Source organism: Paenibacillus sp. UNC217MF (genome assembly GCF_000686865.1).
Lineage (GTDB): Bacteria > Bacillota > Bacilli > Paenibacillales > Paenibacillaceae > Paenibacillus_B > Paenibacillus_B suaedae.
Window position 1 is genome coordinate 1 of record NZ_JMLT01000027.1, and the last position, 57,671, is coordinate 57,671.

Genomic DNA, 57,671 nt, shown 5'->3' on the forward strand with positions numbered 1-57,671 from the left:
CATCTCAAACCCCTCAAGATGATTGCCAAACTCTAGCGGTGTACCTAATGCAATTCCACGAAAGCTGACTGCGCGGGCCACATGGAATTCTTGGGCGATATCTACGCCGATGACTAGGTGATGAACGGTAATGTTTTCAATGAGTTGATTTTGCTTGTCCTGTGCCTTAAACTTCATAGTAGAGCGACCTCCTGGATGGGATTATTGAGGCAATGACCTCGTGCACAACCCCATCGTACCGAGGCGCTCGTTTTTGTTCAACCACCCAATTATTCGTATTACAGGAATTCTAACGGAGAACGATAGTTGAATACAGACACGAAGGCAGCCGGTCATAATGATCGGATGCCTTTGTTTCACTAACGGGCAGTTTACTTCGAAAAGGTATGAAGAAAGGACTATTCTAACATGGAACACGTATCAAATGTAGACAAGCAGGAATCAATAAAATCTTTGCAATCGACAATCAGTAAACTAGAGAATGCCTTGTCCCAGATGACTCAAAATGGTGCAAGTACTACTCTAGTGAAGAAACGACTCAGAGCTATTTACATCGGCTTAGCTTTGCTAGAAAACGTTTGGAATCAAAGCCCCCATCATTATACCCAGGGAGATTTAGCAGAAGCTCGCAATGTTATTACTGGTTTATTTCCATCAATTGAAAACAGTTATGCTAAGTCAAAGACTGGTAGTCCCCAAAGAACACTCCTGGAAAGAAGAATTAAAGCGTTAGAACTAGCTGTTCAAGCGATTGACGAACTTTCTCACTAATAACTCGTAATATAAACGAAGCACCTCTAAGTTAACGGGACACGATAGCTTAATAAATAACTAAAACGTGGCTGCCGTGATGGATCGGCAGCCACGTTGCGCTAACCAGCAGGATAATGGTAATGGAATAATGAGGAATTACCTCGAATTTCAAATAGGTGAGAAAAACAGAACATAATACTCGTCTATATAGATGTACCAACTTTATGAGGAAGGAGAAAGATATGAGCTGTAATCAGACAGATGATGATATCATCACCCTTATTCTTCATGGTAAGCCCGAACGGTTCGCTGATTTGGTCAACAAATATAAACAGAAAGTGTATGGGATCTTAGTCGGGATGGGCGCGACCCACGAGGATGCACAAGATACCGCCCAAGAGGCCTTCATGAAAGCATACCGTAATCTGGGATCACATGAATCAGGCAAGAGCTTTGCCGCATGGCTATATACCATTGTTGTTCGCACATTCCAGGATAAATTTAAGCGTAAAGCATTGACCCTGATTGAACTGGATACAGATAATTTCATCGAAGTGGATACGCCTGAACATATCTACTTGAAAGCTGAGTCCAAAGCAGACATTCATCGCTTGATGTTGCAATTACCCGATATACAACGGTTGGTCTTATTATTGCGCTATACCGAAGAGCTTACTTATGAAGAAATGTGTGCAGTAACAGGATTGAACATGCATCAAGTCAAAAATGCATTGTACCGTGGCAAACAATCACTGAAACGCCGCATCGAGCAGAAAGGAGCGTATATATATGGGACAGAATTGCATCAATCAAGAACGTATTGAGGAGTTAATGATCCAGAAACAACTGGGTACCGTGATGAAACATATCGAAGGATGTATAGCATGTCGCCTTCGGTTGGAGGCATGTATTGAGGAAGGCCAGATGTTGAAGGACGCACTATTTCATGCACAACCTGACGAGGATTTCACCGCGCAGGTCATGGCTGGTATTCTCTCTACTGACAGCGCTTCTATAGAGGAGCAACAAATTTCAGAAGATGGTGAGAATTACAGGGGGTGGTTCCGTCGGAAGCTGCGTATTCGTTGGCCACTGGTTACTGCCGCAGGATTACTGCTGGTTCTCCTCTCCATGAGTTTCGCGCAGCCGACCATTGCGAATTGGATTAAATCTTTATTCAGCACGACGGATACGATCGATGTAAGCCTGCTGCACTCGGAGCAGTTAGGCATTCATCATTTTGCAAATATCAAGGTGAGTGACAAAGGATATACGCTTGAGATCAAGGAAGTTGTCGTCGATACGGCCCGAGCACTCATTGCGTATCGTCTAACCGACCCAAGTGGAAAAGTGGTCAACGATATGTTTGATAGGGACTTGATTGCATTTACGGATGCGAATGGGAAATCTTTAGGTGCGCGTGTGACAGGAAATGATTTTTTACCTGAGTTGAAAGATACAGGATATGTTAACTCTGGGTATCGTATTGCAAAAATAAGTTTTGTTAATACGCCTGAAACGGATACCATTCACATGAATGGAAAAATTGACCATATTGGCCATGCTTCGGACAAACCTAGATTCAATGATTTGTTGCATGGAGATTGGAGCTTTTCCATGGAGATTGACATAACGTTGGCGAGAAAGAAGATGCAAGTGATCCCACTGCACGACGCTAAATATACATCGCCAGATGGAACGCAGATTGAAGCTACGAAATTGATTTATCATGCCAGCGCATATCAAATCGAATTTCAAACCAAGATTTCTCTAGCTGCGGTACGTCCATCAGATCCCATTCATCTGAATGACTATCACCAGCTAGGTTTTTATTTAGAGGATCAACATGGAAATATGATTGGTAGAGTGAATTATGCGGCCAACGATAAGGATGAGGATTATCGCAGCAGCTTAGACAACGTGTACTGTCGTAATGACAACAAGGATTCGTCTGATTTAATCACCTGTATATATACGATGTATAACATTAGGGACAACGTGCCTGATCCGGCTCGAATCGTTGTGAAGAATTACAACCTTCCCGTACATTCTTCGGAATCGGTTACGGTCAATATGAAGCAATTATCATCACATCCCGTTATATGGAAGGCACACGGCGATGAACTTACAGTGATGAAAGTAGATGGATTTGAAGATTCGCGGCCTTATGTAAAGCTGGGCAAAGGGACTTCGTTGAAACTAATCGTATCTGGCGTATTTCGTAATAACTTTGAAGATGATCAATGGGTAGCAACGGATGAAACAGGTCAAGTCTATTCACTGTACATTAGTCATAGTGGTTCTAGCAATTACAAGAACGTTGAAGACGACCGTATGACACACACATTAGATAATTACTCTTTTGCTCTCGTTGATGGCATGCAGCATATACCGAAGCAGCTCACACTTACACGAAAAGTTACTGATAAATTATTTACCGGCTTGGAGTGGAGTATTCTGTTGCCTGCTCGCACACAAGAGGACTAGCTCACTGCTGTTAAGCCTTGTATTGCACTATAAAAACAGTTTAACTTTTTTTATATGACCTTGCATGGTTACGCTAACGGGTACGATAGTTGAATAACACACTTTATTGAGCAGGCGACGATAGTCTGCTCTTTTTGTTAAGCTAATGGGTAGGTTTGTATGAAAAGCCCCTACTTGTATTTATCTATGCGTAATGTTAATCTGAACAATAGAGATGCAAACAAAGGAGCATTAAACCTTATCATGTTGATTACTCTGTAAAGATTAACAATTCGAAAAGATGCCTGTAATAGTGCTACACTATGTTATTTGGCATGCTTTTCTTTAATCTTACAGGGTATGCAGGGAAAGGTATATCATAAACCCATTCTGCGGATACCTGATGGTATCCGCTTTTATTTTCGCGGGAAACCGCATCTCTATTGATTCTTACCTGCTTATCCTCCTAATAACGAATGGAGGAACTATATGATGAGATCGAAGTTAGTCTTGATTGAGGGGTTGCCAGGATCCGGGAAAACAACAACTGCTGAACTAGTTCATGAAATTCTTACGGAGATGAACATTAAATCTCAGCTGTTTTTAGAAGGAGATCTAGATCATCCTGCTGATTATGACGGAGTCGCCTTTTTTAAGGAAAATGAATTCGATGAATTATTGAGTACCCATGAAAAGTTCAAAGATTTGTTGAGTAATCGTATGATTAAAGATGGTAACAATTACTTCCTAGAATATCGGAAAGTAAAAAACGAATACGATTCACGTTTTCCAGATGAATTGCTACATGCAGTTTTCAAAAATGATGTGTATGCATTGTCACTAGATATGAACAGGAAACTGATAACAGAGAAATGGAAGAAGTTTACGGAGAGTGTTTTGAATGGTACAGACACCTTTGTTTTTGATTGTTGTTTTATACAAAATCCTGTAACTATGGGGATGATTAAATATGCCGCAAAGAAGGAAGACGTTATAAGTTATGTCATAGAACTGGCAACAATTGTGGAGCAACTGAATCCATTGTTGATTTACGTAGAACAGAACGATCTTGAACTTTCTTTCAGAAAGGCTGTAAAAGAAAGACCTCAAGAATGGTCAGAGGGATTTATAGAATATTATACAAGCCAAGGGTATGGAAAAAAGCAGTGTTACAAAGGGTTAGAAGGAACTCTGCAGGTTCTTAAGGCAAGAAGGGAATTAGAAGAAGAAATATTTAATGGCTTACATATAGCTAAGAAAAAAGTAGACAACTCTTCATTTCATATTAACGATTATAAGCAAGTTTTAGTGGGGATTTTATCAGAATATTTTGACTCAACAAACTAACGAGAATCTATTACGCTAACGCAATGGAACAGCGACAGTCTAGGACTTTATTTATTTCGTCCGTAGCTGTCGCTGTTCCAATTTCTCAGGTCAGTCTAACAGCGTTCGTTTATTTATTGGCCGCCACTGCAACAGAGAGCAGATATTCTGCTACATTCGCAGGCACTTTAGAGTAGAACTTGCGGATGGTGGCAAGGGAAGGTAGAGGTTCCATTACCATATAGTATCCATCCTTATTCTTGTATAACGTGTTCCGGCTGGTTTCGTAAAGTTCCCCCGTATTTTTGCCAAACACGGTTTTCGTCTTTTCCGACCACGTTACATAGACAAGCAAGTCCTTCGCATCTTCCGGGATGGAACGAAGGTATTTCCAACGCTCAATATGGAGTTTTTTTGTAAATTCGAAGATTTTCTTATTGTCTGTGATCGTATGCAATAGGCTGCCATCGGTAATGGAGTGGACTTCTATTTTCTGTTTTTTTTGTGCCATACGATCCTTGACATCGTCCCATTCTATATTTTGCAGATCTTCATCTTCCTCAATTTCTGTAGCGACTTCGTCCCAGACAGCGTTTTGTACGGTCTCATTCACGAAATTGGCTGTATCTTCTAATTCCTCAAGACCTTGGACACTTTCTACAATCTGGTTTGTTATTATGCCTGATGAACAACCGCCCAGAAGCAATGCTGCCGCCAGTCCGCCAATCAGGAGTATATTTTTCTTGTTATTTTTGTTACGCATCGTTATCCCCCGTTCCTTTTTTGCCAAACTAATAATCAATAACCTACAAACAAAATCGTTCGCATTCAAAAGAGTGCTGCAACCATTCAGATTGTAGCACTCGATCCTGTTGAGATTATGCACTTGTAAAAAATCGACGGGGTTTTTGTCAAAATTGGGTTACCTGTCGTACAAAGCAATCCGAACTAGGAAAGAATGCTTTGAACTTTCTACATCCATGGTGCCAAGTTCATCCACGGCTTTTTTCACGTTCTTTAATCCTAATCCATGGAAAACCGGTTCGTTCTTCGTAGACACAGGCAATCCGTTGTCCCATTTCTGAATGGGGCTCGCTGAATTCTCAATGCGGATGAATAGCGTGTGGTTGATGTAGGACAGGTTGATACGAACCCAACGCTCCCTACTCTGTAATTCCCTGCACGCCTCTCTCGCATTATCCATCAGATTCCCAACGATAATGACGGCTTGTTCGAATGACAGCTTTAAGCCGGAAGGTACATGAATATCTGTCTCTACGGTGACTCCCTCGTGGAGCATTTCGGCGATTTTGATGTTCAATATGGAATCCAAGTATTGGTTCCCGGTTGAAATCACGGTTTCAATTTCTTTGAGCTGGCCGGATGCAGCGTTTAAAAAGCCAATGAGTTCGTTGTTGTTGTCCTGCTTTGCCGCCAGCTGCTCGGCAGATCTGATATAATTCCCCATATCATGATGCAGTGCCCGAACCTGCTGATGGGCGGCCTCTAGTTCCTTGTAATACCTATGCTGTAATTGCACCTGCTGTTCCAGCATGGTGTTCTCCCGTTCTGTATGCATTAGAGTAGAGAATTTATCAAAAACCACAAACAGCGAAAGGTTAATGAACAAAAATATGAGACTAATTGGAATTTCCACGGTCAGCGAGTAGGGATCCTCCCTCTTGGAAATATAATATTCCATAACGCCTAGTGCTGCCGTACTGGCTACGGTAATGGCCATAAGTAAAAGCCAAAGATGAAAAGGGATAGACCACTGTTTCCCTCTGTCCGTTTTTCGGATAAGTTCCAATAACAGATAAAAACCTACGTGACATAGAATAAGTGTTAGCCAAATGCTCTTATCTTCAATTGGTGTAACAATCAAATCGTATAATAGAATCCAGAAATAGGATACCGTTAAAAGTATCCCGATATATAACACCTTTTTTTGGCGATTCGGCGGATAGCATAGTAAAAAGAACATACTGCATAGTACGGTGATGGGTGGAAGCGCCGCAGGGCGGACGGGATTCAGAATCATTCGCAAACCGCATGTTATAGCCAGCATTGCAATAGCGGCTGCTGCATACAGCTTGATGTGATTGATCCGAGCCTCTCCAAACACTTTGTTAAAGAGACGCAGTATAAATAGAATCTCGATCATGCTAAGAACGACTTCAAGCCCAAAAATGATCGCATCGGTAGTTGTCTGAAAATAAGTCATGGATTGCCGCTTCTCCGTTCTATGAAGGACAGATGTGCTTGTTTCACCTCGTTCAGATAGCGCTTGCTGATCGGCAATTGCGCTTCGTTTTGCAAATGAATAGCCATTTTGTTAATGGAGCGGATGTACTCCATATTCACTAAGAATGAGGCGTGAATCCGGCAAAACAGATTCGTATCCAGCCCAGACAGGATGTCCGTGATTTTTCCGTAAAACTCATAGGTATCTCGATTGGTATGGATAATTACCCTTCTTCCTGCCCCTTCAAAATAAAGAATGTCACTGCAGCGAAGCTGGTATTTGTCATGCCCGATCTGAAAAAAGAATAGCTGCTTCGACACTTTGATGTGTTCCGCAGCGTCCAGCAAGATGGGGGACAACTTTTGAGCAGTTACAGGCTTTCTTAAAAAGCGAAACGGCAAAACTTCAAAAACTTCATATACATATTCTTTATGGTCTGTGATAAAGATAATGATCGCATTTCGATCCTGCTCCCGGATAACCGAAGCAATTTCAATTCCATTTTGGCCAGGCATTTCAATATCAAGCAGATAAATATGATAATGTGACCCAGCCTGCAAGCATCTTAGCAAGTCAGCGCCACTATAATACACATCGCTGGAGAATTCCATTCCGGACATGTTTGAAAGTAGTTCCTCAATATCATTTGCAACATTTATATCGTTATCACATATCGCTATATTCATTACAGCCACTCCATTAAAAACCAGATAGCTTGATTCTATATTATTTTTAGGAAGCCTACAATTTTGTTACATAAAGATATTTAATATTTTGTTTACAATCTCCTAGGGTTTTATTGCCTTCCGATAGGTTAAGCGCTATAATCGGTAGGGTTTGTAGATATACATATATGCTATAAAGGGGGAATCTTGGTGAAGACTAGCAAATGGGATAAGATCAAACGTAGTCTGGCCAGCGGTCTAGTTGCTTCAGTTGCAATGCTCGGATTTGTCATTCCGGCACAGGCGAATCAAGCGCCGGTCGAAGCTCCGCAAGTAAGTTCTTGGTCGATCAGCGTTCTGAATGAGGGAGAAAAGTACGGAATATTCCCACTGACGTGGTACACAGACGGTAGTTTCCAACAGCCGATCACAACAGACAAGTTCCAAGCACTCTTGAAGGCAACTTCTGCGAAGCTGGATGCACTGGAATTAAAGAAAAAGAATACGTTCACAGTACCGGCAACCGAGAAAGTCATTACGAGAGAATCGGTAATCAATGCAGTATACGGGGTATTGGATCAATACGAATTGCCTGAATCCATTCAAATTGGAACGGATGAGCCAATTGCTTTCTTCCAGAAGAAAGGGATTGTTAACGGAACGGGCAAAGGCCTTGACCTAGACAAGCCAAGTACGGTAGAGCAAGCGGTTGTGATGGCAAGCCGTCTTGTAGAGTACACGTATGATGCTGTTGACGGTGGAGCGAAGGGGCTTCTCTGGAAGGCAACGAAAGGTCAAAATACACTTTACTTGCTCGGATCGATTCATGTCGGCACTACTGAAATGTATCCGATGAAGAAGAGTGTGCGGGATGCTTTCAAGCAGGCAGATTCGTTGTGGGTTGAAGTTAATTTGCTAGGCAACAAAGATATGGACTACTTCACACAATCGATGGCGTATGCAGACGGTACAACATTGAAGGATCATGTCTCGAAGGAAACCTATGCGAAGCTGCAACAGGTATTGGAGCAAATGCAGCTGCCGAAGGATGTCTTTGACGGCTTCAAGCCATGGGCCGTATCGAATAGCCTTACGCTTGCTGGCATGACTGGGGCCGCAGAAGAGATGGCGCAAGCTGCTGCGCTTGGCATTGATTCCTACTTCACCAATTCGGCAGTGCTTACTGGCAAGCCAATTCATGAGCTGGAAGGCTTAAAGTTCCAAGCTGATGTCTTCAGTAAGGTTCCAGCTGCGACGCAAGAGAAGGAATTGAATGATGCAATGGATCAAATGTTGACACCAACAGGCAAGCCGGATAAGTCCATGGAGCTGTTACAATCTTGGCAGAAGCTGTGGGTGAAGGCGGACCTGGATCAGTTCACGAAATCCTTCATTAGCACGGAAGAGATGACACAAACGGATTCGGCAAAGCGCTTGTTTGGCGAACGCGACAAGAACATGGCGAAGAAGCTGATGGAGCTGTTGGATAAAGAAGGCTCCTCGACGCACTTTGTCGTTGTAGGTGCAGGCCATTACGTGATCCAAGATATGGTCGTTGATCAGTTGAAGGCGAACGGGTATCAAGTAGAATTCGTGAAATAGAATAGTGGAATAGAGAGGCTGATCCTCATGTCACTGACTGGTGGTGAGGATAGGCCTCTTTTTCTTAAGCTCTTTTCTGAAATATTGTTGCTATTAGAGAGCCTGCGAAATAATAGACCCAGAACATTCGTTTGTAGAGAGCTGACTCACAATGAATTGGCAATCTGTATACGGCGATTTTAGAGATTTAACAAAGTCTGAGCAACATTCATTATTTCAGGCTATTAGAGATACGTTATTTTCAGAGGCAAAAGCTGATATTGCTAATATGGTTGGAGCAATATACACTGCCTAAAATTGCAGAAGAAATAGAAATCCATACCTATCACTAGCGGTTAAAGAAATGGATGGAACGCTTTAATGGTGTGGTTACGAAGTATATAGACAACTAATGGTGTTGGGAGCTTGTAAGCAAGTGATTTTTATGACAACGGCAACATTACAGGCATAAAAAACCAGTTGATTGAGACAACTGGTTCAATAAAGGTTTTATATTGGATATTCATTCAACCAAATTAATGCTTGTTCATAATCATCAAAAAATTTTACGGATTCTTTTGTATTGGATTGTTGTAAATAATTCATTATCTCCCCTTCTTCAAGGAGAAACGCAATTGCCTTACTGTGATTCAAAATGGTTTCATTGAAGAACTTATCTTTCCATGCTTTTTGAACAGAAAAATGATCTGGCGTGTATCCTTTTCTATCCACCAACAATTTGTATTTCCGACCCTCGGAAATGAATTGCTGACAAACCTGCTCAAAACCATTAAACCATTCATAAACATCATCTGTTTTAATCTTGCCAATTAGATGGGTAACAATTAAATCCCCTGAAACTGTAGTGCTGATATTCTGTTTGCTCAACTTGGAATCCTCTCCCTTAGTTACAATTATGCGTAAAAATCTCACAAAATCAATAAGGATAAAATTCTTACGCAATAAAGCAACATTATTTACGAAAAGAGCCTTATCTTAAGAGATATCGTTCCCCTGATAGAATCATTATCGTGAATATTCAATTCGTATTCATCTCTAATTTAATTCGCTTGATTGATGCACAATGACTGAAGATGCTCATTCAGAATTCGCTCAACACGCTCGACTTGCAAGCGCTGCGGATGAAGGATGAGGTGAAGGGCGAGCCCATCAAGTAGCGCATATAATTTCTCAATTTCAATCTCATAGTCGAGATCTGGCTTGGCCAACTTCTTCTCCTGCAGTAGGTCTATCACGTATTTGGTAACATAATAAATCCCATCGTTCAACTCATTGCTTAAGTGCTGAAGCTCGGTATGCGTGAGCGTTTTGGAGGTGAAGGACAGCCATGCTTCCATTTCGGTTCTTCGGTCTTCGTCGATAGGCAGGAACTGCATCAGAAGCTGAAGCAGGCTGGGAAGTATTCGATCATCGAGCACAAGCGTGGATAACCGTTCCTCCACCTGCTCGCGAAAAATATTCATACAAAAGGCAAATAGCTCAACTTGTGAAGAAAAATAATGACGCAAGGAACCAACGGACAATCCTGCTTCTATCGCGACCGTTCGAACGGTTGCATGATCAAGCCCCTCGCGTTGAATGACGCGAATGGCCGCTTCGGCAACCAGTCTTTTTCGTTTTTCATGATCAACTATTTTTGGCATGCCCCTATTATACACACTTTACCGTTTTTATACAGCATGCTATACTCCTTTTTAATACAATGTACTAAATAAATAGAGAAGGAAGGGATACGGCATGCCGAGCGAGCTCATAAGCAACACGACCAAAGGGAAGGCACGTTGGAAAAAAGGGTTATTGTTTTCTTTTTTGTTCCTCATCATTCTGATTGGTTCAGGATTTGTGTATGAAATGATTGCTTCGAAGCTCGGAGAGCAAGCCTTCCCTATGCAGGGCAAGCTTATTCAGATTGACTCTGGCAATTACCAGCTTCATCTGCAGCGTACTGGCGAGAGCCGGAAAGGTGTTCCTATCATCATTATGGAAGCAGGAAGCGGGGAGACGAGTTTATCTTGGGGGGACATTCCCGCACAGCTTGCCCCATTTGCCACTGTTGTGACGTATGATCGTGCAGGTTATGCCTGGAGTACGAAGGCACGTACGGAACGAACAGGAGAACATATTGTGAAGGAACTGCATGAAGCACTCGACAAAGAGGGAATTAAGGGGCCTTACATCCTAGTTGGGCATTCCTTAGGCGGTATGTATGCGCGATTATTTGCTCAGACCTATCGGGAAGAAGTGACCGGGTTAGTGTTAATTGACGCTAGAACAGAGGATTACATGCGGGAAACAGCATCAATCTATGCGCAGGAAACCAATCAAGAAAGGCCATCCGCTTTCTTACTTGGACTTATGAAGAGCTCAGGCGTGCTGCGCCTGTTCCAAGATTCCTTGCTGGAAGGGCTGGTTGCAAAGGAAAAGCGTTCGCAGTTCATCAATGTGATTGCGAAGCCAAGCTATTTCGATGCTGTTGAGGAGGAAGTGAAGCTGCTTGGGAGCACGGAAGATGCGATTCGTGGACAGAAGCTGGGAGATATACCGGTAAGAGTGATTCCACGAGGGATTCCACACCCTTTCTCAAATGCAGGCATTTCAGAACAAGGCGCGAAGAAGCTTGAGGAAATCTGGCAGGCAGGCCAGCGGAGAATGCTGGACATTTCAACGAACAGCAAGCTGATTGTGGCTATGAAGAGCGGGCATATGGTCATCAATGATGAACCACAGCTGGTGGCGGACGTTACGAGGGAAGTTATGGCATTGACCACCGCCACAAAAAACTAAGGATCACATGCTACATGCAACGTCACCATACGCTACAAAAGATGGGGCAATTATGATTAATCGATCAATTGGTGTTGATATGTAGGGATATATTGCAGAGATATAAAAAGGTCAGGATACAGCGGATTGCTGCGTTCCTGACCTTGATTGGTATGCAGCCAAGCTGCTGGTATCAGATGCTGGGCCTGAGAATTACAGAGCTATCAGATCCCGGGATAATGTGTTCAGCCGCTCGATTCCGTTCTCTGTAATGAGCACCATATCCTCGATCATGATTGAGCCGATGCCATAGCCATAGTAAGGGGTCTCCAAGCAAATCACCATGCCTGGCTGGAATATCGTGTTCTCGGACGGGCTTAGAAATGGTGCTTCTTCAGCTGCCAAGCTAAGACCTGCACTGTGGCCTAAATGACCTCGATTGTAGGTAGGCAGACCAGATTGTCGGATAATAGACATGGCATCGTTGAATGCATGCTTCATCGGCATACCAGGTTCGATGATCTTCAATAGATGATCATGTCCAGTTCGCAGCGCGTTGTAGATTCGCTTTACTGTATCGGATGGTTCGCCGAGCACGAAGGTACGGGCGATGTCCGAACCGTAGCCGCCAACATCTACACCAACATCGAACTTTATAACGTCACCAGCTTGGCCGGGTCTTGTATCAAAAATATGTGCAGGTGCGAAATGGTCACCCACAGATATCATATGGAAGCGGGAAGGGGAGCCGTTCGCATGAGTCAGCAGCGCGAGCCGGAACGCATCCGCGATCTCAGCTGCTGAGCTGCCGATGTGAATGCCCTTGCTCGCTTCTGTGATGCCAATCTCGGCATATGCACAGCTCTGGCGGAGCTGTTCAACCTCCCATGGAGTCTTGAGCATACGCAGTTCAGTGAAGATCGCGCTGGCTTCCGTCAGTTCGACATTCGGCAGAGCTTCTTGCAGTGCTTGTGCAGCTGTGTATTTCATGGAGCCCAGTTCAACTGCAATCTTGCCTGTACTTATTCCGTAGTCAGCGAGCACGTGTTGGAGCAAGCCGAACATCTCCTGAACTTGATGATTGACGGGGCGTCTTCCTTCATACTTATCACCCCGCAAGCCAAGTGGATCATCGACATCGACCCAGGTCGGGTATGTTCGCTGCTCGCATTGTGGAAGGTCATTCGGAACGCCAGCCGCCTCGAACTCATTCATAATAATGACCGTCTGGCGCGATGGATCGCGGAACATAACGGCCAATGCGACTTCACTCATGCGCAGCGTATACATAAATGTGCTGGGGTGGCCCGACAAGTAATAGAAATTTTCGCAGCCGCTTGCCACAATCGCTTCTATTTTCTCTCTTTCCATAATGGAACGAGCCCGTTCCGCGACATTGGCCAGATGCGCTGCTTTGTCGAACTTCATGCTGTACACTCCCTTTGCAGAATTCGTATCTTATCGTAACGACCAGATCATTCCGAGCTTCTGTTCGTCTTATGAGATCGTGTCTGGTTCACTGGCGAGCTGACGCAAGAACTTGCGGGCACGCTCCGTCTTAGGCTGATCGAAAAATTGCTCAGGAGTTCCTTCCTCCTGAATAACACCGTCGCTCATGAAGATGACGCGATTCGCAACTTCTCTGGCGAATTTCATCTCATGTGTCACGATGATCATGGTCATGCCTTCTGCTGCCAGCTTCTTCATCACCGCCAGCACTTCACCTGTTAGTTCGGGATCAAGTGCAGAAGTCGGTTCATCGAAGAGCATAATTTGCGGCTGCATCGCGAGTGCGCGAGCAATGGCGACACGCTGCTGCTGACCCCCAGACAGGCGAGATGGATACTCTTCCTTTTTGTGGAGGAGGCCTACTTTTTCAAGAAGTGTCTCCCCAATATTTGCGGCGTCAGCCTTACTCATCTTCTTCACAATGGTTGGAGCCATCGTGACGTTTTCCAACACGGTCATATGAGGGAATAGGTTGAACGACTGAAATACCATTCCGGTTAATGTACGAATACGCTGTACGGCTTTCTTCTTGGAAGAGGCGTCCAGCGCAGCATTCCATACCGCATCACCGATCTGTATGGATCCGGAATCAGGAGTTTCTAAGCCATTCAAGCAGCGCAGCAGCGTGCTCTTGCCAGATCCGCTGGGCCCGACGAGTACGACGATTTCACCAGAACGGACTTGCAGATCAATATCTTGGAACACGACCAGTTCGCCGAAGCTTTTTCCTAGTTTTTTTACCTCAATCATGATGATCTCACGTCCTTAGTAGGCTTTCGACAAGCGAGCTTCGATTCGGTTCAGAATCGCGGAGAAGCTCAGGCTCATTACCCAATACATAATGGCAATCGCGATGAAAAATGGCATCGCCACGTAATACTGCGCAATCAACAATTGCGCGGTGCGCAGCAGCTCGGTTACCGTCACGATCGATACGAGCGAGGTCTCCTTCAGCATGCCGATGAACGTATTGCCCATTGGGGGAATCGCTACACGTGCAGCCTGCGGCAGCACAACCCGCCACATCGTCTGCCACGGCGTCAACCCAAGGGATTGGGCAGCCTCTGTCTGTCCGCTGGATACAGCAAGAATGGCACCGCGGAACGTCTCGGACAAGTAAGCACTGATGTTGATACTAAGTGAAATAAAGGCCGCGTTGAGCGGCCCGAGTGTGATCCCGAAGTCGGGTAGTCCATAGTAGATAATGAAGATTTGCACCAATACAGGCGTTCCGCGAATGATGGACACATATATTCTTGCGACATTGCGGACGAACTTATTTCCCTTTAAGCGAGCTACGGCGACAACCAATCCGATGAGGAGTCCAAAGAACATGGATACGATCGTAATCAGCAGTGTGTAATAAGCGCCTTTTAATAGAAAGTCTAGGTTTTGAATAACGAGTTCCATCTCTTGCACCTTCCCGGACTGGCTTAAATGTTAGGTTCTACATCAAACCATTTTTTGAAGATTTCTTTGAATGTACCGTCTGCTTTCATTTCTTCTAGTGCTTTATTAATGGCAGCTAACAGCTCTGGGTTATCTTTACGAATCGCGATACCTGCTACATCCTCTTTAATTGGCTCTCCAACTGCCTTCACGTCGAAATGATTTTTGTCAATCAGCGGCTTGAGTGCAAATACATTGTTAATCGTCGCATCAATACGGCCAACATTCAAATCCTGCAAGGATGTAATGACATCGTTGTATGTGGCAATTTCAAAGTTTCCAACCTTAGGCATAGCTACATCACGCAAATACTTCTCGTCATTGGTTCCAAGTCCGACACCAATCTTCTTGTCTTTGAAGTCTTCGAGCTTCTGAATGGACGTATTGTCACTCTTGACGATGACATTTACCGCATTTTTCACATACGGAGTAGAGAAGTCCATCTTCTGCTTGCGATCATCCGTAATGGTTACTTGGCTGACCAGTGCATCGTATTTATCTTTTTGCAATCCTTCGATCAGACCCGAGAATTCACCAGTAATGAACTCAACTTCCACACCAATATGCTTAGCGACTGCCTTGGCGATATCGGCATCGAAGCCATCGACCTCGCGCTTGTCATTGATGAAGTTATATGGGGCATAGGTGCCCATAAGCCCAACTCTAATCTTTCCGGATTGCTTGATGTGTTCCAGCGCGTTAGCTGAATCTGCATTGGATGATGACTTGCTTCCGCATCCGACAAGTGCGACTGCAAGAACGGTTAGCAGAGTAGTGGCTTTCAGAAATTTTTTCAATTGGACTGACATCGTTGTTGCCTCCTTTTAAATGTAGAGATCTCCCTTGCACGAAGTGCCAGAATACGTTTTCTATTTCGTGCTGAACCTGTCTATGAAAATGGCCAAGAGCGAAGTTATCCGAGCAGCCCTCGAAATTCGAATTTGGCAGTAGCTTCAGCGATTTCCGCTGGTGAGTAATCGGATAGATAATCTACCTCATGCATGGGCCCGAAGAGCCATTTGGATAATACCCCAGTAATTAAGCAGACGAGAATATTGGCGCGCAGCGATAAATCATTGGAGTTCGGCAACATGCCGAGCTCGGTCGCCCGTTGTATATTGTGCTTGAATGCTTCTTCGAAAGCGATCCAAGTCTGTGAGACCGCCTCTCGTACTGCTGGTTCAGCACCTTGCCCCTTCATGAGAAGCAGTGCCATCAAGTTCCGGTTCTGATCAGCGAACGTGAATAGTTCGGTCAGCAGTCGTGCGGATGAGCTCACCATATCATCTATCGTACCGCTATGCTTGCGATAGCCTTGAGCGATGACGTTGGTTAGTTTCTCCTTACCATCGTGAATTAACTCTAAGATGATCTGTTCCTTGCTATGAAAATACCAATAGAACGTTCCTTGTGACACACCAGCGGTCTTCACCACATCCGAAATCTTCGTACAATGGTATCCTTTGCTTGCGAAGAGATAGAGTGCGGCGTTCATGAGCTGTTGACGCCTATCTTGTTCTTGATTTGGAACGGTAGGCAGCTTAGGCAGTTTGCATCGCCCTCTCTTCTTAACTGATTCGTCAGTCAAGTTTAATTCCGATGCGATTACTATACTTTCGAACGGGCTTGGTGTCAAGGGTTAAATCAAATTGGAATAGTCGGAAAATGAAAAAATCACGGTGAGAAAGAGAATATCGCAGGAATTGACTTTATTATTTTCCAAGCAGGATAATAGGAAAAGTGGAGTAATCATAGCTTGATATATAGGAAATTGCGGCCTGGAATCCCAGTTAAATAGGATCGCAGCTGAACATGGAAAGGAAGCGAATGAGATGAACCCACCGAAGCATATCGTATCCGCAGCAGCAATTATTGTGAATGAGAATAATGAGATCTTGTTAATTAGAGGCCCTCGAAGAGGGTGGGAGATGCCGGGTGGTCAAGTGGAAGAAGGAGAATCACTAGCGCAAGCGGCCATTCGCGAGACGAAGGAAGAAGCGGGGATCGATATTGAAATTGTTCGGTTCTGTGGAATTTATCAAAATGTATCCGGTGGGATATGCAATACGTTATTTCTTGCCAAGCAGGTAGGCGGTGAGCTAACGACGACAGAGGAAGCGCTGGAGGTGGGTTATTTTCCAGTGCAAGAAGCATTGAATATGGTTACGTGGAAAAACTTCCGCGAGCGCATTGAAAAATGCTTGGATGCATCCCAGCAGCCTTTTTATGTGGAGTTTTAATTCTGTACATAGATCGAGGGTGTGTTGGCATATCGGCTAACCAAAATTATGGTTATGAATCGTAACAGGTATGCCTTATATAAAGCATGCAGTAAAAAAGAGGCCGAGCATACAGGTGCTCGGCCTTAATCAATTGGTACTATTGATGGTCATACGCAGCTAATGTACGGAGCGATATGCATCTCCGCTCATGCAACCTCACCGTACATTTGTTGGCTTCTCAGCACACATGCATGTTCTCCTGACTGAAAGGGATAGTGACTCAATGAGAGGTGGAAGAGGCTATCCCACTGAGAACATGCTTCGTGCTTCAGGAATGTGCGGCCTTCAGCTCAAAATGAGCAGCTGCGATGTTGGATAAAAAGTCCATAAAATCATAGGCGTCATTCGGATATTCAGTGCAAACGAACTGCATCCCGCACTGCTCTGCCGTTTGCTTGGCTTCCTGGCCAATGTCGTGATAGACCTCGACATTTTCGGTAAGCGAGGTCAGCTCGCAAATGACGACAGCTTCTTCCTTATCGGAAGCTGCTCCTAGAATAACCTCATTAATATCGGGCCCAAGCCAGCGTTGGGGGGCGGGCATGCCGCTGCGATAAGAAATATCCCATTTCCCGATATTGGCCTGCTCCGCGATCAATCCGGCAACATGCTTGTAGGACGCAATAAAGTCACCATGCGCGGAGGGAAGACCAGGCTTGCTGTGCACCGTAAAGATGACCCGTGTCGTCGGCAGCATCGAGGAAGGCATCCAGACGTAAGCGTCGTGCAATCTGCGCGCCATTAGCTGAATGAAGTCAGGGTGCGCTTGCCATTCAGAAATGACCGTCAATTTCATATCGCTGTTGGCTGCAGCGATTGCCTTCTTGGCATCTTGAACATAGCTTCCTGTTCCTGACGCTGTGAAGAAGGGCGTAGCATGCAGCACGGCGAGCTCCGTGATGCCGTCTCTGATCGCTTGCTGGATGGCATCGGCTACAAAAGGATGCGAATGCTTGCAGCCGATGTAGACAGGAATGACTTCACCGAACTTGGCCTCTACTAGCTGTGTAATTGCCTCGGACTGACGCTTCGTTACCGTATACAGTGGATCACATGTACCCGTATCGCTGTACCGAATAACGCCTTGCACGATGGCTTCCGAAGGAGAGCCGTGTCCGCGCAAAATATGATGGTACATGGCAGGTACATCATCAATGCTGGCACAAGCGCTGTAGGAAGCGAGAAGGATGGCCCGGCGCGGCGTGTCCATCGATATTTCTAGCGGAAGCCGCTTGGGCTGTGAATGCCCGTTTTTTGCTAGGAATTCGCTCATTAATTCGCTGCGTCTCCTTTCCATAAATCCGGGTGAAGCCACGCCGACATTTCCAGCATTCCATCTACCGTATAACGGTTCGGCGCAAGCAGTTCCTTCGCCTTCATCGTCGTAATGCGGTTATTTTTGACCGCGTCCAGTGTGTTCCACGCCGCTTGAGATTTCAAATCCTTCAGCCATTCCTCTCCCGTACCATCCCAATCTCCAAGCACGATATAGTCCGGATTCATGTTAAGAACATCCTCAATTGATGCTTTTGTCGATTTCTTAATCCCGAGTGCTTCGGCAGCGGGCTTAGCTCCAGCGAGACGGATCATATCGTAAGAAATGTTCCCTGGCCCCATGATGTAAGGGCCAGTATTCGGGCCGACAGGCGACAGTACTAGAACGGACGGCTTGCTTGCAAGTGATGCAGTTCGCTTAGCAGCATCGTCCAGCTTGCCCTGAATTTCCTTGGCGACTTCCTCTGCTTTATCGACTGCTCCAACAGCCTCGCCAATTGCGCGGAAGTTCGCAATCAATTGCTCGAATGTTCCCCATTGCTCGAACGTGACAACCTTGACGCCTGCTTGGCTGAGCAATTGCTCGGCATCGTTTTCGCTATTATGGATTTTCGTGATGAGGACAACGTCTGGATGAAATGCCAAAATTCCTTCGGGATCCAATCCAGTCGCACCGCCGACTTGACCGGACACCTGCTTGCCCTTCTCCTCGTTGACAGCCAAATAAGGATTTGCCATGCTCTTCGGTACAGCAACGACTTGCTCCGGAGGAACGATTTCAAGTACGGCATCTGCAGTGTCGAGAGATACCGCAGCAACCTTCGGTGCAGCCTCTATCTTCCCCTTGTCAGAGGATGCAGCGGCCTTAGAACTGGTCGTGGTTGAAATGGAGCTGGACGACTTCTCGCTATCGGATTGTGAATTGCTGGTGCAGGCTGTCAACCCGACAGCGGCAACAAGCGCGATCAGGCTCATACAGAGCATGCGAAAAGTGGTTTTTTGCCGAGTATGTACGTTTCTCATTGTGTCATTCCTCCAAGATGTTCTTTTTCGTAATGGGTATACCATTTCTGCTCTTCTGCTTCATGTTCAAATGCAATGACTGACAGGCCTTCCGTTCCTGGTTCTTGGCGAATGACGGCATGAACGCCATACACATCATAAAGTGCATCTGCTGAGAGCACCTCTTCCGGTTCGCCGAATGCTTCGATGCGCCCGTCATGCAGAAGCAGAAGACGATCGCAGTAACGAGAAGCTAGCGACAGGTCATGCAGTGAAGCGACCACAGCATATCCTTCGTCAGCGAGCTGGCGAAGCAGCGCAAGCGTGCGAAGCTGGTGACGAATGTCGAGTGCGGAGATAGGCTCATCAAGGAGCAGAATTTGCGGCTCCTGTGCAAGCGCCTTGGCGATGAATGCAAGCTGGCGTTGTCCGCCTGAACAGGCATGAATGTAGCGATTGCGCAGGTGATCGACGCTGCATTGCTCCATCGCGCGTTCGACCTGCTGTGCATCTGAACTTGTTAATCCGCCGAACAAGCGGCTATAAGGGTGGCGTCCCATCGCGACGATTTGCTCAATCGTGAAGTCTGCATCTAGCGAGCAATCCTGCGGTACATAGCCGATCATTTGCGCTCGTTCCTTCGTGGAGTATGCCTGTAAGGGCTTTTCTTCAAGTGTCAGCGAGCCTTGAACGGGCCTCAGAAGTCCACAAAGCATGCGAAGCAATGTAGATTTTCCGCTGCCGTTCGGTCCAATAATGCCAAGGAAGGAGCCTGACTGCAGCTTCAAGGACAGATTGTCGATTATTGTTCGTCCATCAATTGAATAGGTCAATTGCTTGGCTTCAAGCAGTCCAGGAATGCCCAAAGATGTCTTCCGCCTTGTCTTCATGTCGACCCCTCCTTTCGTTTGCGCAGCAGCATCATCATGAACAGTGGAGCTCCGATGCAAGCGCAGACTACGCCGACCTGCAATGTGATCGGCTGCAGCACCATGCGCGAGGCTAAATCGGCCAGAACGAGGAACGATGCCCCGAACAGTGCGCTGAACGGAAGCAGCAGGCGATGGTTCGAGCCGACAATTAGGCGGACGAGATGCGGAATAACCAATCCAACAAAACCGATGATCCCGCTTACCGAGACAGCTGTTCCGGTCAAGAACGAAGCGAGCAGTAAAATTGTATAGCGGGTGAATTGCACAGGGACACCGGAAGCCTGTGCGTGCTCGTCACCGAGCAGCAGCAAATTCAATGAACGACTAAATAGCGCCAAGAGAACGCCTCCGATAAGAATCGGCAGAGCGATAACATGTACATGCTCCCATGTTCGCGCCTCGAGTCCACCCTGCAGCCAGAACACGATACTGCGCAGCTGCTGCTCATGCGGCGCGCTGGCGATGATCACATTAATGACCGCCGACAGAAGCGCGTTCATGCCAATTCCGAGCAGCAGTAGAGTGGTTACATTCGGTTTCCCACTAGCCCGCCATATGGCCAGGATGAGTACAACGGATATAAGTGCACCTGCGAAGGCAGACAAGGGAAGCGCGAATGCCGAATGACGAACAAGCCCTAATGCGATGCACAAGACAGCTCCGGCGGCTGCGCCTGACGACACTCCCAAGTATCCGGGCTCGACGAGCGGATTGCGGAACACTCCCTGCATTGCTGCGCCCGCGATGGACAAGCCGGCTCCGACTAATGAACCTACGATGACACGAGGCAGTCGGATATCCAAAATGATGGTAAGATTCCGCTCTGCAATCTGAATGTGCTCCAGCCAGCCTGTTGCATGAAGCATGGCTGCAAACGTCTCTTTCAACGGTATAGACACAGGTCCGACCGCACTGCCGATGAGTATGGATAACAGCAGAACTGCCAAGCCTGTGGCTGCTAGAACTGAAATCCGGAGGAGTTGGGAGGCCTGCCGGGGACGAAATCGGGAATCTCGCCCTTTATATTTCAGTTCACTCGTGGTGTTCATGGACGACCTCCTTTCCTTGTTGCAAAAATGTTAGCTAAATATAAATAAGTTGCATTAAGTAAACTTTTATTAATATAGCGTAGACTGTGATCGTCGTCAATCCGGAATGTGGGCCTATTTATCGGATGGGAGCGTTTCATCAAAAAATTGTTCCTCAGGTCTATCATGAATGGAGGACTTGCGGTGCTCTGTTTTAGAAAGCCTGCTTTTTCATGGTTGAATATGGTACATTGAATGAATATAGGTAGATGCAACATCAAGCAATATAGTCAGGAGGATGAATGATGAACGTTGAGATCTGCGAACCCCATACACCGAGCCTATTTGTAATTACGGGCATTATGGCGTCAGGCAAGTCCACCATCGCGCAATTGTTGGCGGAACGCTTTGCGAAAGGTGTTCATGTGCGTGGTGACATATTCCGTCGCATGATCGTCAATGGCCGCGAGGAAATGTCACCCGATGCTTCAGAGGAAGCGATGAAGCAGTTAAACCTTCGTTATCGCCTGGCTGCAGGAACTGCGGATGCATATGTGGAAGCCGGATTTACGACAGTGATCCAAGATGTCGTCATCGGTGATGTCCTGCAATGGTTCATTCAGAATTTTCAGACTCGTCCTCTCTACCTCGTTGTACTCTGCCCACGGCCTGATATTGTAGCGGAACGTGAAGCGTCGCGAGGCAAGCAAGGGTATGGGCTATGGACTGTTCAGGATTTAGACGATGGCCTTCGTCAGGGCACGCCTCGAATCGGCATGTGGCTGGACAGCTCAGACATGACACCGGAAGAAACCGTCGATGAAATCATGCGTAGAGCGTGGACTGAAGCGAAAATCGATACAGACTATAGATAACTGGAGGATCCACGAATGGTTGCCCACAAAGTTGCAAAAGAATATCTCGATACCTTTACAAGCGAAATGGATTACACGGGTATCAAGTCACGGGATGAAGTGCATGCCAAGGGATTGTGGCATCAAACGTTTCATTGCTGGTTATGGAAAGTAGAGAACGGGGAACTAATCTTGCTGTTCCAACGCCGGCATCCTCAGAAGCTAGATTATGCGGGTCTTCTGGACATAACGGCTGCTGGTCATCTAGAAGCAGGGGAATCGCCAATGGACGGCATTCGGGAGTTAAGAGAGGAGCTAGGACTCGAGATTGAGTTCGCCCAGCTTACGTACAGTGGTGTTATACCAAGCAGTATTGAACAGGAACATATAATAGATAATGAATTTTGTCATGTGTTCCTTCATGAATATAAAGGAGATATTTCCGATTTTCGATTGCAGGAAGATGAAGTGGTATCCATAGTCATGCTGGAAGCAGAACAATTCCGCAAGCTGATTGCAGGTGAGGCACAGCAAATTACTGGCGAGGAATTCGTGCCATCGAGTGGAGAGAGCGGGATCAAGGTAGACTTAACGATACAGGACTTTGTCCCTTCCAGAGCAGGTTATTATGAGTATGTACTCGAACAAATTGCAAGCCTAGCTAATCAAGAAGTTAATCAGCAGAATTAGACGAAAATAGCTCGAAATCTCCATTTTCCATCAGGAAATATTCCATGGATTTCACATGCACTTTTTTTGTAATATAGGGAGAATGGGAACTTTTTCAAGGGTAGGAACGAGGATCATTCTATGGAATCATCATGCGATGAAGGGAGATAGAGATATGTTTATCGAGACGAAAACCATCCAAGTGAAGGAAGGGACTTCACAGCTCGTGGTCGACAGGTTCAGCGGAGAGGGAGTCATTGAGAAATCCGAGGGCTTTATTGACTTGAGCATTTGCGTCAAGAAGGTAAGCAGAGGAGATGAAGAAGTCGTCATTCTCATTCGCTGGGAATCTGAAGAAGCGTGGAAGAAATGGGAGACAAGCGAGGCACATATTGAAGGCCACAGACAGAGCCGCGGCAAGCCGAAACCAGAGCATATTCTGGGATCGCAACACGCTGTGTACGAAGTTAAGGGCATCAAGACTTTTGTAGAAGCATAGATTCTGAGGGCAGCCTAATAGTTATCAAGACCTAACTTATAAAAATCCATAAAAAATAAAGGAGAAAACATATTAGACATATATGATATGCGTTCTCCTTTTTATACCATCAAAGCCCCCTTTTCTAGAATTCATTTAACTCATATTAGCTGGTATTTGTTGAATACACTCCTTACATAAGGTTAAGGTCTCCTTTTAAGATTGAGTACATATATAAATCATCAAATTTACCACAAGTATATTCATAATGTCTTAGCAACCCCTCTCTTATAAACCCTTGCTTCTCTACCAATTTTTGCGACGGGAGATTTGCTGGTTCTATTAAAGCCTCAATTCTTTCCAACTGATAGTGACGGTACCCAAATTTAATAACTGCTTCTAATGCTTCACTAGCTATTCCTTTCCCCCAGTAATCTTTGCTTAACTCAAATCCAACTTCAGCTCGATGATGTTTGGTAACCCGATTAAGAAAGCCACAACTTCCTATAACTTTTCCAAAATCTTTTAATGTAATTCCCCATCTAATGCCAGTGCCTTCTTCGATAATAGAGTTATACCAATTAATTTCATCACAAACATCTGTAACGGTTTGGAAAGGTGCTAACCCTATATGTTTCACAACCTCTTTATCAGATAAATAGGTAAACATATCATTAGCATCCTCTGTTGATACTTCTCTTAAAATTAACCTTTCCGTTTCAATTATCGGAAATTCTTGTTTCATTAACTTTCCTACTCTCTATTAAGATTAGATTATTTTACATACTCTTTTTATAAAACGGCACCCTTTCACTTAATAACAATTATTTCAAAATTTCATGATTTAAGCAATCGAAAGGCCACTCTTATACGTAATCGAGTAAAATATTTCCTCTAACCCTCGTCGGAATGTTCCGAAAATCAAGATAATTTGGTATAATTACCCTATAAATTCAGGACTTGTGTCCGATATCAAATATTAGGGTGATGATCCTATTCGGTGCGAACCGTATCACTATTACCGGAGTGAAGGAGGCTGCATAAAAGAGATACGAGTATTTACATGAGGAACACAAGAAATGGAATTTGAAATTTTGGATTAGGAGGATAACATGAAAAAGTCATTGTTAATAGGAACGGCAGCCCTATTGCTTCTCTCCGCGCAAGCTTCCATACATCCCATCACAGTGAATGCATTTCCACAAGTAGATAAACCCACTATCACATCAAGCGGTAATGATAATAGTTCGAATCGTGCAACAACGCCGAAGGTTTTGGACATTTCCGGACACTGGGCAGAACACAGTATTATTCAAGCGATCAATAAGGGGTATGTGGAAGGTTATCCTGATGGCAATTTTCTTCCTAATAAGAATGTATCTCGCGCGGAATTCGTAAAGATGACCATCTCTGCTCTGGGAATTGAAGTACAGGAATCGAATGGAAAATGGTATGAGTCCTATGTACATGCAGCTGAAGCAGCCGGGATATATAAGACTGGTGACTTGGAAGATACGAATTGGACCCAAACGTTGACGCGTGAAGAAATGTCGAAGATGGCAGTGAGAGCATTGGGCATAGATCAAGTAGAGGATAAGCAGTGGATGTACCTCGCAACGAAAAATGGCATTATGTCCGGTACGGCGCCGGGAGAATTAACACCTAAGGGGAGCACAACGCGAGCACAAGCGATTACCGTTATTGAACGATTGCTGTCCGCAAAGAAAGGCAACAAATTAGCCGTCGATAAATATGCTGTCGCGGCAGCCGAGATGTACTGGCACAAAACGAATATTTTCACGGTCGCTGAAGAGATTTTTAATTCTCCGGAGAATGAAAAGTATAAGTACGCGAAACTAGGAATTAACTCTTGGAGTGTCGATAAATTAACTGTCTCTGCACCCAATAAGTCTGTTGTGGGACAAGTAAATAGTTTAACGGCTATTGACTGGAACGATCCCAAGGATCCTAATCGAAAATTGCTTCCAAGTAAGGGTAAGTTAGTATGGGAAGTTGGAGGGAAACAAAGGAAATTAACAGAAGATATGAAGGCTTATTTAATTTTACTGGACTCTAAATTAGTAGTAAACGAGAAACCAAAGTCATATCCTATCAATCGCTTATCTCTTTCAATTGTTGGTTATTCAGGTGAATTCACTGGGTTTAATCAAGCTATTGCTCTTAAATCTCTTGATCCAAAAAAACAAATTTACGGATTAGTTATTCCAAAGATGAATTTCAAAACAAATGGAGAACTATACATTTTTGTTGAAACAATGCCTCTTAATGCACCTTTACATAGGAATAAACTTTCAACTTCGGCACTTACAAGGTAAGGACGTGTCTATTTGAAAAAAGTTAAGATAATGACAGTTGCTTTGTTGGTTGCGTTTTTTGTTTATTTTCAATTATCACAATTTCTTTACTTACCTGCATTTGCTGCAGGAGAGATAACTGAAGAAATCGACTATCAATTTAATAGTAGCAGTGATGATTATGAATTTGGGGGATATCTGTTTTCCGCAAAACCATCACTTGAAACAAAGCCGATAAAAGTTCCTTCTAAACCAGGAAAAGTAATCAAAAAACTTGAATGGGTAGATAAAGAATCAAAGAAGGTTTTAAGAAGCGTTAACGGTTTTACACCAGGTAAAATAATGTATGAAGGTAAAGATGGGTTAAAGGATTCTTTACAAGGGTCAAAATTGCGAGTTTCATCTGCACGAAACACTAACTACGGAGGCGTATACTATTGGGATCGTTGGTCAATCAATGATCCAGTAAACTGGGATGGTAAACATTGGCGTGCTGGTGCTGGTCGTGTAAGTGTAGCAGATAGCAGAGGGTGTGACGCTAATGTTCCTACTGAGAATATTAAAGGACATCTATTGCCGAGATACCCCGGATGTACGGATCCGTTTTTAGAGGCAGATATTCCTCGTACTGAGCCTTTTTATATCAAGGAGCCTTCAGATCCATTGGATAAAGCTTGGATGAAGACAGGGGCAATTTCAAAGGAATTGAACGATGTCACAGCAACTAATGTCGATGTTGACAGAACTACTGATATAAATGATGTACACGGAACTTACGGACAAACAGACCCGAGTACCGTGGGAGGTAAGGTGGCTAGATTATCAAACTTAGACCAAATCACAATCTATTTCGAGCAAACCTTCAACAACGATACCTACAATAAATACTGGGCAAATCCAGGGGCCAAGCAGGTCTGGTATTTCTCTAAATTCTTTGTTGATTTCAACTCAGTTACATACCGATACAAAGACAAATTACTTATCGCTACATATGCCGATGGAACATCGGGACTAGAGATTACGGGGAACAAATGTGTTGCCCCTGGTGGGACTACACAATTGGTTGCCAAATTAACGAAAGTTGATGGCACCACATGGGAGCTGAAAAACCATGCTAAACTAACGTGGACAAGCTCTAATGCTAGTGTGATGACCATCAACAATTCAGGTCTGGTTACAGCTGTAGCATCTACCGGAACGTCAACCATCACTGCTCGTTTTGCTGACTCCACTCAGGCGTTGGATGAAAAGGCAGACTTCTCTATGACCGTGGGAACGGGGAGCTCCTGTACCGACGATAACAACGGAGGGAACCCTGGTGGAGGGACGGGCCAGTGCAAATACACGATTGCGGCTCCTTCATCGGGAAGCACAGTAACCGGAAATAAGATGAATCCAGATGTAACCGGAATGATCAAAGCCGACAACCGTGGCAATGAGAAATTCGATGTCCTCAGAGGGATTCCAACCTCCGAGAATTTGTATGCTAATGTGTTTGCGAATCAGTATCTATTCCAACATACATTTGCTAAAATGTCAGGCAAAGTAAACTATCAGTGCCAGGTAGAGGTTACCTATGCTCTGGAGTGGAAGCAGAAGCAACCAGATGTGTGCACGACGAATAAACAAGGGCAGCGTGTGTGCACGCCACAACCGGATTTGACGATGAGAGATACAGAATCCAAGACCTACAGCTTTTCCTTCCAACGTGACTATTCGTATTGGCAGATCAACAACATCGAAGTGTACGGAATTCAACGAGCAAGTATGAACAACTACGCACTGCCTAATGGAACAGTAACGCTGCAGCCATCAGGGTACTCAGCCCCTTCTCTTTCAACGGATCACAATTCGGATGCATCGGCTCACGTCAAGCCGAAGGATAGTGGTACAATTTCATTTACACCAGCAACAGTACCAGGAATGTATACAAGGCCGAGCGTGCCAAATGATGAATCACAACTCAAAAGCAGGGCTGAATCACAAACGGGAGAGCCAGAAGTACGAAATGATCTTGTGACCTTCAACGGCACTACGATTATGAGCAATAGCTGGACAACGAAACATGGAACGACACCTGGAAATATCCCTTCACCTACGATCATTGGTCAAAATGTTCTCTATCGGAGCGGTATGCTTATTAGCAGCAAGCTCGTCAATGCGGCCAACACCCCAAGCTCAGGCACGATCTACTACAATCTTGTTCCCGGCAACATAAATGGGGGCAGTGACAAGCAATTCTCAATCAACGGCATTAATACCGTTACCGTACATACACCTGTTGTGAATTACTCCTCGATTACGGATGATCGTGAATATAACCAAAAGACAACACCCAACTACATTCGTGCCGCCTTGATACTGGAGCGGCCATTTACAGTCCGAATGCCTACGAACGGTCAGCATGTGAATTATCCGGGATACGGCGACCGTGATTATGCGAAATATTTCCGAATGAAGCAGGTATGGTTCCCATTCGATGTCTATACCGCAGATCGCAGCAGATTCATCCCGAAGCGCACGTGGACGGACATACCGGTTAACCAATTAGATACGACATTCTTCCTGCCTGTCTGGGTCGATGAGGGGGATTATTCGGTCTTATACCGCACGATTGCGGAAAATGCGCCGGATTCCTTCACGCATCAGCCAACAGCCAATACGAATTGGGAGAACCATGTGGCGACCCATGAAATCGCGGTCGAGGTCATTGGCAGGGTGTACGATTTCCATGTGACGGACATTATGGACTTCAATTGGGAGACGGTATTTCGCAAGCAGAAGGGAAGCAGTGAACCTACTGGAAACTCCTATTGGGTGGGGAGCAAAGGAATCGACGGAGATGCGCGCGGTAATGCCTTTCCTTATGAGCTTCCTGTCCGCAAAGGAAGCCACCCTGATTCCTCGTTTAAAAATGTAGCTGTGAAGACAGGGTATGCGTTCAAATTCGACCTGAAGACGAAGGGGAATATGTTCGGCTCAGGAGATGGCATCCATCTTAAGCCTACCTTCTACTTCACGGACAGCAAGGGGCAAAAGCGTCAGGAAGTAGACGTCTATTACCATACTGATGAACGGAAATTTATTCGGATTGGCTCAGCAGAGGACAAGGTAAGGCGGAGTATGGAGCTTAATGCGCGACTTCGCAACGTGCCAGAGCAGCGCATCTTAGATGCAGCGGGCGCCTTCTATGAGCTGTTCGCCAGCAGCATATCGACAAGCCGTCAAGCTTACATCGAGGAATGGGCAAGGGCAGCGAAGAAGCCGACGACAATTGGCAGCTACAGTGATCTCTTCCTGCCGTACCATGTCCGAACATTTATGGGGCCGACAAGTGTGCCAACTGGAGTCTCGAAAGCACGTGCATATTCGTCGATTCAACAGTGGTATGGAGAATACAACCTGCCCGCGAAGCTGTATATCGTGCCGAAGGGCTTTGATTTATCGAAACAGTTCAGCTTTAACGACAAGGCGCCATTCTTCCTGCGCGATGGGTTCCTCATCGTGAACGTTGATATAGAGACGGTACGAGACGGGCAGAAGGGGAAGCCGCATTTGCAATACATAAAAGCACCGCTCACAAATCAATGGAAGCGGGAGGGTTCCCACCCGCAATTCACAGATCCGTACGGCGTTACGTTCCGACTAAAGGATGGGGATGTCATGTTCTACCGAGCGGATCAATCATCGGTTGATGATTTTGGAGTAACAGGAACGCATTAATTCGACGATGTATCTTGGGCGCATGACGAGAGGCAACAGCATCGCTAATCACAGTTGAACGACAAATAGTTGAAAGAGAAAGACCCGTAAGACGGACGCTCTGCAAAATAGAGAGCTCCTCTTGCGGGTTATTTTCTTTTTGTGGCCCGAAGGTTGTCTTCTCGGCTATTTAATCTGCAGGAAATTGATAGATTGTATAGTAGACCGGCTGTGGTATATTTTAGTTTGCCCATACCTTGTATAATTTTACCTAACTGAAATGTCGATATTAGGAGGAATGCTTCATTATGCAGCGTTGGTTAGGCAAGTCATTGAAGCGCAAGTTATCGATAATGTTGCTAGGTGCCATCCTTGTGCCATTGTTGTCGCTGGGATTTGTATTGTACAGCATTGCAGCGAAGGAGGCCGAAGAACGAACGAAGCAGTCCAGTCTTGGGCTGCTGGATCAGATCAAGACAAATCTGGAATTTATCGTGCAGGACGTTGAGAATATGTCCATTTTCCTAATTGCACAGGAGGACATTCAGCGTTATCTCGCGTCTACGAATCAGGGCAGCAGCGGGCTGCAAATTAAACTGATGGGATTCTTATCGAACTTTGCTTTTTCCAAATCATATATCTCAAACATCTCCATCTATCCAAACAACGGCAATCATACGCTATCCAACACAACGATTTTCAACAACGGACTCTTCACAGACAACAAGAACACGAACATCCAACAGGTAAAGAATAAATGGTGGAGCTCTCTCTACACGAACGTGACAACGAACGGAGCGGAGAAGGTCATTTCCTTCGTGCGGCCAATAGGGAGCACTACGACTTATCAGCCTAAGGGGATGCTATCCATCAGCATAAGCGAAGCAGCGATTGCTGATTTTATGATGAAGCCGGCTCTGGGCAGTGGAGAGAGCTTGCTGCTTGTAGATCGGGACAATCGAATTCTCTCGGGTACGATCCGGGATGGTCTGTCGAAGTCCGTGACGGAACTGCTTCCGAACTGGGATGCACCAGGGATGCAAGAGAGACAGGGCTTTGTCACCTACGGGGAAGGGAAAGACAAGAAAACAATCGTGTATACGACAGTTCCGCATGTAGACTGGCGTCTGCTGGCAGTGATTCCTTATGAGCAGTATCAGGCGCAGAATCAATATGTCGTAACGATAACGGCCGTTACGATTGGACTAGCGATGGTTATCATCGCAGGTATCGTGCTGTTCCTTATCATGCGGGTGACGAGGCCGCTGCAGACGGTGGCAGTCTCCTTGAAGGGGTTTCGGCCCGAGGAGGATGTCATTGCGCTTCCGATTACCTCATCTGATGAAATTGGCATGCTCGTGCATAGCTATAACAAGCTTGGAGAACGTGTCCATGTGCTGATGGAAGAGGTGAAGCGGCATGAATCCATGAAGAAAGAAGCCGATATGCAGGCGCTGCAGGCACAGATCAACCCTCATTTCTTATACAACACGCTGGCATCCATCCATTGGATGGCGCTCATGAACAAGGACGCCACGATTGCGCAGATGGTCGGGGCATTAAGCGATTTCTTGCGCTTCAGCTTGAACAAGGGGAGCGAGTATTGTCAGGTCACGCAGGAGGTGCTTCATGCGCAGCACTACGCATCGATTCAGCAGATTCGGTACCCGGATCAATTCGACATCACGTTCCATATCAGTCCTGAGCTTGAATCGCAGTGGATGCTGAAGCTTCTTCTTCAGCCGCTGATCGAGAATGCAATCATTCATGGAATACTTGGCAAGCGATCAAAAGGCCGAATTACCGTAATTGCACAACACACTGCAGATGACCATATACACTTCACCATTGAAGATTCCGGACAAGGGATGCCGCAGGAACAGTTGGACGCACTCCTTCAGCAGATCGAACTTCCACTAGACCAGACACGCAAGCCAGAACACAGCTATGGGCTGCGCAATGTGAACCAAAGGCTCAAGCTGCATTATGGGGAGGCGTCTGGGTTGCAGATTCATAGCGTAGAAGGCGGGGGGACGACCGTATCCTTTATGATTCCTTTTATCGAAAAGGAGGTTGAAAGACAATGAAGCTGCTAATCGTGGATGATGAGGTTATTATTCGTACAGGCATTCATCAAGTCATTGATTGGTCTGCGATCGGAATCACGGCTTTACAGCCTGCTGCATCGGGAGAAGAGGCCTGGCAGCAGATTCATAATGAACAGCCCCATATCGTGATGACGGACATTCGAATGGGGGCGATGAGCGGGTTGGAGTTGGCTTCCCTAGTGAGAAATCATTATCCAGCAACAGAGGTAATCATGCTGTCCGGGTATGATGACTTTGCCTATGCACAGCAAGCAATGCGAGTAGGCGCGCAGGATTACATCTTGAAGACGAGCCGTCCAGAGGAGATCATGGAGGCGGTCTTGAAGGCGAAGCAGAGATGGGAAGCAAGACAGCAGCATGATCGGATCGGACATTTGAATGTCCATCTGCTCAAGAAGCAGCTGCTGGAACAGCTGTTGACGGAAGGAATGCCGGAAGAACAACTTGCGGGCGGACAAGTATTGGAGCTGCTGGAGCTTAAGGCGGAGAACAGAGCATATCAGGTTATTTTCCTCACTGTATCTGGTTGGAAAGATGAACAACTGCTGCTGTTTGCAGCTTCGAATATTATAGGCGAAGCATTGCAGTGTGATATCTCGCTTCGGCCCAATCACATGGTTCTATTATGGAAACAGAAGACGGAGTATGAGCAGACAAGAACGCTGTCTACGACGTTTGCCAATTGTGAGAATCTTCTGAAATGCTCGATCTTCGCGGCATTCGGATCTATTGTTCCTCACTATGAGAAGATACGGCAATCCTACGTGGAAGCCGAGCGAGCATTGGCCTATGTACATATCGTTAGCGATAGAAGGATCATCCAGTATAAAGACATTCAGCATCGAACAGGCGGTAGAACGGTATGTACACGGGAGGAAGAGAATGAACTCGCCACGATATTAACGCAAGGCAATCGGGCGACGCTGGCACATTGGATTCAGGAGATTGTGAAGGCGCAAGTCTTAGACGAACAGACAACGCCTGAATCGCTGCTGGCCTATTTGCAGTCTATATTGGTGTCAGCCTGCCGTTGGCTGGAGCGAATGGTGCCCGAAGAACGTACGCTCAGTGAATTTCGCCATCGTCTTCTGCCGAATCATGAAGTAGAAGCGGGATTGTATCGCGCCTGCTGCGCCATCATGGAACGCTATCAGCAATACGATGAACGGAATCGCGCGAATTCCTATATTCAGCGTGCGATGTTCTATATCCGAGAACATTTGCATGAGAGTCTCTCCCTACAACAGGTAGCTGCCTATGTGCATGTGAATCCGAATCATTTCAGTGAGGTGTTTAAGCGGGAAGCCGGCATGAATTATATTGACTTCGTAACATTGGAGCGAATGGGGCTTGCGAAGGAACTGCTAACGGGATCGGAGCGGAAGATAAGTCAGGTAGCAAGCGATTGCGGCTACGAGGATGTGAAGTATTTTTGCAAGCTGTTCAAAAAGCATATCGGATTGTCCCCCTCTCAATATCGGCAGCACAACTGAAAAAAGTCACCCCTTTCACCGAAGAATATCACCTGCTTTACAAATGTCTTTCTTTTATAGTGGTACCTAAGAGATATCGTTTATAAAAGTGCGACACTTCCACAGTAGTGTACAGCGTGGATAGAGGGCCGATGGTACTGTTGGGCAAACACTTTTAAAATGAACTGAAGTCATGAGGAGGGCTGCACATGTTGAAAAACAAAATGCGTTGGAGCCAAATGGTTATGCTTGTGATGATGCTTACATTGGTGCTGGCAGGCTGCGGAGGTGGATCGACATCCCCATCAGATTCGAACTCAGGGGCCAAAGTGGATCCGAAGAGTAAGATTCAGCTTACTCTATGGCATAACTTCACTGGGGAAGATTTGCGCGCCAAGGCGATGCGGGGAATCATTGAACAGTTCAAGAAGGATAACACGAATGTAGACTTGCAGATTCAAGCAATTCCACCGGATGCGTATCGCCAACGATTGAAAGCGGTTGCGGCTGCAAATGAGATGCCGGACGTATTCATTATGCATCCGGGTACGATTGCCAAGGAGTTCTCAGCTGCAGGCTTGATTCAGCCGCTTGATGGATTGCTTGATGCGAATAAGGATTGGAAAGACGGCTACATGCCGAACTCCTTCGATGACTTCACGTTTGACGGGAAAATATACAGTGCGCCAATGGGACTGTCTCCAACGTCTATTTTGTATTACAACGAGAAAATACTAGCGGATAATGGCCTGACTGTACCGAAGACTTGGGATGAATTATTGAACGCAGTTAAAACGCTTAAATCCAAAAATATCATTCCAATCGCGCTTGGCAATAAAGCTCCATGGCTTGCACAATCCAGTATTCTCAGCTCGCTGGCAGATCGCGTGACGGGCACAGAATGGTTCAACAAGGCGGTTGCACAAGACGGAGCGAAGTTCACAGATCCTGAATTCGTGAAGGCGCTTGAGCATTTGCAGGAGCTTGCTACGGTTGGTGCGTTCCAGGAAGGCTTCAACGCGATCGACGGGACACAAATGGAACAATTGTATTCACAGGGCAAAGCCGCGATGATCATTGAAGGCGGATGGGCGGTAACGAATCTAGTCGCAACGGCGCCTCAAGAGGTACTAGACGCCACAGGCGTTGCTGTGCTGCCATCCATTCCGGGAGGTAAGGGAGATCCGAACTCGGTGTCCGGCGCGATCGGGGTTGGACCTGCGCTGAGCAGCAAGGTAGAAGGCGATAAGAAGAAGATAGCGGAAGAACTCATTCTAGCACTGGCTGGTCCGGAAGCTCAGAAGACAACATTAGAGGCGAACCAGCTCGTCAGCTTCAAAGTAGATCTCGATAAGAGCAAAGTGAACGCATTGTTCGCCAAGCTGTATGATCTCGTGAATCAAGTGAAGCGTACACCTGTCTATGATGCGAAATTAACGTCTGGAGCAACAGAGGTCGTCAATAATGGCTTGCAGGAGCTGCTTCTCGGCGGGAAGGCGGAAGATATCGCGAAGAAGATTCAGGATGCGCAGGAGCAAGGGTTGAAGGAGTAGTTTGTGTTTGGACGTAAGGCCATTATTGACCCTACTTACGTATTGGGATCATGCAGCCTAACAAAAGAAAAGGATAGATGACTATGACCGCTGCATCGCGAGCGCGGATGTTTATCATGCTTGGCTTGCTGCCCGCGCTTCTTATTTATTTGGTGTTCGTCGTCATTCCGGTAATCTGGTCATCGTATTATGGCCTGTTTAGCTGGAAAGGCATGGGCGATATGAAGTTCATTGGATTGAAAAATTATATAGAGGTTCTAAGCGATCCAATCTTCTGGGGCTCATTCCGCAACAATCTGTATATCGTGGCTTATTCTGTATTCGGTCAAGTTCCAATTGCCTTGCTGCTGGCGCTGCTGCTCGTGCGCAATCGCTGGTTCGAGAAGTTCATCCGCGCTTCGGTATTCATGCCGATGGTGCTGTCCTCGGTCGTGATCGGCTTAGTATGGGGATATATCTATCATCCTCAGATCGGGATATTGAACTTCCTTCTGGATTCGCTCGGATTGTCTTCTTGGAAGCTCGGCTGGCTATCCGATCCGAAGGTGGCAATGCTGTCGATTGGACCGCCGATCATATGGAGCAATATCGGGCCGTATCTAATCTTATTTATCGCAGCATTGCAAAATATTCCGAGCGAAGTGAATGATGCGGCCAAGCTGGATGGTGCTGAAGGGTGGAAGAAGCTGTCCCTCATTACACTGCCGATGATTTGGGGCATGATTAAGGTGGCTGTTATTCTATGCATCTCGGGAAGTTTGAAGGCATTCGATCTCATCTTTATCATGACGCACGGCGGTCCGGCACATTCAACCGAGCTTCTGGCCACGTATATGTACAATAACACGTTCAATATTTTCCGATATGGGTATGGGAGTGCCGTATCGACATCTATTGTCATTCTAAGCTTAATCCTGATTGTAGTCAGTCAATTGCTGATGAATCGGAAGAAGGATGCGCTCTAAGTAGAGGAAGGACTCGAACATGATGAGTAACATAGGAGCGGATTTCGATCAGACACGATCATGCTTCGATGTTGCCACTTATAAGTCCAAGAAGATAGGAGGAGAGGAACATGGGGAACCAACCCGTTCAACAGCTTGGCCGCATGCCTTCCTCTACAAGGAGACGTGCTTCCAGCCGGGTGTGGAAGCAGGGGGGAGCCGGACTGGTCTGGTTGCTGCTAACCCTGTATGCATTATTGACCCTGTATCCATTGTTATGGCTGTTCATCAGCAGCTTCAAGAGCAACGAAGAGTTTTTCTCCTCTCCATTTGGCATGCCAAGCGAGTGGAGATGGGATAACTTCGTTCGAGCATGGGATGTAGCGAGCATGAATGTTGCCTTCGGCAATTCTCTGGCTGTTACGGTAATTTCACTCGTGTCCACCCTGCTGATCGGCGCACTTGCAGCCTTTGTATTGTCACGATTCAAGTTCAAGTGGAAGCCGTACATCATGGGATTGTTCCTGCTCGGGATGCTCATTCCGATTCATAGTACACTGGTTCCACTGTTCATTATGATGAAGCAAATGTCCATTCTCGACACCTATGCGGCGCTTGTACTGCCTTATACGGCATTTGAACTGCCAGTTGCGATATTTGTCCTGTCCGCGTATATGACCTCCTTCCCGAAAGAACTGGAGGAAGCCGCATTGATCGATGGTGCAGGATATACAGGGATCTTCTTGCGGGTTATTCTGCCGCTGTCGATGCCGGCGCTGGCAACCGTGTCTGTACTTGGCTTCCTGCGCTTCTGGAACGACTTCGCATTCCCGCTCGTCTTCATTAGCAATCCGCTGCTGAAGACATTGCCGCTCAGCCTCTCCATCTTCGCGGATGGCTACGGTACGGACTACAGTCTGACGCTGGCAGCACTTAGCCTGTCGGTCGTTCCGACGATTATTATGTACTTGATCTTCCAAGAACAGATTATGAAGGGGATGCTGGCAGGGGCAGTGAAGGGGTAACAGTGGGGAAAGCATCATATGATTTGTATAACTGACTATTATTTAAACGTAACAATCCTTACCGCCAACGAATTTCGTTGGCGGTATTTGTGCATGCTTCATGGCTGTTGGTTACAGAAATAAATGTAAATGAGTCTTGCCGAGGGACAAACGCTGCTTGACTTATGTGAATGCCTAATTATTTCTGCTTGGGCAAAGCGCCGTGTCTATCCTTGTTCTTCATCATACTATGTTGTGTACCTAGAGAAAGGAGGTCATCTCAATGGGTGAATTTGCTGGCAGAGGCTGTGGATTTGGAGGCTTCACGAGCACAGGCGCAATCTTAGTTCTGTTTATCTTGTTGGTTATCATCTTGAGTTCTTGCTTTATATAATACGATAGGATTGAACAATATCGTTACCGACTTCAATGATCGACATCATCGTGTTATGCCTTGCTGATGAAGCAAGGCTGTTTTTATTAGTAGGGAATAGCTCGTATGAAGCACTTTTCTTTTCTACACGACATTTACTACATTTACTAGAGTATGCTGGCAAGTCCGAAACCGACTGAGCAAAATGGATGTGTAAGCTACACCCATTTATGTGGCGGTGCTCAATCATTTCTTAGCTTTTTACGAACGAGAGCACAAATCTGTACAACAGGATGAATTGATCCGGAAGATTATTACTTTCATAACGCTTACAGTCCTGTGAGAGATTATGTCTCGTAGTCATGGCAAAAGAAAAAGCATCCTTAACAGGGGAATATCTATCCCAGGCTAAGGATGCTTGCAGGTTATCGCAGTCCGTTTTCTATTCTATGGTTGCATATTGTGAAAGCAAATGATTAGTCTTCGAATAACTCATCCATCAGCTGGTCGACTTCTTTTCTGCGTTCTTCTGTAGCTTGTTTGTCAATCGTGATTACATTTCCGACAATATGAACAACATCTCCAACCTCAGCTTCTGCGGGGAGCAGATGCTTCGGATATTCGATGGTATGTCCATCTTCTACTTCAATGGTTACGATATCACATTCAATCTGGTCGATTACCCCTTGAATCAATGTTGTTACCTCGCCTTCTCAAATGTTATTGACTTTCCGTCACTTATTGAAATGACAGTGCCCTCTTTATCAGTTCGGAACACTTTGACATTGGCTTTCTTAAGGCGTTTCATGATGACATCTTTCGGATGATTATATTTGTTATCCTTGCCAACGCTGATTACCGCATACGTTGGATGAATTGCTTTTAGGAACTCAGCTGAGGTAGACGTATCCGACCCATGGTGGCCGACTTTGTATACATCTGCTTTTAAATTCGCACCGCTGTTGACCATGTCGGTTTCGCTTTTACGCTCAGCGTCCCCTGAGAATAAGTACGATGTATTTTTGTATGTAACCTTAAGAACTGCGCTCCATGCATTCAAGTCCTTTCCATAATCTCCGACTGGAGCAAGGAACTCAGCTTGTACGCCATCGAGCGGGAGCTCGACCCCAGCTTTTGCGGATTTGATCTTGAGCTTTTGCTTTTTGACCGCTAATAGGAAATCCTCATAGGTCTTCGTTGTGTGAGATACTCTGGGCGCATATACGGATTTGGCTGGAATCGCATTGAGGACGGTATCCAGTCCACCGATATGATCGGCGTCAGGGTGAGTGGCTATGACTGCGTCAAGCTCTTTAACCCCGTACTGTTTCAAATATTTGACCACGTTCTCTCCTTGACTGTTGTCCCCTCCATCAATTAGGACATGCTGTCCTTTGGGCGTTCGAATTAGGGTTGAATCTCCCTGACCAACGTCCAGATAATATACTTTCAATACGTCTGACGATTGCGCCTTAGGCTTCTCTTGCTTAGGCTTCTCTTTCTGGATGTTTCCTTGAGTTTCCGTACTTGTTGGTGTGCAAGCTGTCAGCAATACGACCAAAAGCAGGAAAGGTATGTATAGTTTCTTCATAGATGCCTCCTTCTCCTATTAACAATATTATCATATTGCAATGGGGGATAGGATGGTTGATGTTGGTCTCTTTCTTGTTCTTGGCCACCGTATAACATGAAAAGTTAACGAGAAACGACTGTATGTAGAGAAGGGGAAGAAATTTAGGTTCAGCAAAGCACGAAAACACCTTCAAGATTATGTTTTATCTTGCGATAAGAACACTCATCAGAAAGGTGCTTTTATTTTTCTCACTTTTTTGGGGAACTTCGAATCATTGATAAGGTTTATTTTAGCTCAACGACCGTACTAGCATTCAATTTCGGTGAAGCAGTGGCAGTGGTATCAGAAGGGACGTCTATTAACATCTTTACCTGAACAGTGTACCGTCCTTTCGGCACCTTCTTTTTCGCCTTGTCCTTGAGATTCCATTCCGCTGTAAACGATAGCTCACCATCCTTTTTCAAATCATGGATGATCAGTTGTTGTGTGAATGCTTTGTTGTCAGACCAGTTGAACACTTCTTCATTGTTTTCATTGTTAACGATGATTTCATATTTTTGTGAGCTGTAAGAGAGAGTAATATCTTTGCCAGACGTGTTGCGGAGTTTCATATGAATGAGCAGGCGGTCTTTCTTTTTCTCGGTTGATAAAGTGGTTTGCAATGTAGGCTTCGATTCCTTTTTATCCTTGCCCTTGGCGGGCAACGGTTTGATTTGTTGAACTTGATGCTTCGATTGCGACTGCTGCTGGTTGGCCGCATATGCGCTTTGCGTACTGCCGACTAGAAAAATAAGTGCGCTTGCCCATACCAGTGGCAGCATGATTGATTTTTTCATTCACATCACCTCATTCTACATAACGTGAGTGGGGGAGAGATTGTTGCATTTAGGGTATTGAATTGTAAACTATATATTCGAGTTCATGAAAGGAAGAAGCCCTAGTCAATTGACTAAGGCTTAGGTAATTCCATCAATGAAGAATGGACTTTATATCCGATTGAGAGTTGCTTCTTTGAGAAAGGCTTCTACCTGTCATTCCAGGGATATAGCTATTTTACAATCTCTAATTTAAAGAGATATTTACAGCTTCAACAGCATGTATATAGGTTGTGTCAAATACAGGAGCTTTGGAATCCTCCGGCTTAACCAATAATCCAATCTCTGTACAACCTAATATAATTCCTTCTGCTCCTAATTCAATTAACCCTTGGATCACTTTTTTATAGTAGTCCCTTGATTCTTGATGAATTTTTCCCAAACATAATTCTTCATAAATAATCTTATTGATAAGTTCTCTTTCATCGGCATTTGGTACAATAACTTTTATCCCATTCAGCTCTAAGCGTGATTTATAAAAATCTTGCTCCATCGTATATTTGGTGCCAAGCAACCCAATGGTTCGAAGCCCTTTTTCTTTAATTCGATTTGCCGTTGCATCTGCTATATGTACAATGGGGATATTGATTTTGGATCGGATATCATCTATAACTTTGTGCATCGTATTCGTACAAATAACGATAAAATCGGCTCCTCCTTTCTCCAAAGAGCGAGCAGCGTTAGCTAATACTTCACCGGCTTTTTCCCAATTACCTTCTGCTTGATACTGTTCAATTTCATCAAAATCAACACTGTATAGAAGGCATCTCGCTGAATGCAGCCCTCCCAGTTTTCTTTTTACCTCTTCATTAATTATCCGATAATATTCAACTGAAGATTCCCAGCTCATTCCGCCAAGCAAACCAATTACTTTCATGTTGCCCCTCCATTCAACCTTTTTTGCCACCAGTTCAACCGCATTTTTTTCTAATAGAACGATGAAGGAACTGATGCCTTCTTCTACTATGGTACATTATTATAATATTGAAAAGAGTAAACATAAAAGTGAAGATAAATCATAGTTATGTAAAAACTTGTCGTCGACCTCCAATCGCGTAAAAAGTCTTGGGGATCGACGACTAATTGCACGGAGATGTAACGGGGAAATCAATGATATTGTAAGGAATCAATAAGAAGTTGGTATGTTAAGCGATTAGAAAATATGGGTTGTTTGTTTAAACGACTGTTTGGTAGAATGGGCGTAACGACGGCACCTTTTGGGGTTATGAACGTACCTATGAGGAATTGAAGTTTAAAGAAGCTGCCGCCAATTGAACGGGGCTCGCTATGTCCACAATCCACTTAGATTAAGTTTTCTTTATAGAATATTACATTAATGTTTAATAACCGACAAAATATTAGTCCTATCGCACTATATACCAGAAGGTTGATTAATTGGTAATATTTTGTTAAGAGTTCGGCCGACTCATATTGCATTTGGAGGCGAATGTTTATGAGAATAAGAAAAGTAATAACAGCCTTGATTACTTCCGTGCTACTACTAACTTTTGCACCATCTGCTTTTGCGCAAAAAGGTGTTGCAGATACCTTTGATACTGCAATTGAGGTTGACCTTGGCTATGTGCATGAGCATGGCGGTTACCTCGACGCTCCCGATGATCTCGATTTCTACCATGTAAAGAACACTACTCCAGGCATGCGTACAGTAGCAGCGTTATTTACCCCACCTAATAGTGGTGGAACGTATGATCTGATGTTTATTGTATTCAAAAATGACGGACAAGTTATTTCGTTCAAAGATGAGGGCAATAGTCCTGCAATAACGCGTTTTCTGACAACCACTATTAATCCTGGTGAAGACGTGTATGTATTAGTGCGAGGGAGATACCCTTCGGATTATGATCCTAACACACCGTACAGACTGGTAATAGACACTCGCCGTTAGATGTTATTAATAAAAAAAGCACCTTTAGGTGCTTTCAGACTGTCGACAAATGCCTCAGGTTACATGAGTAACCGGGGCATTTTTTCAAAAAAATGGTTTTCGGAGCTTGAAAATAGAGAAAGGTCCTTTTTTCCTCCACATCCAATTCGCCAGTTTTTTGAGGTTCATGGCACTGAAAACAAGCATCGTCTGCAAGGCCACTTTTTGAAGTCCTCGTAAAGTGGTCCATCGCATGCGATGCTTTTCTTTGAGATCGGCGAAGACACGTTCAATCGTTTCTTTTCGTATAGCATATAACTGTTTGTTCTCCGGTGTGTGCCTAAGATGGTCAACCTCTTCCACATACCTCGCCCAGACATGACGGGTCACTCGCTTGATCACGTCTTTGCTCTCCGTGCACTGGCTCCGTAACGGGCAATTTCTGCAAATACTCGGATTCGAACGGTATTGCTTATATCCTTCCCGGGTTGTAGTCTCATAGATTAACACCTGATTAGCCGGACAGAGATAACAATCGTAATGCTCATCATAGACGTATTCATGCTTCCGGAAGAATCCGTCCTTCGTATGTGGACGGGTGTAGGGCATAACGGGGCGAATCTGCTTATCCAGCAACGTTTTACAAATGTGTGGGGTCTTGTATCCGGCAACTGCAGCTACCGCTTGGGGGCAGCCAAAGCTATCTGCAACTTCTTTTAAAACTTCTTCCCGTGCATTGCCCGGTCCCGATTCAGTACCGCTTCCAACTCAGTCTGGTACCTTTTCGCCTCTTGTTCCACCATTTGCTTGATGTATTTCTTCTTGTTAGCGTTGGCCTTTACGTGTGTCGCATCGATGAAGAGTACGGAGGGATCCACTAAATTATGGCGGCAGGCCTGTTTCAGGATCTGGCTGAAAATCTGCTCGAAAATGTTGGTATCCTTGAAGCGACGCACATAGTTTTTGCCAAAGGTACTGAAATGAGGAATGGACCGGGTAAAGTCATAGCCGAGAAACCAGCGGTAAGCCACATTAGTTTCGATTTCTCGAATGGTTTGGCGCATGGAACGATGCCGAACAGATATTGAATGAAGACCATCTTAATGAGGACCACCGGGTCAATGCTGGGCCGACCCTGATCTGCACTGTACAGGTCTTTTACCAAGTCGTAAATGAAGGAGAAGTCGATGACTTTTTCAATTTTACGAACCAAATGATCTTGGGGAACAGTTCGTCTAAAGCAACAACCGCAATCTGATAGCGGCCATCTTCCATTTCCTGATGAAGCATGATTTTCACCTCGTTCACATTGTTCTCTTATGTATTCGACAAAAAAAGCGTGTAGACCTTGTATCTAAAGATACTTTGTCTACACGCTGGAACCTCAACAGATGTTGGGGTCTTTTTTTGTATTTCCATATTTCCGTTGACTTCCTTAAAATGGTGTGTTAGTTTATGTTTGAAAATGAGAATCATTATCACTATCTGTTATATTTATATTATTCATCAACTTCACCGCGATTTCAAGAGGAGGGGAATTTATGCGTGCAACAGAAAAAGCGCATACAGATAACGGCTCGAACGTGATGGGCCACATGCAGAAGACGGATTTGCAGGAGATTAAAGCGTTCATGGAGCGCCATTATAATGAGCAGCTCACGATTGGACAATTGGCGGAAATGGCGAATATCAGCCCCAAATATTTCGTGGATTTATTTAAACGAAGGTTCGGTCAGAGCGCGATGGGATTTTTGACGGATGTGCGCATTATGCATGCGAAGCGCTTGCTGACGGAATCAGACGCAAGGTTGCGAGACATTGCGCAAAAGGTAGGCTACCGAGACGAGTTCTATTTTAGCCGCAAGTTCAAGAAGGAGGTCGGCTTGTCGCCATCCGATTTCGCTAAAGATTCCAAGAGGAGCATCGCCGTATGCTCATCTTCGACCATAGGCCACTTGCTTGCGCTCCAACTCATCCCGGAGGCAGCGCCTCTCGATCCCAAGTGGTCTCCTTATTATTACAACCTCTACAGCGACAAAATTAAAACGCATCTTCTTTTAACTGATCCATATCATAAATTCACGTTTGAAATTAATTTGGATAAGCTGTGCCGGGCACGGCCGGACGTTATCATTGCCTCAGATCAGCTCCAAATGCGCGAGAGCAGCAAACTGAATGGGATCGCTCCCGTTCACAATGTATCGAGTAAAGCGGGCTGGAGAGAGCAGCTTATGGGAATTGCCCGCTTCTTGAACAAGGAAGAGCTTGCGCAGCAATGGATCAATCATTACGAAAAAAACGCCCGAGCCGGACGCGCACAAGCGGCGCAGCAGTTGGGAGACGATCGCGTCATGGCACTGCGAATCTACCAGACTCAACTATTCGTGTACCAGAATCGAGGTTTGGAGGAAGTACTGTACGATGACTTGCATCTCAAGGCTGCCTGCGAAAGAGGGCTGCAAGGTCATTCTCCGATCTCGATGGATGAGCTTCGTGAGCTGAATCCTGAACGGGTTCTACTTGCCGTGTGTCCAGAGGCTTCATCCCGCAAATATTGGTTGTCACTGCAGCATTCTCCCGAATGGAGGCAGCTTCAAGCGGTACGGAACGGACATGTCCATCCGATAACCGCAGATCCTTGGTTCGAATATTCAGCTATTGCGATAGCACGGATGCTGGATGAGGCTTTGCTGCTCTTTACTGGAAATTGTCCAAATACATTTCAGGATTATGGCTATGGTGAATCCTTTGCAACGTGAGTATACTCAGAGTCGATTGAGAATCGTTATCATTGGAGGAGAGGGATCGTGTTAAATCGACGGAATGCAGGGGCAAAAGGTTGGAAATTTAGACTAACAGCACTATTGTGCTGTGTACTTATCGGAAGTTTGCTCGCGGGCTGCGGGGCCAAAAAGGAGGGTGGCACTGCCGCACCCGAATCTCAGAGCCCGAAAGAAGCCACGTCCAATGTGTCAGCCACTGCTGCTGGAGCGAAGAATGCTGCGACAACCGAAGAGCGGACGGTAACGGACGAGCTTGGACATGAGATCAAGCTTCCGTCCACACCGAAGCGGGTATTCGCCCCTAACATGGAGGACTCCTTGCTGAAGCTGGGCGTGAAGCCTGTGGCTCAATGGTCTAACGGGAAGAAAGGGCATGAGTACTTGCAAGAAGAACTGAAGGATGTTCCTAAGTTGGACTTGTCGGCAGGGCTTCCTTCGCCGGAGGTGTTAATGTCCTATAACCCGGAATTGATCATCTTGCACACGGAGACATACGCCAAGGACGCAACAATATATGAGAGCTATGCGAAGATCGCGCCGACGTATGTCTTCAAAAATGCATCTGGAAATATCGAGAAATCGCTCGTCACGATAGGAGACTTGCTCGGTAAGTCCACTGAGGCTGATGCAGCATTGCAGGCATATCGGCAAAAGGTAACGGACGCCAAGGAGAAGCTGAGCAAGGCTGTTGAGAACAAGAAGGTCGCCATCATTCGATTTGCGCCAAGAGGTATTAGTCTGATGGGAGGCAAGTATTTGTGCGGATATGTGCTCCATCAGGATTTGGGACTTGGTATTACGAAGCTGGTGGCCAATGAGAACAGCGCGAATCTCTCGCTAGAAGTCCTTCCTGAAATGGATGCGGACTATATTTTCGTCATCAACGCTTACGATCAAGGAAGCGATCGAATGAAAGAGATGATGGACAGTCCAATTTGGAAGAGCATGCCTGCGGCCAAGCAGGGTCATGTCTATGAAGTGAACAACCAGTACTGGCTTGGAAGCGGCTTGATTGCATATGAAAAAATCGTTGACGACACGGTTCGCCTGTTGACGGAATAGGGGGCAAAGCGGTTGGAACAAATGAAATCAACGCCGACGCTTACCGACTTTTCACGCCGAAGGATCGAGATTCCACTTGCAGAACAGTGGGTGCTTCGTTCACGCGCAGAACGGCGATCGTATCAAATAATGGTGGCTCAGCCCCTAGGATCGCCTCCACCAAGCGGTTATCCGGTTATTTACTTGCTGGATGGCAATTCCGTATTCGGCATGATGGTGGAAGCGCTGCGGCTGCAATGCCGCAGACCGGATAAGACCGGAGTGCTGCCCGCTATTGTGGTAGGAATCGGTTATGAGACGAACGGACCATATGCACCAGATCGCTTCTACGACTTCACACCGCTGCCTGCCTCGGACTTCAAACAGCGCTCAGACGGCACACCACTCCCCGAGCAAGGCGGGGCGAGGGCTTTCCTGCAATTCATTGAGGAGGAGCTGAAGCCGCAGATCGAGAGTGAGTTCCAGATTGACCGCAATCGTCAGGCACTGTTCGGTCACTCGCTGGGCGGCTTGTTCACGATCTATACGCTGTTCAGCAAGCCAGAGGCTTTTCGATATTACATCGCGGGCAGTCCATCGCTCCATTGGAATCCGGACTACATGCAAGAGCTGGAGCGAAACTTCATCGCGCAAGCACGAATGAGAGAACGCTCATTTCCTGCACAGGTGCTTCTTGGTGCAGGAGAGCTTGAAAAAACGCATGTATGCCGTAACTGTGAGCGTGCGAACGAGCTGGCGAACCGTTTGTCGGCTATATCAGCAGACATCGGAGTAGAGGCGGAATACAAGGAATTTGAGCAGGAAGGCCATGTTTCGGTACTTCCAATATTGGTGAGCCGGGCGCTGCGATTCGCACTACACCCGGAAAAATAAAGAGAGGTTGGCAGGATGAAATATTCAGGGATTGAAGGCAAGGTAGCTGTTGTTACAGGCGCGGCTCAGGGGATCGGAGAGGCGGTGGCGCGTGCACTTGCCGTTCAGGGTGCAATCGTGGCTGTCGTCGATCGGAATGAGGCTGGTTGCACCAGCCTCGCAGCCGAACTTGATGCTGGCGGATATCATGCCGCTGCTTATTCAGTCGACGTATCCGACAGTACGGCCGTGAATCGAACGGTGGGGCGGATAGAAGAAGAGCTTGGCCCGATCGGCGTTCTTGTTAATGTGGCAGGCATACTGCGGCTTGGCCCGATTGAGATGCTCAGCGATGAAGATTGGCAGTCGACCTTCAGTGTCAATGTCAATGGCGTATTCTATATGTCGCGCGCTGTCGTAACGCGTATGGCCAAGCGCAGATCGGGAGCGATTGTGACCGTAGGCTCCAATGCCTCCGGTGTACCACGCACGCAGATGTCCGCCTATGCGGCATCGAAAGCAGCTACAACGATGTTCACGAAGTGTTTGGGCTTGGAATATGCTCGTCATCATATTCGCTGCAATATTGTGTCACCAGGCTCTACAGATACGGAGATGCAGCGCTCACTGTGGAATGGACAGAATGGAGCCGAAGCAATGATTGCGGGTTCGCCGGAAGCGTTCCGCCTTGGGATACCGCTGGGCAGAATCGCGCAGCCATCGGACATTGCCGATGCTGTTGTGTTTCTCGCATCCGAACAGGCAAGACACATCACGATGCACGACATGTGTATCGACGGCGGTGCGACATTGGGATGTTGATGCTTAGGCTAGGTGACTGATATATCGGAAGGAGTCGATTGACATGTTGAAATGCGATACCGTTCCCACAAGTGAGGGGATACGGCTTCTGGAACAATATCAGGCGGGATCGTCCTTTCTTTTCTCGTCGCCTCAAGGAGCTTTGCTGACACACGGGGAATGGGCGCGGCTGGTGGATTGGCAGGCTGTGGATGAAGAGAGCTTGCCTCAGGCCGTGTCGAAGCTGTTGGATGCAGCTCGGCAGGGGGATCGTGATTGCCCGGTCGTTGTCGGTGCAATTCCTTTTCACATGGAGGAGCCTGTGTGTCTATATGTACCGAAGGAAGTGCATCGGTACGAGCCATTGCGCATGGATGCGCATGATTATTTGCAACAGGAACCGGAACAGGACAGTTATTGTGTACGAGCAATTCCGGAGCCAGAACAGTATAAACAAGGCGTTAACCAGGTTCTTGAGCGATTGCAAACGGGCGAACTCCAGAAGGTGGTGTTGTCCCGATCCTTGGAAGTGACGTTGACGCATGATGTGGATGTGCAGCGCTTGCTGCATCGATTGCTCAGCCAAAATACCCGTGGTTATACGTTTGCAGTGCCTTTAACGATGGAGCACCCGCATGCAAGCAAGGACAAGGGCGTATCTGCTGCGGAAGGAATGGCCCAAACGTTAATTGGAGCAAGCCCCGAGCTGCTCGTAACGAAGCGGGGAATGCAAATCAAGGTGAATCCGCTGGCTGGTTCAGCAGCACGCAGTGATGATCCGAACGAGGATGAGCGGCGTGCCGCACAGCTTCTAAGGTCGGAGAAGGATCTGCATGAGCACGCGGTCGTCATTGAGGCGGTCGTATCCGCTCTCCGTCCATATTGCAGCAAGCTACATGTGCCAGAAGGGCCGTCGCTCGTGTCTACGAAAACAATGTGGCATTTGTCTACGGAAATAAACGGCGAACTTGCGAATCATGACATATCCTCCTTGGAGCTCGCCCTGGCGCTGCACCCGACGCCTGCCATTTGCGGAACGCCTACGGAGGCCGCTCGGAATTTGATCCGGGAGATTGAACCGTTCGAGCGTGGGTTCTTCACGGGGGCGGTCGGCTGGTGTGATGCGAATGGAGACGGAGAATGGGCCGTTACGATTCGCTGTGCGGAAGTGGAGGGCCGCTCGCTTCGTCTCTTTGCGGGAGCGGGAATCGTAGTCGGCTCGTCCGCGGAAGCGGAGCTTGCCGAGACGTCCGCCAAGCTTCGCACGCTGCTGCAAGCGATGGGGCTGAATGAACAACAACCGATGATGATGCAGGGGGGATGAACGATGCTGGCAGGATGCCCGACATGGCCGGAAGAATTTGCTGAACATTATAGACAGAAAGGATGCTGGCAGGGAGAGACATTCGGCACGATGCTGCGCCACCGTGCAGCCCGATATGGAGATCGCATCGCAATTGTGAGCGGCGATCGGCGAGTCAGCTATGCGGAACTGGATGAGCAGGCGGATCGCCTTGCTGCTGGATTCTATCGTTTGGGGATTAGGGCGCAGGATCGAGTTATTGTCCAGCTTCCGAATATTCCGCAATTTTTTGAAGTCATATTTGCGCTGTTTCGCATCGGAGCACTGCCTGTCTTCTCCTTGCCAGTGCACCGCAGGAACGAGATCGGCTACTTATGTGAGTTCACACAGGCTGCCGCGTATGTGATCCCTGATAAGGATGCGGGGTTCGATTATCGCGAGCTCGCCGCACAGGTGAAGGACACGCTGCCAGATTCAAGCCGCGTTATTGTTGTAGGTGAGCCAGGCGAATATACAGCGCTGGATGATCTGTATGCTGAGCCTAGCATTGGCGAGATTAAGGGGCCTAGCTCCCGGGATGTCGCTTTCCTCCAATTATCTGGCGGGACAACGGGATTACCGAAGCTCATCCCACGGACGCACGACGATTACATATATAGCCTGCGCATGAGCGCAGAAGTTTGCGCGTTGAATGAGCACAGCGTATATCTGGCGGTGCTGCCGATTGCGCATAATTATCCGCTTAGCTCTCCCGGCGTGCTTGGCACGCTATATGCAGGAGGGCGGATCGTGCTTGCCCGCGGAGCGAGCCCTGATGAGGCTTTCCCGCTTATTGCCGAGGAAGGCGTCACCATTGCAGCCGTTGTGCCGCCGCTCGCCTTAATTTGGCTGGATGCCGCGGAATCGCGCCGCTACGACCTCACTCACTTGGAAGTGCTGCAGGTTGGAGGCGCCAAGTTCAGCGCAGAAGCTGCCAAGCGGGTAAGAACGACAATTGGCTGCACGCTGCAGCAGGTGTACGGGATGGCAGAGGGCTTGGTGAACTATACGAGATTCGATGACCCTGAAGAGACGATCATCAATACGCAGGGCCGTCCGATGTCTCCGTATGATGAAATTCGCATCGTCGATGATGAGGATGACGAAGTGGCTCTGGGCGAGGTGGGACATTTGCTGACGCGCGGGCCGTACACCATTCGCGGATATTACCAAGCCGAGCAGCACAACGCAAGATCCTTTACGTCTGACGGCTTTTATCGCACAGGCGATATGGCCAGAATGACTCCGGCTGGATATTTAGTGATTGAAGGGCGGGCGAAGGATCAGATCAATCGCGGCGGAGATAAGGTGGCGGCTGAGGAAATCGAGAATCATTTGCTTGCCCATCCTGGTGTGCATGATGCCGCTGTAGTGTCTATGGCGGATGAATTTCTTGGCGAGCGCACATGCGCATTCGTCATTCCCTATGAAGCTGCCATAACGGGCAGCGAGTTGAAGGCTTTTCTAAGAGAAAGAGGGCTTGCATTATATAAAATTCCAGACCGCGTGGAGTTCGTCGAATCCTTTCCACAGACGGGAGTCGGCAAGGTGAGCAAGAAGATGCTGCGGGAGCTGATCGCTGCGAAGCAGGAAGCATTGAGCAAGAAGTAAGTGATAAGAGAAGATGCATTTAGAGATGTAACGAAGCATTAGAAGTAGTAACTGAAGTAGCAATAGAAGAAGTGCTTGAAGAAACGCTTGAAGAAACGCTTGAATAATCGCCTAAAAGAATTGTCTGAAGTGTCTGCGAGCCACTAGAAGAAGTTCTTGTGAGTGCCTATAGGAGTATGTGAAGAGTAAGTGATAAGGTTTCGTGTTCATGAAAATGTCTCGTGTTGTTGCAGAGTTTATCCATAAAAACTAGTGAAAAGAGGAGAAACGATGGGTCTTCCTACTATCCTTCCATATCGAATGCCAAGTGAGGCAGAACTGCCAGAGAACAGGGTCGACTGGAGTCCGGATCCAAGCCGTGCCGTACTGCTCATCCATGACATGCAGCAGTATTTTGTCGATGCCTATCAGGCTGGCGAATCGCCGTTGGTCGAACTGATTGCGAATATTAAGGAGCTGCGCGAACGTTGTTCGGAGCTTGGCATACCTGTCGTGTATTCGGCGCAGCCAGGGGGGCAGACTCCTGAGCAGCGCGGATTGCTGCAAGACTTCTGGGGGTCGGGAATTAATGATGGGCCGTACCAGAAAAAATTCGTAGACGAGCTGGCGCCGAGGGTGAACGATATTCTCGTGACAAAATGGCGCTACAGTGCCTTTCAGAAAACGAATTTGCTTGAAATATTACGGGAACGTGGACGGGATCAGTTGCTCGTATGTGGGATTTACGCGCATATTGGCTGCCTAATGACCTCGTGTGAGGCATTTATGCAGGATGTCCAGCCGTTTCTCATTGCAGATGCGGTAGCTGATTTTTCGCTCGACAAGCATCGCATGGCGTTAACCTATGCGGCTGAGCGCTGTGCAGTAGTGGCAACGACGGAACGGGTTCTGAACGCTCTTAACCGGCATGCTGCCGAGCAGGAAGCAGAGGAAACAGCTGGAGCAGAAGCGGGATTTTCGGTAACACTGCAATCTGTGCGCGACGCGGTTGCGCAACTGCTGCAGGAGGAGCCGTCTGCGATTGGCGATCAAGATAATCTAATCACGCAATGGGGGTTGGACTCGATTCGGATTATGAGCTTAGTGGAACGCTGGAAGCGTAGCAGCATTGCGGTAAGCTTCGTGGAATTGGCGGAACGGCCGACGGTAGCAGGCTGGTGGGAGCTCTTGTCCGCCAAGCTCAACAGTAACTCGGTGCCTAATTATGATTATTACTCGATATAAAAGGAGGTCATCATCATGCACGATCAGGAGAAGGAACGATGGCCGCTATCGGGGGCGCAGGCAGGAATTTGGTTCGCGCAGCAGCTCGATCCTGAGAACCCTATTTTCAACACCGCTGAATGTGTGGACATCCGCGGGCCGATAGATCCTGCTCGCTTCGAAGCGGCTCTGCGTCAGGCGGTGACAGAGGCCGAGGCGCTGCATGTCCGCTTTGGAGAGGATGCAGACGGTCCATGGCAGAAGATCGTCCCCACAGACGACTGGGTGCTGCACATGATTGATCTAAGCAGAGAGGTTGACCCGGAAGGCACAGCCCGAGCGTGGATGAACCGCGATATGGAGAAGTCCGTTGATTTGCATACGGGGCCTCTTTTTACGGAGGCACTGTTTAAGATCGAGAGCGAGCGGTACCTCTGGTATCAGCGCATTCACCATATTGTCATTGACGGATTCGGCGCAGCATTGCTGATGCAGCGTGTAGCGCAAAACTATACAGCATTAACATACGATCTTCCGAATGGAGCAGGAACGTTCGGTTCCTTGCAATCCATTTTGGAGGAGGATGCGGCATATCGTTCATCGGAACAGATGAACCGTGACCGGGAATTTTGGCTGGAGCGCTTCTCCGACAGGCCGGAAGCAGTAAGCCTAGGAGGACATGCGCAGCGAACGGCCCGTCGCTTCGTGCGCCGAACTGCGCATATTCCGGCTGCCACCGTGAGCGGATGGCAGTCGATTGCAGCTGAGTCGGGAACAAGCTGGCCGGATGTTCTCGCAGCAGCGACCGCGATATATGTGCATCGGTTGACACAGGAAGAGGAGATCATTCTTGGTCTGCCTGTAATGTGCCGACTAGGATCAGCCGCATTGCGCGTTCCTGGTATGGTCATGAATTTGCTTCCGCTGCGTGTGGAGGTAAGTCCGGAGAGAAGCCTTGGCGACCTGCTGCGTGAGGTGACACGCGAGATCCGCATGATTCGGCGTCATCAAGGGTATCGCCATCAGGATTTGCGCAGAGACTTGAAGCTGCTTGGCGATAATCGCAGGTTAATCGGCCCGCTTATTAATGTCATGCCTTTTGTCGAGGATGTCAGCTTCGCAGGCTATCGCGGCAAAGTCAGCAACCTGTCCGCAGGGCCTGTCGATGATTTGACGATTAACGTATACAGCCATGCGGATGGCAGTGGGCTGCGTCTCGACTTCGACGCGAATCCGGAAATCTACAGCCTGGATGAGCTGTATGCCCATCAGAAGCGCTTCCTGCATCTATTGGATGGAATTGCGCATGCAGAATCGAATCTGCCTATTGGACAGCTTCCGGTGATTACGCCTGAAGAACGCCGACAGGTGCTTGAGGAATGGAACGATACTGCACATGATGTGCCGAGCATAAGTGTGCCAGAGTTGTTCGAGGAACAGGTGGAGCGCGCTCCCGAAGCAGTTGCGGTCGTGTGCGAGGACGAACAGCTTCGATATGGAGAGTTGAATGCGAAGGCCAATCAGCTTGCCCATTATCTCATTTCCTGCGCTGTCGGGCCCGATCGTATTGTGGCGCTGTCTCTCCCACGCTCGGTGGATGCGGTCATTGCTATATTGGCTATCCACAAGACAGGAGCCGCTTATTTGCCGCTTGATCCGGACTATCCAATCGAACGGCTTGCCTATATGCTGGAGGATGCTGATCCAGTCTGTCTGATTGTGACGAAGGAGACGTCAGTGAGCTTGCCACCTTGCAGCAGGAAGACTATCGTGCTGGATGAATCGGCAACCATAGCTGCGCTGGCGCAATCACCTGCTCACAATCCTACGGATGAGGACAGGATCATGGCAATTTCAGCATCGCATATTTCATATGTCATTTACACTTCCGGCTCCACTGGGAGACCGAAGGGGGTCATGCTTACATTTGGCGGCTTGGCTAATCTGCTGCATGACATGAAGGCCCGGTTGGCGCTGAGTGAACAGGATCGGATGCTGTCCGTCACAACAATATCATTTGACATATCCGTAATGGAGCTGCTGCTGCCGCTTATATCCGGATCTGTACTCGACAATGCCCGTAAGGAAACAATTCTGGATCCGTCCGCACTGGCAAGCAGGATTGCAGCGACAGGCGCGACGATCATGCAGGCGACGCCGACACTGTGGCAGGCGCTTGCCGACAGTAGGCCGGAACGATTCGCCGGGCTCAAGATGATTACGGGCGGCGAGGCGATGCCACTCGTGTTGAAGCTGGCGCTGCAGGAGTTGAACGGCGAGGTTAACAATCAATATGGCCCGACGGAAACGACAATTTATTCGACTGCGGGGCTGCTTGATCATAGTCCAACGAACAAACCGTCTATCGGACGTCCAATTCGGAATACAAGGCTGTATGTGCTCGACAGTTCATTGGAGCCAGTGCCTCCCGGGGTAGCGGGAGAATTGTATATTGCAGGCGCCGGACTTGCGCGCGGATACTTGGGACGTGCGGATTTGACTGCTGAGCGCTTCGTTGCCGATCCATTCGGTTCTCCTGGTACGCGAATGTATCGTACAGGAGATATGGTGCGTTGGTTGGCAGACGGCACGATCGATTATTTGGGACGTGCGGATCACCAAGTGAAGCTGCGCGGATTCCGGATTGAAACGGGTGAAATCGAGTCGCTGCTGGGTGCCTATCCTGACATCTCACAAGCAGCGGTTACGCTTTATGAGGATCATGCGGGTGAACAGCGTTTGGCGGCTTATGTGGTTCCATCATCATCGTCTGGACTTGAACCTGCAGAACTGCGTCAATATGTAGCACGGAAGCTTCCGGATTACATGGTGCCGTCCGCTTTCGTTGTTCTTGACGCAATGCCGCTTACACCGAACCGTAAAATCGACCGCAAAGCTCTGCCTGCGCCGGATCGCGCTGCGGCAGCATTGGGACGCGAACCGCGTACACCGCAAGAGGAAATCATATGCGCCTTATTCGCAGAGGTGCTGGGGCTTGCTCGCGTAAGCATCGATGATGATTTCTTCGCTCTCGGCGGACATTCCTTGCTCGCGGGACGAGTTATGGTGCGTGTGCGAGAGGCATTCGGCGTTGAGATGAATATCGGAAGCCTGTTCGAAGCGCCAACTGCAGCGTCTCTCGTGCGGCGTCTCGATTCTGCACAGGAGCAGAGACCAGCCATCCGCGCGAGCTTAGGCAAGCGGCCTGAGCGGCTGCCACTTTCTTTTGCCCAGCAGCGACTATGGTTTCTGTACCGGCTGGAGGGGGCAACGCCTACTTACAATATTCCGCTTGTTGCCCGAATGTCGGGTGAACTGAATGTCGGGGCGCTTCAGGCAGCTGTTTATGATGTGGTGGATCGTCATGAGACACTGCGTACGATTTTCCCGGATCAGAATGGTACTTCAAGTCAACTGATACTAAATTCAAAGGATGTACAAATACCATTCGAGGTGCTGGACGTAAGCGAGCAGGAACTGAACGGCAAGCTAGAGGAAGCAGTACGATACAGCTTCCGTCTCTCGGAGGAGCCGTCGCTGCGAGTTCACTTGTTCCGAACGGCGGCGAACGAGCAGGTTCTTTTGCTGCTGCTGCATCATATTGCAGGCGATGGCTGGTCGCTCATGCCGTTGACTCGTGATTTGTCGATTGCGTACGAGGCTCGTTGCCGGGGCAAGGCGCATGCGTGGACACGGCTTCCTGTCCAATATGCTGATTATGCGCTGTGGCAGGAACAGCTGCTTGGAAGCACCGATCAAGCGGACAGTCTTATCGCGCGCCAGCTCGATTACTGGACGGAAGCACTGAAGGGTTTGCCAGAGGAGATGGAGCTGCCTACTGATTATCCGAGACCTGCAGCCGCTAGCCATATGGGAGGCACCGTCCAGCTGCAAATTGATCCTGTCCTGCATGGTCGGCTGACAGAGCTTGCGAGAGGGAATCGGGCCAGTTTGTTCATGGTGCTGCAGGCTGCGTTGGCCGTGCTGCTCACCCGACTTGGGGCGGGCAATGATATTCCACTTGGTAGTCCGATCTCAGGCCGCAATGATGATGCGCTTGACGGTTTGATTGGTCTGTTCATCAATACACTTGTCATACGCAACGACACGTCGGGCAATCCAGGCTTTGAAGAGTTGCTGTCCAGAGTGCGCAAGGTCAGTTTGGAGGCGTATGAGCATCAGGATGTGCCTTTCGAGCGCCTTGTGGAAATACTGAATCCGGTTCGCTCGCGTGCTAGGCACCCGCTTTTCCAAATCATGCTCGTGCTGCAAAATACGCCGGAAGCGTCGCTGGAATTCCCAGGCTTATCGTCAAGCCTACAGCTTGAGAGCGTGGGTACGGCGAAGTTTGATTTGACTTGGGAATTGAACGAGCGTCGCAACGCAGATGGAGCGCCGGATGGTCTGGATGGGATTGTGGAGTTCAGCGCAGACCTGTTCAAGCGCGATACGGTTGAGCTGCTAGCTGCGCGTTATGTGCGCATATTGGAAAGCATCGTCTTAGAACCAAGCAAACCGATTGGAGAAATTGATATATTGCTGCCAGAGGAGCGGCATGATCTAGCGCAGGATTTGCTGGCATGGAGTTCATCTGTCCCAGATGCTGCGCAGGCCACAATTCCGCAATTGTTTGAAGCGCAGGCTGCCCGTTCGCCGCAGGCCATTGCTGTTGTTCATGAAGGCGTGACTTTAACATATGGACAATTGAACAAACAGGCAAACCGCTTGGCGCATCTGTTGATGGAGCACAAGGTTGGGCCGGAGCATATTGTAGCGCTTGCTTTGCCAAGGTCGATGGAAATGATCGTCGGCGTATTGGCTGTATTAAAGGCAGGGGCAGCCTACTTGCCGCTTGATCCTGATTATCCAGCGGAGCGGCTTGCCTATATGCTGGAGGACGCAGGCCCTGTATGTATCGTGACGGATCAGCGCACGATTGACAAGCTCCCGGATGGAGGGATGGGGGCTGTGCCGCGCATCCTACTGGATGATCCGGAAGTGATACGCCAGTTAGCAAGCTGTTCCGAATCTGATCCTGTAGACCATTTGTGCAGGCGCAAGCTCTCTCCTTACAGTCCGGCTTATATCATTTATACGTCCGGCTCCACGGGCAAGCCGAAGGGTGTGCTTGTTCCGCATCAGAACGTGGTGCGGCTGTTCTCCGCAACCGAGCATTGGTTCCATTTCGGTGCCGATGATGTGTGGACGTTGTTCCATTCTTATGCCTTTGACTTCTCGGTATGGGAACTATGGGGCGCACTGTTGCATGGGGGCCGACTTGTCATCGTGCCTCACGCTGTCAGCAGATCGCCAGAGGAGTTCTTGGGTCTGCTCGTGCAGGAGGGGGTAACGGTGCTGAATCAGACGCCGTCTGCTTTCTATCAACTCATGCAGGCGGACAGGGAGCATCCGAACCTCGGGCAAGCGCTGTCGCTGCGCTATATCGTCTTCGGAGGAGAGGCGCTGGAACTGGGGCGTCTGAGAGATTGGTACGAACGGCATGCGGATGATTCGCCGCGGCTTATTAATATGTACGGGATTACGGAGACGACAGTTCATGTCAGCTTCAATGAGCTGAACCGCAATAGTGACGTTCCGGGAGCATCCAGCCTTATCGGCGAATCGATTCCGGATTTGAGGGTGTATGTGTTGGATGATGCACTGCAGCCCGTACCGTATGGCGTAACAGGAGAAATGTACGTATCCGGAGCAGGCTTGGCACGCGGCTATTGGGGTCGGCCGGGCTTGACGGCGGAACGGTTCGTGGCCGATCCATTCGGCCCGCCTGGAAGCAGAATGTACCGCACCGGAGATTTGGCGAAGCGTGTGATTGGTGGTGGATTGGACTATTTGGGCCGTGCAGATCATCAGGTGAAAATTCGCGGCTTCCGCATCGAGCTGGGCGAGATTCAAGTCGTGCTTGCCAGACATCCAAGCGTAGCTCAGGCGGCGGTCATTGTGCGGGAGGACAACCCAGGTGACAAGCGGCTTGCGGCTTATGTGGTTCCTGCTGCAAATACCCCTTGGGATGCGGCGGAGCTGCGCCGACATGCGGCTTCCATGCTGCCTGATTACATGGTGCCATCAGCCCTTATTGGGCTGGATGCACTGCCGCTCACGCCGAATGGCAAGCTGGATCGCAAGGCGCTCCCGGCGCCTGATATTGCCCTTGATGCAGATGGGCGCAACCCGAGAACGCCGCATGAAGAGGTGCTCTGCGATCTGTTCGCCGAAGTGCTGGGTCTTCGCCGCGTCGGAATCGATGACAGCTTTTTCGAGCTGGGAGGACATTCGCTGCTTGCGGTTCGGCTTATCAGCCGCATCCGAGAAGCGCTTGGACGAGAGCTTAGCATTGCGGTATTGTTCGAGGCGCCAACCGTGTCTGGACTCGCGGAGCGAATGGAGCTAGATCGGGACAGCGGGAACAGTGCGCTTCAAGTGCTGCTTCCGCTGCGGACGCATGGCGAAGAGATTCCGCTGTTCTGCGTCCATCCGGCAGGTGGCTTAAGCTGGTGCTATGCCGGATTAATGAAGCATCTTGGCGTGAATTATCCAATTTACGGCTTGCAGGCACGCGGAATTGCGCAGGCAGAGGAGCTTCCGCAGACACTTGACGAGATGACGGCTGACTATATTCGCCACATCCGCATGGTTCAACCGCAGGGGCCGTACCGCTTGCTGGGCTGGTCGCTGGGCGGCAATGTCGCGCATGCGATGGCTGTGCAGCTGCAAGAGGAAGGGGAAGAGGTTGCGTTTCTGGCTATGCTGGACGCCTATCCGAGCCACTATTTGCCGATTCGGGGGGAACCGGATGAAGAAGAAGCGTTGACCGCCCTGCTTGCCTTGGGAGGCTATGACCGCGACAGTATCGGCGATGAGCCGCTGACGATTGCAAACGCAATCCGCATTTTGCGC

Annotated in this window: 47 protein-coding genes and 2 pseudogenes (1 of these 49 running past the window's edge); 28 read left to right on the top strand and 21 right to left on the bottom strand. The window is 47.6% G+C overall.

Annotated features, from left to right (window positions below):
- Window positions 1-177: pseudogene (locus tag BP95_RS33100) on the bottom strand (IS110 family transposase); the annotation flags it as partial.
- A gap of 231 nt (window positions 178-408) precedes the next feature.
- Between BP95_RS33100 and BP95_RS0114735 the strand changes: the two are divergent.
- The 4 genes from BP95_RS0114735 to BP95_RS0114750 all read left to right on the top strand — a co-directional run bounded on the left by BP95_RS0114735 (window position 409) and on the right by BP95_RS0114750 (window position 4,566).
- Window positions 409-771 (top strand): hypothetical protein, encoded by a 363-nt coding sequence (locus BP95_RS0114735; protein ID WP_021253741.1) that lies wholly within the window; start codon window positions 409-411, stop codon window positions 769-771.
- A gap of 224 nt (window positions 772-995) precedes the next feature.
- Window positions 996-1,577: an RNA polymerase sigma factor gene (locus BP95_RS30425; RefSeq protein WP_021253740.1), complete on the top strand. Its 582-nt coding sequence runs from the start codon at window positions 996-998 to the stop codon at window positions 1,575-1,577.
- Window positions 1,543-3,240 carry a DUF4179 domain-containing protein gene (locus tag BP95_RS0114745; protein ID WP_028532552.1) on the top strand — a complete coding sequence of 566 codons (1,698 nt, stop codon included), beginning with the start codon at window positions 1,543-1,545 and terminating at the stop codon, window positions 3,238-3,240. Before BP95_RS30425 ends, BP95_RS0114745 begins: the two co-directional genes overlap by 35 nt.
- Window positions 3,241-3,711: 471 nt before the next feature.
- Window positions 3,712-4,566: a P-loop NTPase family protein gene (locus BP95_RS0114750; RefSeq protein ID WP_028532553.1), complete on the top strand. Its 855-nt coding sequence runs from the start codon at window positions 3,712-3,714 to the stop codon at window positions 4,564-4,566.
- A gap of 109 nt (window positions 4,567-4,675) precedes the next feature.
- Here BP95_RS0114750 and BP95_RS31955 read toward each other — a convergent pair whose 3' ends face one another.
- From BP95_RS31955 to BP95_RS0114765, 3 genes are all read right to left on the bottom strand, one after another.
- The gene (locus BP95_RS31955) at window positions 4,676-5,377 is read right to left on the bottom strand and encodes a hypothetical protein (RefSeq protein ID WP_155987273.1); all 702 of its coding nucleotides are present in this window, start codon (window positions 5,375-5,377) and stop codon (window positions 4,676-4,678) included.
- A 90-nt stretch (window positions 5,378-5,467) separates the two neighbouring features.
- Window positions 5,468-6,769, bottom strand: a complete 1,302-nt coding sequence (locus BP95_RS0114760) for a sensor histidine kinase (protein WP_028532555.1) — start codon at window positions 6,767-6,769, stop codon at window positions 5,468-5,470.
- On the bottom strand, window positions 6,766-7,476 hold the full coding sequence (locus tag BP95_RS0114765; protein ID WP_021253734.1) for a LytR/AlgR family response regulator transcription factor: 711 nt from the start codon (window positions 7,474-7,476) through the stop codon (window positions 6,766-6,768). The genes BP95_RS0114760 and BP95_RS0114765 overlap by 4 nt, the downstream gene beginning before the upstream one ends.
- A gap of 189 nt (window positions 7,477-7,665) precedes the next feature.
- On the opposite strand from BP95_RS0114765, the gene BP95_RS0114770 reads away from it, so the two are divergent.
- Together BP95_RS0114770 and BP95_RS33105 are read left to right on the top strand one after the other, a co-directional pair.
- Window positions 7,666-9,057, top strand: coding sequence for a TraB/GumN family protein (locus tag BP95_RS0114770; RefSeq protein ID WP_028532556.1), 1,392 nt, complete (start codon window positions 7,666-7,668; stop codon window positions 9,055-9,057).
- 151 nt (window positions 9,058-9,208) lie between these two features.
- Entirely contained in the window at window positions 9,209-9,352 is a 144-nt protein-coding gene (locus BP95_RS33105; protein ID WP_155987276.1) for a hypothetical protein, read from the top strand.
- Between the two features lie 194 nt (window positions 9,353-9,546).
- Here the strand turns inward: BP95_RS33105 and BP95_RS0114775 are convergent, their stop codons facing one another.
- Together BP95_RS0114775 and BP95_RS0114780 are read right to left on the bottom strand one after the other, a co-directional pair.
- Entirely contained in the window at window positions 9,547-9,999 is a 453-nt protein-coding gene (locus BP95_RS0114775; protein WP_081819892.1) for a SpoIIAA family protein, read from the bottom strand.
- A 98-nt stretch (window positions 10,000-10,097) separates the two neighbouring features.
- Entirely contained in the window at window positions 10,098-10,700 is a 603-nt protein-coding gene (locus tag BP95_RS0114780) for a TetR/AcrR family transcriptional regulator (protein WP_028532558.1), read from the bottom strand.
- A gap of 94 nt (window positions 10,701-10,794) precedes the next feature.
- On the opposite strand from BP95_RS0114780, the gene BP95_RS0114785 reads away from it, so the two are divergent.
- Window positions 10,795-11,841: an alpha/beta hydrolase gene (locus BP95_RS0114785; protein ID WP_036667121.1), complete on the top strand. Its 1,047-nt coding sequence runs from the start codon at window positions 10,795-10,797 to the stop codon at window positions 11,839-11,841.
- Window positions 11,842-12,033: 192 nt separating this feature from the next.
- Here BP95_RS0114785 and BP95_RS0114790 read toward each other — a convergent pair whose 3' ends face one another.
- The 5 genes from BP95_RS0114790 to BP95_RS0114810 all read right to left on the bottom strand — a co-directional run bounded on the left by BP95_RS0114790 (window position 12,034) and on the right by BP95_RS0114810 (window position 16,273).
- Complete coding sequence (locus BP95_RS0114790) at window positions 12,034-13,248, bottom strand: M24 family metallopeptidase (RefSeq protein ID WP_028532560.1); 1,215 nt, start codon at window positions 13,246-13,248, stop codon at window positions 12,034-12,036.
- A gap of 69 nt (window positions 13,249-13,317) precedes the next feature.
- Window positions 13,318-14,079 (bottom strand): amino acid ABC transporter ATP-binding protein, encoded by a 762-nt coding sequence (locus tag BP95_RS0114795; RefSeq protein ID WP_028532561.1) that lies wholly within the window; start codon window positions 14,077-14,079, stop codon window positions 13,318-13,320.
- A gap of 15 nt (window positions 14,080-14,094) precedes the next feature.
- Window positions 14,095-14,739 carry an amino acid ABC transporter permease gene (locus BP95_RS0114800; protein ID WP_021262238.1) on the bottom strand — a complete coding sequence of 215 codons (645 nt, stop codon included), beginning with the start codon at window positions 14,737-14,739 and terminating at the stop codon, window positions 14,095-14,097.
- A gap of 23 nt (window positions 14,740-14,762) precedes the next feature.
- On the bottom strand, window positions 14,763-15,587 hold the full coding sequence (locus BP95_RS0114805) for a transporter substrate-binding domain-containing protein (protein ID WP_028532562.1): 825 nt from the start codon (window positions 15,585-15,587) through the stop codon (window positions 14,763-14,765).
- A 104-nt stretch (window positions 15,588-15,691) separates the two neighbouring features.
- Entirely contained in the window at window positions 15,692-16,273 is a 582-nt protein-coding gene (locus BP95_RS0114810) for a TetR/AcrR family transcriptional regulator (RefSeq protein WP_028532563.1), read from the bottom strand.
- Window positions 16,274-16,610: 337 nt separating this feature from the next.
- Between BP95_RS0114810 and BP95_RS0114815 the strand changes: the two genes are divergently transcribed.
- Window positions 16,611-17,018 (top strand): NUDIX hydrolase, encoded by a 408-nt coding sequence (locus BP95_RS0114815; RefSeq protein ID WP_021253724.1) that lies wholly within the window; start codon window positions 16,611-16,613, stop codon window positions 17,016-17,018.
- A 310-nt stretch (window positions 17,019-17,328) separates the two neighbouring features.
- Here BP95_RS0114815 and hemH read toward each other — a convergent pair whose 3' ends face one another.
- Genes hemH through BP95_RS0114835 form a run of 4 tightly spaced genes read right to left on the bottom strand, consistent with a single transcriptional unit; the run spans window position 17,329 to window position 21,318 of the window.
- Window positions 17,329-18,333, bottom strand: coding sequence for a ferrochelatase (hemH, locus tag BP95_RS30440; RefSeq protein WP_051614088.1), 1,005 nt, complete (start codon window positions 18,331-18,333; stop codon window positions 17,329-17,331).
- Window positions 18,333-19,358, bottom strand: coding sequence for an ABC transporter substrate-binding protein (locus tag BP95_RS0114825; protein WP_028532564.1), 1,026 nt, complete (start codon window positions 19,356-19,358; stop codon window positions 18,333-18,335). The genes hemH and BP95_RS0114825 overlap by 1 nt, the downstream gene beginning before the upstream one ends.
- Window positions 19,355-20,227 carry a heme ABC transporter ATP-binding protein gene (locus BP95_RS0114830; protein WP_028532565.1) on the bottom strand — a complete coding sequence of 291 codons (873 nt, stop codon included), beginning with the start codon at window positions 20,225-20,227 and terminating at the stop codon, window positions 19,355-19,357. The genes BP95_RS0114825 and BP95_RS0114830 overlap by 4 nt, the downstream gene beginning before the upstream one ends.
- Window positions 20,224-21,318, bottom strand: coding sequence for a FecCD family ABC transporter permease (locus BP95_RS0114835; RefSeq protein ID WP_051614089.1), 1,095 nt, complete (start codon window positions 21,316-21,318; stop codon window positions 20,224-20,226). Before BP95_RS0114835 ends, BP95_RS0114830 begins: the two co-directional genes overlap by 4 nt.
- 281 nt (window positions 21,319-21,599) lie before the next feature.
- Here BP95_RS0114835 and BP95_RS0114840 point away from each other — a divergent pair, with 281 nt between their 5' ends.
- The 3 genes from BP95_RS0114840 (at window position 21,600) to BP95_RS0114850 (ending at window position 23,319) form a co-directional block, all read left to right on the top strand.
- Window positions 21,600-22,172, top strand: a complete 573-nt coding sequence (locus BP95_RS0114840) for an AAA family ATPase (protein ID WP_231515116.1) — start codon at window positions 21,600-21,602, stop codon at window positions 22,170-22,172.
- A 15-nt stretch (window positions 22,173-22,187) separates the two neighbouring features.
- Window positions 22,188-22,841 carry an NUDIX hydrolase gene (locus BP95_RS0114845; protein ID WP_021253718.1) on the top strand — a complete coding sequence of 218 codons (654 nt, stop codon included), beginning with the start codon at window positions 22,188-22,190 and terminating at the stop codon, window positions 22,839-22,841.
- A gap of 154 nt (window positions 22,842-22,995) precedes the next feature.
- Window positions 22,996-23,319 carry an antibiotic biosynthesis monooxygenase family protein gene (locus BP95_RS0114850; RefSeq protein WP_021253717.1) on the top strand — a complete coding sequence of 108 codons (324 nt, stop codon included), beginning with the start codon at window positions 22,996-22,998 and terminating at the stop codon, window positions 23,317-23,319.
- 172 nt (window positions 23,320-23,491) lie between these two features.
- On the opposite strand, the gene BP95_RS0114855 is transcribed toward BP95_RS0114850, so the two are convergent.
- On the bottom strand, window positions 23,492-24,043 hold the full coding sequence (locus BP95_RS0114855) for a GNAT family N-acetyltransferase (protein ID WP_021253716.1): 552 nt from the start codon (window positions 24,041-24,043) through the stop codon (window positions 23,492-23,494).
- Between the two features lie 367 nt (window positions 24,044-24,410).
- Between BP95_RS0114855 and BP95_RS0114860 the strand changes: the two genes are divergently transcribed.
- From BP95_RS0114860 to BP95_RS33905, 8 genes are all read left to right on the top strand, one after another.
- Window positions 24,411-25,634: an S-layer homology domain-containing protein gene (locus BP95_RS0114860; RefSeq protein ID WP_028532568.1), complete on the top strand. Its 1,224-nt coding sequence runs from the start codon at window positions 24,411-24,413 to the stop codon at window positions 25,632-25,634.
- A 789-nt stretch (window positions 25,635-26,423) separates the two neighbouring features.
- Window positions 26,424-29,336 (top strand): DUF5704 domain-containing protein, encoded by a 2,913-nt coding sequence (locus BP95_RS0114865; RefSeq protein WP_231515117.1) that lies wholly within the window; start codon window positions 26,424-26,426, stop codon window positions 29,334-29,336.
- Window positions 29,337-29,623: 287 nt separating this feature from the next.
- Window positions 29,624-31,402, top strand: a complete 1,779-nt coding sequence (locus BP95_RS0114870; protein ID WP_028532570.1) for a cache domain-containing sensor histidine kinase — start codon at window positions 29,624-29,626, stop codon at window positions 31,400-31,402.
- Window positions 31,399-32,916, top strand: a complete 1,518-nt coding sequence (locus tag BP95_RS0114875; protein ID WP_028532571.1) for a response regulator transcription factor — start codon at window positions 31,399-31,401, stop codon at window positions 32,914-32,916. The genes BP95_RS0114870 and BP95_RS0114875 overlap by 4 nt, the downstream gene beginning before the upstream one ends.
- Before the next feature lie 188 nt (window positions 32,917-33,104).
- On the top strand, window positions 33,105-34,448 hold the full coding sequence (locus BP95_RS0114880; protein ID WP_036667122.1) for an extracellular solute-binding protein: 1,344 nt from the start codon (window positions 33,105-33,107) through the stop codon (window positions 34,446-34,448).
- Between the two features lie 83 nt (window positions 34,449-34,531).
- Window positions 34,532-35,413: a carbohydrate ABC transporter permease gene (locus tag BP95_RS0114885; protein WP_021262218.1), complete on the top strand. Its 882-nt coding sequence runs from the start codon at window positions 34,532-34,534 to the stop codon at window positions 35,411-35,413.
- Between the two features lie 110 nt (window positions 35,414-35,523).
- Window positions 35,524-36,417 carry a carbohydrate ABC transporter permease gene (locus BP95_RS0114890; protein ID WP_028532573.1) on the top strand — a complete coding sequence of 298 codons (894 nt, stop codon included), beginning with the start codon at window positions 35,524-35,526 and terminating at the stop codon, window positions 36,415-36,417.
- 262 nt (window positions 36,418-36,679) lie between these two features.
- Window positions 36,680-36,790: a YjcZ family sporulation protein gene (locus tag BP95_RS33905; RefSeq protein ID WP_217635877.1), complete on the top strand. Its 111-nt coding sequence runs from the start codon at window positions 36,680-36,682 to the stop codon at window positions 36,788-36,790.
- Window positions 36,791-37,245: 455 nt separating this feature from the next.
- On the opposite strand, the gene BP95_RS0114900 is transcribed toward BP95_RS33905, so the two are convergent.
- From BP95_RS0114900 to BP95_RS0114915, 4 genes are all read right to left on the bottom strand, one after another.
- A complete protein-coding gene (locus BP95_RS0114900; RefSeq protein WP_028532574.1) occupies window positions 37,246-37,464 on the bottom strand; it encodes a DUF3006 domain-containing protein in 219 nt (72 codons plus the stop codon).
- A 5-nt stretch (window positions 37,465-37,469) separates the two neighbouring features.
- A complete protein-coding gene (locus BP95_RS0114905; RefSeq protein WP_028532575.1) occupies window positions 37,470-38,360 on the bottom strand; it encodes a ComEC/Rec2 family competence protein in 891 nt (296 codons plus the stop codon).
- Window positions 38,361-38,626: 266 nt separating this feature from the next.
- A complete protein-coding gene (locus BP95_RS0114910; RefSeq protein ID WP_028532576.1) occupies window positions 38,627-39,178 on the bottom strand; it encodes a BsuPI-related putative proteinase inhibitor in 552 nt (183 codons plus the stop codon).
- A 226-nt stretch (window positions 39,179-39,404) separates the two neighbouring features.
- Window positions 39,405-40,094 (bottom strand): aspartate/glutamate racemase family protein, encoded by a 690-nt coding sequence (locus BP95_RS0114915; RefSeq protein WP_028532577.1) that lies wholly within the window; start codon window positions 40,092-40,094, stop codon window positions 39,405-39,407.
- Between the two features lie 576 nt (window positions 40,095-40,670).
- Here BP95_RS0114915 and BP95_RS0114920 point away from each other — a divergent pair.
- Window positions 40,671-41,123 (top strand): hypothetical protein, encoded by a 453-nt coding sequence (locus tag BP95_RS0114920; protein ID WP_028532578.1) that lies wholly within the window; start codon window positions 40,671-40,673, stop codon window positions 41,121-41,123.
- An 84-nt stretch (window positions 41,124-41,207) separates the two neighbouring features.
- On the opposite strand, the pseudogene BP95_RS30445 reads toward BP95_RS0114920, so the two are convergent.
- A pseudogene (locus tag BP95_RS30445) lies at window positions 41,208-42,392 on the bottom strand (transposase).
- A gap of 251 nt (window positions 42,393-42,643) precedes the next feature.
- Here BP95_RS30445 and BP95_RS0114945 point away from each other — a divergent pair.
- The 8 genes from BP95_RS0114945 to BP95_RS0114980 form a co-directional block, all read left to right on the top strand.
- Window positions 42,644-43,861, top strand: a complete 1,218-nt coding sequence (locus BP95_RS0114945) for a helix-turn-helix domain-containing protein (protein WP_028532582.1) — start codon at window positions 42,644-42,646, stop codon at window positions 43,859-43,861.
- Window positions 43,862-43,909: 48 nt separating this feature from the next.
- The gene (locus tag BP95_RS0114950; RefSeq protein WP_028532583.1) at window positions 43,910-44,947 is read left to right on the top strand and encodes an ABC transporter substrate-binding protein; all 1,038 of its coding nucleotides are present in this window, start codon (window positions 43,910-43,912) and stop codon (window positions 44,945-44,947) included.
- A gap of 21 nt (window positions 44,948-44,968) precedes the next feature.
- The gene (locus tag BP95_RS0114955) at window positions 44,969-45,820 is read left to right on the top strand and encodes an alpha/beta hydrolase (RefSeq protein WP_028532584.1); all 852 of its coding nucleotides are present in this window, start codon (window positions 44,969-44,971) and stop codon (window positions 45,818-45,820) included.
- A 15-nt stretch (window positions 45,821-45,835) separates the two neighbouring features.
- On the top strand, window positions 45,836-46,621 hold the full coding sequence (locus BP95_RS0114960; protein WP_028532585.1) for a 2,3-dihydro-2,3-dihydroxybenzoate dehydrogenase: 786 nt from the start codon (window positions 45,836-45,838) through the stop codon (window positions 46,619-46,621).
- Window positions 46,622-46,664: 43 nt separating this feature from the next.
- Window positions 46,665-47,924 carry an isochorismate synthase DhbC gene (dhbC, locus tag BP95_RS0114965; protein ID WP_028532586.1) on the top strand — a complete coding sequence of 420 codons (1,260 nt, stop codon included), beginning with the start codon at window positions 46,665-46,667 and terminating at the stop codon, window positions 47,922-47,924.
- A gap of 3 nt (window positions 47,925-47,927) precedes the next feature.
- Entirely contained in the window at window positions 47,928-49,553 is a 1,626-nt protein-coding gene (locus BP95_RS0114970; RefSeq protein ID WP_028532587.1) for a (2,3-dihydroxybenzoyl)adenylate synthase, read from the top strand.
- 270 nt (window positions 49,554-49,823) lie between these two features.
- Entirely contained in the window at window positions 49,824-50,777 is a 954-nt protein-coding gene (locus tag BP95_RS0114975) for an isochorismatase (RefSeq protein WP_028532588.1), read from the top strand.
- 15 nt (window positions 50,778-50,792) lie between these two features.
- Window positions 50,793-57,671, top strand: partial view of an amino acid adenylation domain-containing protein gene (locus BP95_RS0114980; protein ID WP_028532589.1) — the 5' portion only. 336 nt of this gene lie beyond the right edge of the window; only the first 6,879 of its 7,215 coding nucleotides appear in the window; its start codon is at window positions 50,793-50,795; its stop codon lies beyond the right edge, outside the window.

What these genes read in the sequence shown, in the direction of transcription:
- BP95_RS0114910 (WP_028532576.1), bottom strand. Translation starts at nt 39,178, where the DNA reads ATGAAAAAATCAATCATGCTGCCACTGGTATGGGCAAGCGCACTTATT.
- BP95_RS0114920 (WP_028532578.1), top strand. Translation starts at nt 40,671, where the DNA reads ATGAGAATAAGAAAAGTAATAACAGCCTTGATTACTTCCGTGCTACTA.
- BP95_RS0114975 (WP_028532588.1), top strand. Translation starts at nt 49,824, where the DNA reads ATGGGTCTTCCTACTATCCTTCCATATCGAATGCCAAGTGAGGCAGAA.
- BP95_RS0114960 (WP_028532585.1), top strand. Translation starts at nt 45,836, where the DNA reads ATGAAATATTCAGGGATTGAAGGCAAGGTAGCTGTTGTTACAGGCGCG.
- BP95_RS0114830 (WP_028532565.1), bottom strand. Translation starts at nt 20,227, where the DNA reads ATGAAGACAAGGCGGAAGACATCTTTGGGCATTCCTGGACTGCTTGAA.
- BP95_RS0114735 (WP_021253741.1), top strand. Translation starts at nt 409, where the DNA reads ATGGAACACGTATCAAATGTAGACAAGCAGGAATCAATAAAATCTTTG.
- BP95_RS0114845 (WP_021253718.1), top strand. Translation starts at nt 22,188, where the DNA reads ATGGTTGCCCACAAAGTTGCAAAAGAATATCTCGATACCTTTACAAGC.
- BP95_RS0114760 (WP_028532555.1), bottom strand. Translation starts at nt 6,769, where the DNA reads ATGACTTATTTTCAGACAACTACCGATGCGATCATTTTTGGGCTTGAA.
- BP95_RS0114790 (WP_028532560.1), bottom strand. Translation starts at nt 13,248, where the DNA reads ATGAAGTTCGACAAAGCAGCGCATCTGGCCAATGTCGCGGAACGGGCT.
- BP95_RS0114955 (WP_028532584.1), top strand. Translation starts at nt 44,969, where the DNA reads ATGAAATCAACGCCGACGCTTACCGACTTTTCACGCCGAAGGATCGAG.
- BP95_RS0114915 (WP_028532577.1), bottom strand. Translation starts at nt 40,094, where the DNA reads ATGAAAGTAATTGGTTTGCTTGGCGGAATGAGCTGGGAATCTTCAGTT.
- BP95_RS0114970 (WP_028532587.1), top strand. Translation starts at nt 47,928, where the DNA reads ATGCTGGCAGGATGCCCGACATGGCCGGAAGAATTTGCTGAACATTAT.
- hemH (WP_051614088.1), bottom strand. Translation starts at nt 18,333, where the DNA reads ATGAGCGAATTCCTAGCAAAAAACGGGCATTCACAGCCCAAGCGGCTT.
- BP95_RS0114825 (WP_028532564.1), bottom strand. Translation starts at nt 19,358, where the DNA reads ATGAGAAACGTACATACTCGGCAAAAAACCACTTTTCGCATGCTCTGT.
- BP95_RS0114850 (WP_021253717.1), top strand. Translation starts at nt 22,996, where the DNA reads ATGTTTATCGAGACGAAAACCATCCAAGTGAAGGAAGGGACTTCACAG.
- BP95_RS0114795 (WP_028532561.1), bottom strand. Translation starts at nt 14,079, where the DNA reads ATGATTGAGGTAAAAAAACTAGGAAAAAGCTTCGGCGAACTGGTCGTG.
- BP95_RS0114750 (WP_028532553.1), top strand. Translation starts at nt 3,712, where the DNA reads ATGAGATCGAAGTTAGTCTTGATTGAGGGGTTGCCAGGATCCGGGAAA.
- BP95_RS0114880 (WP_036667122.1), top strand. Translation starts at nt 33,105, where the DNA reads ATGTTGAAAAACAAAATGCGTTGGAGCCAAATGGTTATGCTTGTGATG.
- BP95_RS0114855 (WP_021253716.1), bottom strand. Translation starts at nt 24,043, where the DNA reads ATGAAACAAGAATTTCCGATAATTGAAACGGAAAGGTTAATTTTAAGA.
- BP95_RS0114815 (WP_021253724.1), top strand. Translation starts at nt 16,611, where the DNA reads ATGAACCCACCGAAGCATATCGTATCCGCAGCAGCAATTATTGTGAAT.
- BP95_RS0114785 (WP_036667121.1), top strand. Translation starts at nt 10,795, where the DNA reads ATGCCGAGCGAGCTCATAAGCAACACGACCAAAGGGAAGGCACGTTGG.
- dhbC (WP_028532586.1), top strand. Translation starts at nt 46,665, where the DNA reads ATGTTGAAATGCGATACCGTTCCCACAAGTGAGGGGATACGGCTTCTG.
- BP95_RS33105 (WP_155987276.1), top strand. Translation starts at nt 9,209, where the DNA reads ATGAATTGGCAATCTGTATACGGCGATTTTAGAGATTTAACAAAGTCT.
- BP95_RS0114905 (WP_028532575.1), bottom strand. Translation starts at nt 38,360, where the DNA reads ATGAAGAAACTATACATACCTTTCCTGCTTTTGGTCGTATTGCTGACA.
- BP95_RS33905 (WP_217635877.1), top strand. Translation starts at nt 36,680, where the DNA reads ATGGGTGAATTTGCTGGCAGAGGCTGTGGATTTGGAGGCTTCACGAGC.
- BP95_RS30425 (WP_021253740.1), top strand. Translation starts at nt 996, where the DNA reads ATGAGCTGTAATCAGACAGATGATGATATCATCACCCTTATTCTTCAT.
- BP95_RS0114875 (WP_028532571.1), top strand. Translation starts at nt 31,399, where the DNA reads ATGAAGCTGCTAATCGTGGATGATGAGGTTATTATTCGTACAGGCATT.
- BP95_RS0114945 (WP_028532582.1), top strand. Translation starts at nt 42,644, where the DNA reads ATGCGTGCAACAGAAAAAGCGCATACAGATAACGGCTCGAACGTGATG.
- BP95_RS0114810 (WP_028532563.1), bottom strand. Translation starts at nt 16,273, where the DNA reads ATGAACGCCGCACTCTATCTCTTCGCAAGCAAAGGATACCATTGTACG.
- BP95_RS0114835 (WP_051614089.1), bottom strand. Translation starts at nt 21,318, where the DNA reads ATGAACACCACGAGTGAACTGAAATATAAAGGGCGAGATTCCCGATTT.
- BP95_RS0114885 (WP_021262218.1), top strand. Translation starts at nt 34,532, where the DNA reads ATGACCGCTGCATCGCGAGCGCGGATGTTTATCATGCTTGGCTTGCTG.
- BP95_RS0114805 (WP_028532562.1), bottom strand. Translation starts at nt 15,587, where the DNA reads ATGTCAGTCCAATTGAAAAAATTTCTGAAAGCCACTACTCTGCTAACC.
- BP95_RS0114890 (WP_028532573.1), top strand. Translation starts at nt 35,524, where the DNA reads ATGGGGAACCAACCCGTTCAACAGCTTGGCCGCATGCCTTCCTCTACA.
- BP95_RS0114860 (WP_028532568.1), top strand. Translation starts at nt 24,411, where the DNA reads ATGAAAAAGTCATTGTTAATAGGAACGGCAGCCCTATTGCTTCTCTCC.
- BP95_RS0114800 (WP_021262238.1), bottom strand. Translation starts at nt 14,739, where the DNA reads ATGGAACTCGTTATTCAAAACCTAGACTTTCTATTAAAAGGCGCTTAT.
- BP95_RS0114765 (WP_021253734.1), bottom strand. Translation starts at nt 7,476, where the DNA reads ATGAATATAGCGATATGTGATAACGATATAAATGTTGCAAATGATATT.
- BP95_RS0114840 (WP_231515116.1), top strand. Translation starts at nt 21,600, where the DNA reads ATGATGAACGTTGAGATCTGCGAACCCCATACACCGAGCCTATTTGTA.
- BP95_RS0114745 (WP_028532552.1), top strand. Translation starts at nt 1,543, where the DNA reads ATGGGACAGAATTGCATCAATCAAGAACGTATTGAGGAGTTAATGATC.
- BP95_RS0114870 (WP_028532570.1), top strand. Translation starts at nt 29,624, where the DNA reads ATGCAGCGTTGGTTAGGCAAGTCATTGAAGCGCAAGTTATCGATAATG.
- BP95_RS0114780 (WP_028532558.1), bottom strand. Translation starts at nt 10,700, where the DNA reads ATGCCAAAAATAGTTGATCATGAAAAACGAAAAAGACTGGTTGCCGAA.